This is a genomic window from Mesorhizobium sp. CNPSo 4670, from assembly GCF_057784235.1.
Window position 1 is genome coordinate 166064 of record NZ_JBWJFQ010000010.1, and the last position, 57671, is coordinate 223734.

53 protein-coding genes (2 of these 53 running past the window's edge) are annotated in these 57671 nt (G+C 63.0%); 32 read left to right on the forward strand and 21 right to left on the reverse strand.

The window, feature by feature from the left end; all coding sequences use genetic code 11:
• Window positions 1-151, forward strand: partial view of a LysE family translocator gene (locus AC0ZT5_RS18455; RefSeq protein ID WP_488497644.1) — the 3' end only. It extends 470 nt beyond the left edge of the window; only the last 151 of its 621 coding nucleotides appear in the window; its start codon lies beyond the left edge, outside the window; its stop codon occupies window positions 149-151.
• Here the strand turns inward: AC0ZT5_RS18455 and AC0ZT5_RS18460 are convergent.
• The gene (locus AC0ZT5_RS18460) at window positions 148-552 is read right to left on the reverse strand and encodes a Fur family transcriptional regulator (RefSeq protein ID WP_095084745.1); all 405 of its coding nucleotides are present in this window, start codon (window positions 550-552) and stop codon (window positions 148-150) included. The genes AC0ZT5_RS18455 and AC0ZT5_RS18460 overlap by 4 nt on opposite strands.
• A 258-nt stretch (window positions 553-810) precedes the next feature.
• Here AC0ZT5_RS18460 and AC0ZT5_RS18465 point away from each other — a divergent pair, with 258 nt between their 5' ends.
• From AC0ZT5_RS18465 to amrB, 5 genes are all read left to right on the forward strand, one after another.
• On the forward strand, window positions 811-3015 hold the full coding sequence (locus AC0ZT5_RS18465) for a caspase family protein (RefSeq protein ID WP_488497579.1): 2205 nt from the start codon (window positions 811-813) through the stop codon (window positions 3013-3015).
• Between the two features lie 169 nt (window positions 3016-3184).
• Window positions 3185-3508, forward strand: a complete 324-nt coding sequence (locus tag AC0ZT5_RS18470) for a hypothetical protein (protein WP_488497580.1) — start codon at window positions 3185-3187, stop codon at window positions 3506-3508.
• Complete coding sequence (locus tag AC0ZT5_RS18475; RefSeq protein WP_488497581.1) at window positions 3505-4215, forward strand: DUF4760 domain-containing protein; 711 nt, start codon at window positions 3505-3507, stop codon at window positions 4213-4215. The genes AC0ZT5_RS18470 and AC0ZT5_RS18475 overlap by 4 nt, the downstream gene beginning before the upstream one ends.
• A gap of 2 nt (window positions 4216-4217) precedes the next feature.
• A complete protein-coding gene (locus tag AC0ZT5_RS18480; RefSeq protein WP_488497582.1) occupies window positions 4218-7244 on the forward strand; it encodes a caspase family protein in 3027 nt (1008 codons plus the stop codon).
• A gap of 47 nt (window positions 7245-7291) precedes the next feature.
• Entirely contained in the window at window positions 7292-8968 is a 1677-nt protein-coding gene (gene amrB / locus AC0ZT5_RS18485; protein ID WP_488497583.1) for an AmmeMemoRadiSam system protein B, read from the forward strand.
• A gap of 176 nt (window positions 8969-9144) precedes the next feature.
• On the opposite strand, the gene AC0ZT5_RS18490 is transcribed toward amrB, so the two are convergent.
• On the reverse strand, window positions 9145-11058 hold the full coding sequence (locus tag AC0ZT5_RS18490; RefSeq protein ID WP_488497584.1) for an MORN repeat-containing protein: 1914 nt from the start codon (window positions 11056-11058) through the stop codon (window positions 9145-9147).
• Between the two features lie 72 nt (window positions 11059-11130).
• A complete protein-coding gene (locus AC0ZT5_RS18495) occupies window positions 11131-12225 on the reverse strand; it encodes a trypsin-like serine peptidase (protein ID WP_477285591.1) in 1095 nt (364 codons plus the stop codon).
• 349 nt (window positions 12226-12574) lie between these two features.
• Between AC0ZT5_RS18495 and AC0ZT5_RS18500 the strand changes: the two genes are divergently transcribed.
• Complete coding sequence (locus tag AC0ZT5_RS18500) at window positions 12575-13663, forward strand: S1 family serine peptidase (RefSeq protein WP_488497585.1); 1089 nt, start codon at window positions 12575-12577, stop codon at window positions 13661-13663.
• Between the two features lie 73 nt (window positions 13664-13736).
• Here the strand turns inward: AC0ZT5_RS18500 and mgrA are convergent, their stop codons facing one another.
• From mgrA to AC0ZT5_RS18535, 7 genes are all read right to left on the reverse strand, one after another.
• The gene (mgrA, locus tag AC0ZT5_RS18505; RefSeq protein WP_184876992.1) at window positions 13737-14783 is read right to left on the reverse strand and encodes an L-glyceraldehyde 3-phosphate reductase; all 1047 of its coding nucleotides are present in this window, start codon (window positions 14781-14783) and stop codon (window positions 13737-13739) included.
• 120 nt (window positions 14784-14903) lie between these two features.
• Complete coding sequence (locus AC0ZT5_RS18510; protein ID WP_488497586.1) at window positions 14904-16046, reverse strand: Gfo/Idh/MocA family protein; 1143 nt, start codon at window positions 16044-16046, stop codon at window positions 14904-14906.
• An 11-nt stretch (window positions 16047-16057) separates the two neighbouring features.
• Window positions 16058-16804, reverse strand: a complete 747-nt coding sequence (locus tag AC0ZT5_RS18515; RefSeq protein ID WP_488497587.1) for a sugar phosphate isomerase/epimerase family protein — start codon at window positions 16802-16804, stop codon at window positions 16058-16060.
• Between the two features lie 53 nt (window positions 16805-16857).
• Window positions 16858-17955 carry an ABC transporter ATP-binding protein gene (locus AC0ZT5_RS18520; protein ID WP_488497645.1) on the reverse strand — a complete coding sequence of 366 codons (1098 nt, stop codon included), beginning with the start codon at window positions 17953-17955 and terminating at the stop codon, window positions 16858-16860.
• Between the two features lie 5 nt (window positions 17956-17960).
• On the reverse strand, window positions 17961-18893 hold the full coding sequence (locus AC0ZT5_RS18525) for a carbohydrate ABC transporter permease (protein ID WP_488497588.1): 933 nt from the start codon (window positions 18891-18893) through the stop codon (window positions 17961-17963).
• Entirely contained in the window at window positions 18890-19777 is an 888-nt protein-coding gene (locus tag AC0ZT5_RS18530) for a carbohydrate ABC transporter permease (protein ID WP_488497589.1), read from the reverse strand. Before AC0ZT5_RS18530 ends, AC0ZT5_RS18525 begins: the two co-directional genes overlap by 4 nt.
• An 81-nt stretch (window positions 19778-19858) precedes the next feature.
• On the reverse strand, window positions 19859-21097 hold the full coding sequence (locus AC0ZT5_RS18535) for an ABC transporter substrate-binding protein (RefSeq protein WP_488497590.1): 1239 nt from the start codon (window positions 21095-21097) through the stop codon (window positions 19859-19861).
• 404 nt (window positions 21098-21501) lie between these two features.
• On the opposite strand from AC0ZT5_RS18535, the gene AC0ZT5_RS18540 reads away from it, so the two are divergent.
• Window positions 21502-22554, forward strand: coding sequence for a LacI family transcriptional regulator (locus tag AC0ZT5_RS18540; protein WP_488497591.1), 1053 nt, complete (start codon window positions 21502-21504; stop codon window positions 22552-22554).
• Window positions 22555-22560: 6 nt separating this feature from the next.
• Here AC0ZT5_RS18540 and gndA read toward each other — a convergent pair whose 3' ends face one another.
• The 6 genes from gndA to AC0ZT5_RS18570 form a co-directional block, all read right to left on the reverse strand.
• Window positions 22561-23988, reverse strand: coding sequence for an NADP-dependent phosphogluconate dehydrogenase (gene gndA / locus AC0ZT5_RS18545; RefSeq protein WP_488497592.1), 1428 nt, complete (start codon window positions 23986-23988; stop codon window positions 22561-22563).
• Between the two features lie 158 nt (window positions 23989-24146).
• Window positions 24147-25751: a copper resistance CopC/CopD family protein gene (locus AC0ZT5_RS18550; protein WP_488497593.1), complete on the reverse strand. Its 1605-nt coding sequence runs from the start codon at window positions 25749-25751 to the stop codon at window positions 24147-24149.
• An 89-nt stretch (window positions 25752-25840) separates the two neighbouring features.
• On the reverse strand, window positions 25841-26359 hold the full coding sequence (locus AC0ZT5_RS18555; protein WP_488497594.1) for a YcnI family copper-binding membrane protein: 519 nt from the start codon (window positions 26357-26359) through the stop codon (window positions 25841-25843).
• A 39-nt stretch (window positions 26360-26398) separates the two neighbouring features.
• Complete coding sequence (locus AC0ZT5_RS18560; RefSeq protein WP_488497595.1) at window positions 26399-26938, reverse strand: copper chaperone PCu(A)C; 540 nt, start codon at window positions 26936-26938, stop codon at window positions 26399-26401.
• Between the two features lie 96 nt (window positions 26939-27034).
• A complete protein-coding gene (locus AC0ZT5_RS18565; protein ID WP_488497646.1) occupies window positions 27035-27391 on the reverse strand; it encodes a DUF2946 family protein in 357 nt (118 codons plus the stop codon).
• Between the two features lie 122 nt (window positions 27392-27513).
• Entirely contained in the window at window positions 27514-28416 is a 903-nt protein-coding gene (locus tag AC0ZT5_RS18570; protein WP_477285567.1) for a GntR family transcriptional regulator, read from the reverse strand.
• A gap of 228 nt (window positions 28417-28644) precedes the next feature.
• On the opposite strand from AC0ZT5_RS18570, the gene AC0ZT5_RS18575 reads away from it, so the two are divergent.
• The 6 genes from AC0ZT5_RS18575 to AC0ZT5_RS18600 all read left to right on the forward strand — a co-directional run bounded on the left by AC0ZT5_RS18575 (window position 28645) and on the right by AC0ZT5_RS18600 (window position 36368).
• Window positions 28645-30150, forward strand: coding sequence for a UxaA family hydrolase (locus AC0ZT5_RS18575; RefSeq protein ID WP_184877016.1), 1506 nt, complete (start codon window positions 28645-28647; stop codon window positions 30148-30150).
• 121 nt (window positions 30151-30271) lie between these two features.
• Window positions 30272-31270 (forward strand): aldo/keto reductase, encoded by a 999-nt coding sequence (locus tag AC0ZT5_RS18580; RefSeq protein WP_488497596.1) that lies wholly within the window; start codon window positions 30272-30274, stop codon window positions 31268-31270.
• A 336-nt stretch (window positions 31271-31606) separates the two neighbouring features.
• Complete coding sequence (locus AC0ZT5_RS18585; protein ID WP_488497597.1) at window positions 31607-32599, forward strand: substrate-binding domain-containing protein; 993 nt, start codon at window positions 31607-31609, stop codon at window positions 32597-32599.
• A gap of 159 nt (window positions 32600-32758) precedes the next feature.
• The gene (locus tag AC0ZT5_RS18590) at window positions 32759-34312 is read left to right on the forward strand and encodes a sugar ABC transporter ATP-binding protein (RefSeq protein ID WP_477285559.1); all 1554 of its coding nucleotides are present in this window, start codon (window positions 32759-32761) and stop codon (window positions 34310-34312) included.
• Window positions 34309-35277, forward strand: a complete 969-nt coding sequence (locus AC0ZT5_RS18595; protein ID WP_488497598.1) for an ABC transporter permease — start codon at window positions 34309-34311, stop codon at window positions 35275-35277. The genes AC0ZT5_RS18590 and AC0ZT5_RS18595 overlap by 4 nt, the downstream gene beginning before the upstream one ends.
• Window positions 35278-35351: 74 nt before the next feature.
• Window positions 35352-36368: a zinc-binding alcohol dehydrogenase family protein gene (locus tag AC0ZT5_RS18600; protein WP_488497599.1), complete on the forward strand. Its 1017-nt coding sequence runs from the start codon at window positions 35352-35354 to the stop codon at window positions 36366-36368.
• Window positions 36369-36471: 103 nt separating this feature from the next.
• On the opposite strand, the gene phnF is transcribed toward AC0ZT5_RS18600, so the two are convergent.
• Window positions 36472-37221: a phosphonate metabolism transcriptional regulator PhnF gene (phnF, locus tag AC0ZT5_RS18605; protein WP_488497600.1), complete on the reverse strand. Its 750-nt coding sequence runs from the start codon at window positions 37219-37221 to the stop codon at window positions 36472-36474.
• Between the two features lie 122 nt (window positions 37222-37343).
• On the opposite strand from phnF, the gene phnG reads away from it, so the two are divergent.
• The 12 genes from phnG (at window position 37344) to phnE (AC0ZT5_RS18665) (ending at window position 48119) form a co-directional block, all read left to right on the forward strand.
• Window positions 37344-37805, forward strand: a complete 462-nt coding sequence (phnG, locus tag AC0ZT5_RS18610) for a phosphonate C-P lyase system protein PhnG (protein WP_488497601.1) — start codon at window positions 37344-37346, stop codon at window positions 37803-37805.
• Window positions 37805-38416: a phosphonate C-P lyase system protein PhnH gene (gene phnH, locus AC0ZT5_RS18615; RefSeq protein WP_488497602.1), complete on the forward strand. Its 612-nt coding sequence runs from the start codon at window positions 37805-37807 to the stop codon at window positions 38414-38416. Before phnG ends, phnH begins: the two co-directional genes overlap by 1 nt.
• 1 nt (window position 38417) lies before the next feature.
• The gene (locus AC0ZT5_RS18620; RefSeq protein ID WP_488497603.1) at window positions 38418-39530 is read left to right on the forward strand and encodes a carbon-phosphorus lyase complex subunit; all 1113 of its coding nucleotides are present in this window, start codon (window positions 38418-38420) and stop codon (window positions 39528-39530) included.
• A gap of 256 nt (window positions 39531-39786) precedes the next feature.
• Window positions 39787-40704: an alpha-D-ribose 1-methylphosphonate 5-phosphate C-P-lyase PhnJ gene (locus AC0ZT5_RS18625; RefSeq protein WP_488497604.1), complete on the forward strand. Its 918-nt coding sequence runs from the start codon at window positions 39787-39789 to the stop codon at window positions 40702-40704.
• Entirely contained in the window at window positions 40701-41477 is a 777-nt protein-coding gene (phnK, locus tag AC0ZT5_RS18630; RefSeq protein WP_488497605.1) for a phosphonate C-P lyase system protein PhnK, read from the forward strand. Before AC0ZT5_RS18625 ends, phnK begins: the two co-directional genes overlap by 4 nt.
• A gap of 3 nt (window positions 41478-41480) precedes the next feature.
• Entirely contained in the window at window positions 41481-42188 is a 708-nt protein-coding gene (gene phnL / locus AC0ZT5_RS18635) for a phosphonate C-P lyase system protein PhnL (protein WP_488497606.1), read from the forward strand.
• Window positions 42185-42802, forward strand: coding sequence for a DapH/DapD/GlmU-related protein (locus tag AC0ZT5_RS18640; protein WP_488497607.1), 618 nt, complete (start codon window positions 42185-42187; stop codon window positions 42800-42802). Before phnL ends, AC0ZT5_RS18640 begins: the two co-directional genes overlap by 4 nt.
• An 85-nt stretch (window positions 42803-42887) precedes the next feature.
• Window positions 42888-43598, forward strand: a complete 711-nt coding sequence (locus tag AC0ZT5_RS18645; protein WP_488497608.1) for a DUF1868 domain-containing protein — start codon at window positions 42888-42890, stop codon at window positions 43596-43598.
• 133 nt (window positions 43599-43731) lie between these two features.
• Entirely contained in the window at window positions 43732-44580 is an 849-nt protein-coding gene (gene phnC / locus AC0ZT5_RS18650) for a phosphonate ABC transporter ATP-binding protein (RefSeq protein ID WP_488497609.1), read from the forward strand.
• Window positions 44581-44728: 148 nt separating this feature from the next.
• Entirely contained in the window at window positions 44729-45637 is a 909-nt protein-coding gene (phnD, locus tag AC0ZT5_RS18655; RefSeq protein ID WP_488497610.1) for a phosphonate ABC transporter substrate-binding protein, read from the forward strand.
• Between the two features lie 54 nt (window positions 45638-45691).
• Window positions 45692-46648, forward strand: a complete 957-nt coding sequence (phnE, locus tag AC0ZT5_RS18660; protein ID WP_488497611.1) for a phosphonate ABC transporter, permease protein PhnE — start codon at window positions 45692-45694, stop codon at window positions 46646-46648.
• A 103-nt stretch (window positions 46649-46751) separates the two neighbouring features.
• Window positions 46752-48119, forward strand: coding sequence for a phosphonate ABC transporter, permease protein PhnE (phnE, locus tag AC0ZT5_RS18665; protein WP_488497612.1), 1368 nt, complete (start codon window positions 46752-46754; stop codon window positions 48117-48119).
• A gap of 23 nt (window positions 48120-48142) precedes the next feature.
• Here phnE (AC0ZT5_RS18665) and AC0ZT5_RS18670 read toward each other — a convergent pair whose 3' ends face one another.
• The 3 genes from AC0ZT5_RS18670 to AC0ZT5_RS18680 form a co-directional block, all read right to left on the reverse strand.
• Complete coding sequence (locus AC0ZT5_RS18670) at window positions 48143-48994, reverse strand: sugar phosphate isomerase/epimerase family protein (protein ID WP_488497613.1); 852 nt, start codon at window positions 48992-48994, stop codon at window positions 48143-48145.
• 39 nt (window positions 48995-49033) lie between these two features.
• Entirely contained in the window at window positions 49034-50221 is a 1188-nt protein-coding gene (locus AC0ZT5_RS18675) for a Gfo/Idh/MocA family protein (RefSeq protein WP_488497614.1), read from the reverse strand.
• Between the two features lie 148 nt (window positions 50222-50369).
• Window positions 50370-51425, reverse strand: a complete 1056-nt coding sequence (locus tag AC0ZT5_RS18680; RefSeq protein ID WP_488497615.1) for a sugar phosphate isomerase/epimerase family protein — start codon at window positions 51423-51425, stop codon at window positions 50370-50372.
• 400 nt (window positions 51426-51825) lie between these two features.
• On the opposite strand from AC0ZT5_RS18680, the gene AC0ZT5_RS18685 reads away from it, so the two are divergent.
• Genes AC0ZT5_RS18685 through AC0ZT5_RS18705 form a run of 5 tightly spaced genes read left to right on the forward strand, consistent with a single transcriptional unit; the run spans window position 51826 to window position 56078 of the window.
• On the forward strand, window positions 51826-52713 hold the full coding sequence (locus AC0ZT5_RS18685; protein ID WP_488497616.1) for a sugar phosphate isomerase/epimerase family protein: 888 nt from the start codon (window positions 51826-51828) through the stop codon (window positions 52711-52713).
• A gap of 59 nt (window positions 52714-52772) precedes the next feature.
• Window positions 52773-53942 (forward strand): mandelate racemase/muconate lactonizing enzyme family protein, encoded by a 1170-nt coding sequence (locus AC0ZT5_RS18690; RefSeq protein ID WP_488497617.1) that lies wholly within the window; start codon window positions 52773-52775, stop codon window positions 53940-53942.
• Window position 53943: 1 nt separating this feature from the next.
• Window positions 53944-54660 (forward strand): FadR/GntR family transcriptional regulator, encoded by a 717-nt coding sequence (locus tag AC0ZT5_RS18695; RefSeq protein ID WP_488497618.1) that lies wholly within the window; start codon window positions 53944-53946, stop codon window positions 54658-54660.
• A gap of 5 nt (window positions 54661-54665) precedes the next feature.
• On the forward strand, window positions 54666-55646 hold the full coding sequence (locus tag AC0ZT5_RS18700) for a hydroxyacid dehydrogenase (protein ID WP_488497619.1): 981 nt from the start codon (window positions 54666-54668) through the stop codon (window positions 55644-55646).
• A 42-nt stretch (window positions 55647-55688) separates the two neighbouring features.
• Entirely contained in the window at window positions 55689-56078 is a 390-nt protein-coding gene (locus AC0ZT5_RS18705; protein ID WP_488497620.1) for a hypothetical protein, read from the forward strand.
• A 13-nt stretch (window positions 56079-56091) separates the two neighbouring features.
• Here the strand turns inward: AC0ZT5_RS18705 and AC0ZT5_RS18710 are convergent, their stop codons facing one another.
• Complete coding sequence (locus AC0ZT5_RS18710) at window positions 56092-57387, reverse strand: amidase (RefSeq protein WP_488497621.1); 1296 nt, start codon at window positions 57385-57387, stop codon at window positions 56092-56094.
• Between the two features lie 120 nt (window positions 57388-57507).
• Here AC0ZT5_RS18710 and AC0ZT5_RS18715 point away from each other — a divergent pair, with 120 nt between their 5' ends.
• Window positions 57508-57671, forward strand: partial view of a GFA family protein gene (locus tag AC0ZT5_RS18715; protein ID WP_488497622.1) — the 5' portion only. Its footprint extends 184 nt past the window's final position; only the first 164 of its 348 coding nucleotides appear in the window; the start codon lies at window positions 57508-57510; its stop codon lies off the right edge, out of view.

Sequence of the window (57671 nt, forward strand, 5' to 3'; positions counted from 1 at the left end):
CGCGACAGCCATCCATGGACTGATCGTCGTGTTGGCGGGAGCGCTGCAGCCATTCCTCGACGATCCACGACTGGAGCGAACCAGCCGACGGCTGCTTTCGGCCTTGCTGGCGCTCGTTGCGTTCTGGTTTGCCTGGTCGACCGCGCGTTAGGCCGCTTCAGCCAAACACTTCGCACACGTCCCGCGAAATTCGATCACCGCCTTCTTGGCGGCGAAGCCGGTCGAGCGCACCCATTCGTCCAGCCGGTGGTCGACATCGTGATCCGACATTTCGGTGACCTGCCCGCAGGTGTCGCAGATGGCGAAGGCGGTCATCGAATGGCTGTGGTCATGCGGCTCGGCGCAAGCGACGAAGGAGTTGATGCTTTCGAGCCGATGCACGAAGCCGGACTTCACCAGCGTGTCGAGTGCCCGGTAGACCTGCAGCGGCGCGCGAAAACCGCGCTCGCGCAGTTGGTCGAGCAAGGTGTAGGCGCTGAGCGGCCCACTGGCGGCCTCGAGTTTTTCGAGCACGCACAGCTGGTTCTTCGTCAGCACATCCCTTGCCGCCATGATCCTGTTTCCAACCTGTCTTGCGTCGATTGCGCATCATTTCCGCACGCAAACGATCCCTGTCCATCAGATAGCGACGAACAGGTATTTTTGCTACTGTTTCCAACATCTCTGCCCCGGAAGGCTGTCGAGAAGCCTATCGTCGACCGGGGCAGGGTAACAGGCAGGTTGCTCTGCGATGCGACATTCAAAATACTGACAAGATCTTCGGCAAGGGTTGCCGCGCTTGGGAAATTCGATCGGGCTTGGGAAGCAATCATGATCAAATTGACGCGGCGGACGCTGCTGGTCGGCACGTCCGCGCTGACGATGGCTGGCATGGTGTCGTTCAGGGCCATGGCTGCATCGCGCACTTACCATGCGCTGCTGGTCGCCTGCACCGAATATCCGAACTTGCCACAGAGGAACTGGCTGATCGGACCGAAGAACGATGCCGGCCTCGTCCACGAGTACCTGTTGAAGAACGTGCCCGATCCGGTGCGGTTCGCGCCGGAGAATGTCACGTTGTTGGCCAAGGACGTCCCGGGCGCCAATGGTTTGCCGACCCATGCCGCTATCAAGGCCGCCCTGGCCGACCTCGCCGCCAAGGTGCAGCGCGACGATTTCGTCTATCTGCACCTGTCCGGCCACGGCGCACAGCAACCGGAGAGGGTCAAGGGCGACGAGACCGACGGTCTCGACGAGATTTTCCTGCCCGTCGACATCGACAAATGGATCAATCGTGATGCCGGTGTGCCGAATGCGCTGCTCGACGACGAAATCGGTGCCGCGCTCGACGCCATCCGCAACAAGGGCGCCTTCGTCTGGGTCGTGTTCGACTGCTGCCATTCCGGCACCGCGACCCGTGCCGTCGAGGTCGACGACGAAATGGAGCGCAAGGTCGAGTTCGCCGACCTGGTCGGCGGCAGCGAAGCCGAGCGGGCCGCGGCGATCAAGGCCTACAACGAGGTGACATCCGCGGCCGGCTCGCGCGGCGTCGACGACAGCGGCACGCGCAAGCCCGCCTTCAACCTGACCCCGACCGGCGGCGAACCGATCGCCAAGGGCAAGCTGGTCGCATTCTATGCCGCGCAGACGGTGGAGACGACGCCGGAGATGCCGCTGCCCAAGGGCACGACGGATGCACCCCGGTTCGGCCTGTTTACCTTCACCATCCTGTCGAAACTGGCCGAGAACCCGAACGTCACCTATCGCCAGCTCGGCCAGGCCGTGCTGCAGCAATATTCGGCCGACAGCCGCACGCGCCCGACACCGCTGTTCGAGGGCGAACTCGACGCCCGCGTGTTCGGCACCGACAAGACGGACGCGGTCATGCAATGGCCCGTGGTCATCAAGGACGGCGAAGCGACGATCGGCGCCGGCCTGCTGCATCGCCTCACCCCCGGCAGCAAGCTCGCCATCCTGCCGTCAGCGCTGTCGCAGCTTTCCGACACTGTCGGCTATCTCGAGGTGCAGTCAGCCAGGAACCTGGAGAGCCGGGTCAAGCCAGTCGAATTCGACAAAAAGCCGGCGCTGAAGCTCGCCGATATTCCCGCCAACGCCTATGCGCGGGTGGCCGAGATCGCCGTCGACTACAAGCTCGCCGTAGCGCGGCCGGCGGCGACCAAGGGACTGGAGAAGGAAACCGCTCTGGTCAATTCGGTTCTCGATGAGTTGGCTACGGCCAAGGAAACCGGCTTCAATATCGAACTGGTCGACCCCGGCAAGAGCGCCGAGCTTCGCTTTGCAGTAATGCGCGAGAATGCCATTGCCGGCGCTGCCAAGGACGCGACCGACAAGCCGGCGCTGTGGTTCCTGCCGGCCTCGGGCGACGTGACCTTGAAGGACGGCGGCAAGCCGCCGCTGATCATCATTCACATGGATGACCGGAAAAAGCTGGTCGAGGCGACGACCAGAAATCTGCGCACTATCTTCCGTGCCACCGGGCTGTCGCGGCTGGCGGCGGCTTCCGACTACAAGCCGGAGGACGTCGACGTCCAGTTCCAGGTCAAACGCCGTGGCAAGGACGGCCTCGAGCCGTTGCAGGCTTCCGTCGTTCCCCGCGTCTCGCCGGGCGACGAAGTGCATGTGCTGGCAAGGAACGGCTCTGATCTGCTGGTCGACATCAACGTGCTCTATGTCGGCAGCGACTGTTCGATCACCCACATCGTCGCCGAGCGCCTGGCGCCGCAAGCCACGCTCGAAGAGGGGCTGCTGGCCTTCACCGACACCAGCTTCGGCATGGAAAGGATGATCGCGGTTTTGACCGAGGCGCCGCCGGAAAGCGAGAAGGAGGATCTGAGCTTCCTGGCGCAGGACGGCGTTGCGTCCATGACGCGCGGGCTGGGCCCTGCCAGCTTCTCCGACATGCTGACCGATATCGGCATGGCGCCGGCAACCCGCTCGGTGATGCGGCTTGCCGACAAGAGCGGCCCGAAGGGCGCGGTCATGATCTTCCCGATGGAGACGGTGCCACGCGCCTGACCGAATGCCGGCACAGGGGCCGGGCCGGCTCTTGCGCGATCGGCGCGATATGAGAACATTCCCGGCCGGCGCAATGGCGCATGACGGCCGGATCAAGCGGATAGGATCGATTGTGAAGAATTCTATGTTTTCCTGGCGTGGAGCGGTGGCCGGCCTTGCCGGAAGCCTGTTGCTGATCGCCAATGCTTCGGCGGATGAGGCCTGCGGCCTTTGTGCCAAGCAGATCGTCACCAATTCGGAACTGGCGACCTGTTTTCTCGATCAGTACGATCAGATCGCCAAAAGCGGCAACGGCGCGGTCGTGGTCGACCTTAGTGGCTGCGCCTCGCGCGGCGTGGTCGAAGCGCTGCCGTCACCGAACAAGGGAGCGGCGGAGCCCGATGTGCAGTTCATGATTTCGCGCCTGCAGCTGCAATGCCTGAAAAAGAAGCTGGAGGCGCCCGGCATCGTACTGGATCCCTCCGCCGTCATCGAACTGGACAGCTGCCAATGAAAAAACCGGCGGCCAACACCAGGCAAACGGCAGCTGCCGCCGCCCCCGCAAAGGCGTCGGCCACGAAGCCGGCTTTGCCGGAAACCACCGAGGGTTTTCCCTGGCCGAGTAGCCACGAGATCAAGAAGGAAGCGAACCCGTTCACCGACCGCGACTGGCGCATGCTGATCTATGCCTGGTCGGGCCTGCTGGTGCGTCTGGCCATCATCTTCACCTTGATGTTCTCGATCTACCAGTTCCTCGCCAACCAGGAGCAGAAGCGCGTCGAGCAGACCATGTCGCTGGTTGAGCTCTGGGAAACCAAGGACTACCAGCAGGCTCAGCGCGCGCTGAAAGATCGTCTTGCGGCCCTCAACGCCAAATACGACAATCTGCTCAGCGCCAATCCCTCGCCGACCGAGGAGCAGGTGTTCCGGCAGCGGATCGGCATCGAGGCGATGACCGCCAGCGGTGGCGACATGCCACTCGCCGATTTCAGCGAGAATTTCGACCGCATCGTCTATTTCCTCAACCGCCTGTCCTTCTGCATCGACGGCGACCTGTGTTCGCGCAGAGTGACCGACGCTTATTTTCGTGACTATGCCGTCTCGTTCTGGAGTTATTTTGCCGGCTATGTCGACAAGCAGCGCAAGACTGGTTCACCCACTTTCGCCACGGCGATCGAGGCTTATGTGCGCAATGGGCAACCCGCGGCCGAAGTCAAATAGCGATGGGAGAAGCAGCCCGCCGCCTTATGCGTGCCTGCTGCTGGCTGGCCATGGCCGGTGCGCTTGCTATCGCATCGGCTGCTCGCGCCGAAGAGGCGGCTGACTTCCACCTCGATCTTGACACTGGCGGTCACAGTGCGCAGGTCACCGACCTCGCCTTCACGCCCGATGGCGATGACATCGTCTCGGCATCGAACGACAAGACCATCCGCATCTGGGACTGGCAGAGCGGGGTGACGCTGCGCACCATTCGCGGCTATCTCGGCAATGGCAGCGACGGCAAGATCTTCGCGGTCGCGGTCTCGCCGGATGGCAAGACGATCGCGGCCGGCGGCTATTTCGGCGCCAGCCTCGGCGACAAGCCACCCTATGGCGACATCCGGCTGTTCGACTTCGCCACCGGCAAGATGAAGGCGGTGCTCAAGGCCGCCGATTACGCAACCTACGACCTCGCCTTCTCTCCCGACGGCAAAACCCTAGCTGCCGGGGGCGCCGACGGTGTCGTCTATCTCTGGCGGCTGGACGACAAATCCGCGACCGGCTGGGCGCTGGACAAGAAGCTCGATGCCGATTCCTGGCACATCGACAAGCTCGCCTTCGCCGCCACGGGGACTAGGCTGGCGGCGACCACCACCGACAACGGCATCCGGCTCTGGGACGTCGCGAAGGGTGAGGAGATCACCTTGCCGACCGAAGCCGAGCCGCTGAGGGATATCAGTGTCATGACGCTGGCGGTGTCGCAGGATGGCAGCCTGTTTGCCACGGGCAGCAAGGACGGGCAGGTGCAACTTTGGCACGCAGCCGACGGCACGCTGCTGCACGCCATGCCGAAGCAGGATTTCCTCATCGGCTCCCTGACCTTTGCCAAGGGGTCGCGGCTGGTCGCCTCCTGCGGCTATCGCTGCGCCGACAAGCACCGCTCCATCATCTGGAACACCGACACCGGCGAGAAGGTGCTCGACTATACCGGCCATGACGGCACGGTCTATGCCAGCACCGCCAATGCCGATGGCTCGCTGGTGGCAACCGCCGGCGGCACGCGCAACGCCATCCAGGTCTGGGATCCCGCAACCGGCGAGCGCAAGGCCCTGCTGCAGGGAGTGGGTGAGCCGGTGACCGCCGTCGGGATCGACCTGGCGAATGACGTCATCGCCTGGGGCAATGCCAACCCTTGCCCCGAGCGCGTGTCCTGTCCGGAGGAACAAGGCGCACTGGACAACAGCCTGGTGCTGCCGACCACCGAGCGTTTCTTCGACGACCCGCAGCCGCTGGTAGAGTCGGGCTCGTTTGCCCGCGCCGCGTTGACAGACGGCCAGTGGTCGCTGCGCGCCAGGGAAGGAGGCAAGGACGCGCTGGAGAACGCGGTGCTGGAGATCGCCAATGGGAGCAATGTGGTACGCAGCATCGAGAACGATGCTACTGATGGCTTTGTACATTCGGCCTTCACCCTGATCGACAATGGCCTTGGCCTGATCACCGGCGGCAATGACGGCACGCTGCTCGAATATCGGACCGCGACAGCGAGAATGTCGGGCGAATTCACCGGCCACACCGGCGAAATCAACGCCTTGGTTGCCTCGGAAAAAGCCGGCCTGCTGGTCACCGGCAGTGCCGACCAGACGCTCAGGCTGTGGAACCTGAAGACGCACGAGCTGATCGTGTCGATGTTCTTCGCCGGCTCGCAATGGATCGCGTGGATGCCGCAGGGCTACTATTATTCCTCCGACGAGGGCGACAAGCTGATCGGCTGGCAGGTCAACCAGGGCCGCGACCATGAAGGCCGCTTCATCCGCGCCGGCCAATTGAAGAAATATCTCTGGAGCCCGGAGATGGTTCGTCGCGCGATCATCCTGCACAGCGCCAAACAGGCGGTCAAAGAGATGCGGCCAGGCGTCGACAACGAGCTGCAAAAGCTGCTGCAGCGCAAGCCGCCGGAATTCGAGATCCGCCTCGCCGCCGACCAGAGCAAGGTGCGTGACGGTTATGTCGTGGTCGAGATCACCGGTGCGGGGCAAGCCGGGACCGATGTCGCCGGCTTCTCGATCATGTCGAACAGCCGCAATGTCGGCGACGTCACCGCCCGGTCGTTGGACGGCAACAACACCATCGTCGAGATACCGGTCGAGAATGGCGAAAACACCATCCGCATCACCGGCACCAACGAATTCGGTTATCTGACCGAACGCAGCGTAACGGCGCTGGCAAGGAAGACCGAGAAGGCCGAGGCCAAGGGCAAGCTCTATGTCGCGGTCATCGGTGTCGACAGATATCCGTTCCTGACCGACGCCTGTTCGGGCCACGCCTGCGACCTGCGCTACCCCGTCGATGATGCCACCGAATTTCTCAAGGTGATTTCGCAGAAATCGGCGCCGCTGTTCTCATCGATGGAGACGCTGGTTCTCGTCAACCGTGAAGCGCTCGACGAGACCCCCGACAAGGCCAGGCAGACCTATTCGATCGCCAGCGCCGACGGCATCATGGAGCCCGACTCCGATACGATCGACGACCAGCTCGCCGATTTCCTCGACAGACCGGGCGAGCACGACACCACCATCATCTTCGTCGCCGGCCATGGCATCAACATCGACGAGGACTATTATTTCATCCCGACCGACGGCCGCAAACAGGATGCCGAGCGCTGGAAGCGCTCCTCGCTTGTTGACTGGTCGGACATCCAGAAATCGGTCGAGCGGGCCAAGGGCATGCGCTTCATGCTGCTCGACACCTGCCATGCCGCCAACGCCTTCAACCCGCGCCTGGAAAAGGACGCGCAGGATGCGCGCATTGTCGTGTTTTCGGCCACCGCCGCCAACAACACCGCCGCCGAACTGCCCGAACTTGGCCATGGCGTCTTCACCTATTCGATCCTCGAAGGCCTGCGCGGCAAGGCCAGGACGTCGGACGGCGGCGTTACGCTGTTCGGCCTTGCCGACTACATTTCACGCGAGGTGGTGCGGCTGACGTCATCGAAGCAGAAGCCGTTCTACTATGTCGGCGGCGTGGAGAACATCGTGCTCGCCGAGCCATGAGGGGATTAGGTCTGCGCCAAGACATGTGCCGACTTATGGCCAAGTGGTTGGCTGTATTCGTCGCAATGCTGTCGTCCCTCCTGCCCCTTCACGCCGCTGCCGCGCCCATAATTTGCCCGCCCGGCGCCAATAACTTCCCGCCCTTCTACGACGACGCCAAAGTGTTCAAGGATGCCATCGCAAACATGGCCGATATCGAGCCATCAAACCAGCGGCTGACCGGCATCACCGTCCCGCATCATCTTCTGGCCGCAGATCTGGTTGCGCTGGGTTTCCGGGCGGCGTCCGGCTTCCGCTACAAGCGCATCGTCATCCTGTCGCCGGACCATTTCCACAAGACTCACAAACTGTACGCCACCACGCTGCACGGCTTCGATACCGTGCTTGGCCCGGTCGCCGCCGACGTACAAGCGGTGCGCCAGCTCGAAACGCACGGCGACATGGTCGAGGAGTCCTGCCTGTTCGACAAGGAACATGGCGTGCGCGCCATGCTGCCGTTCCTGCGCCATTACTTTCCCGAGGCGAAAATCGTGCCGGTGGCGATGTCGGTCAAGGCGCGGCGCGGTGATTGGGACACGCTGGCCGAGGCTCTGAAGCCGATCGTCGACCAGGACACGCTGATCGTCGAATCCACCGACTTCTCGCACTATCTGCCGCAGCACGACGCACGGCGCTTCGACCAGCAGACGCTGAACATGCTGGCCGCCGGGTCGCTCAATGGCATAGCGGCGCTTCGCCAGCCCGCTCACGCCGATTCCGTTGGTGCGCTTTACATCCAGACCAGGCTGCAGCGCGAACTGTTCGGCGCCCAGCCGCTGGTCGTCGCCAACGAGAACTCGCAGGAACACACGCCGGACTATGTCGAGCGGACCACCAGCTATGTCGTGGCGCTATTCGGTGCCTTCGCTCCCGGTTTCAACAACCCGGCACGGCCAAAGGACAGGATCTACTATCTGGCCGGCGACGTGAATTTCGGCCGCGCCATGAAGAAGATATTGGTCCGCGACGGCGTTGCCGACCGGATCGTTGACAGCGTTTTGGCCCTCACCGGTTCACGGCCGCTGTTCGTCAACCTCGAAGGCGTCATCTTGCCCAACGTGCCGGAAGCGATCGACGACATGACGCTGGCGATGCCGCAAGACCTGGCTGTCGACATGCTGAAGAGGCTGCATATCGCCGGTGTCGGGCTCGCCAACAATCACGCCTATGATCTCGGCCTGTCAGGCTATGCCGAGACGCTGCGCGCGCTAGACGATGCCGGCATCCGGCATTTCGGCCAGGGTGAAACGCTGGCGCTTGCAGATCTCGACCTTGTCGGCCTGACCGACATCGACACCAACGGCTCGAAGAACACCGATCTGCTGACGCCTGCCCTGCTTGACCGGCTGCTGCACCAGAACGCCGAGCGGCCGGTGGTCGCCTTCGTTCACTGGGGCCGCGAGTACAAGACCGAACCGTCGGCGCGCGAGAACATGCTTGCCGATCAGATGCGGCTGCGTGGGATCTCGGCCATCGTCGGCGGCCATCCACATGTGTCGAGCGAGGCGATCGTTCCGCTTGCCGGCGGCGATGTGGCGGAGGTCTATTCGCTCGGCAATTTCCTCTTCGACCAGAGCGCCGAGCGATCGTCGGGATCGATGCTGGAACTGCGCGTCTTTGCCCATGGCACGATCTTCACGAGGCTTTTGCCGCTGCCCAACTATTTCGAGATGGGCCGCGAATAGGTGCGCCAGGGTGTGTTGAGATTCCGGTCAGGCCGAGCCGGAGTCGAAGACGGGCGCGAAGCGACCAAACAAGGTAGGTTCCGAGAACCGGAGCGGAGCGTACTTAAAGTACGTGAGCACCGGAAGCGCAGGAAGCTGCCGTTTGCACGCCGGCATCACCTGAATATCAATGCACCCTAACCGCAGCCGACCATGTCGCGTGGCAGATAACAGGCCGCCGGCTCGGTCTTGGTCTCGAACAGCGACTGCTTCGGCCGAAAATAAAAGAAGGTCACCGGCTTGCTCTCGCGCACGCTGCCATCGGCAAAATGCGCGGCGATGCTGAAGCTATGGATCGACGACATCGACGACCACATCTTCAGCCGCGCCGTGTAGGCGCTGATCTTCTTGTTGCCGCGCACCGGCATGGCGATGGTGTAGTCATGCTTGCCGATCGGGAATTCGATGTTCTGGTAGCGCATCGCTTCCGGCGTGCCACCGCCGCCATCGCCGCATTCGGCCATCGCTTCCGGGGTCTCGAAAACCGCCATGGTGATAGAGGTGCGGAACGGCTCGCTCTGCTGGTAGACATGACCTTCGTCGTCCGACCAGGAATAGTCGAACTTGCCGATCGCATTCAGCGTCATCGCCTGTTGCATGGTGCCGAGATAGTCGGCGACCTCGCCGAACTTGATCTTGTTGGTGAGCTGGCTGCGGCAGACATTGAGACTGTCCACAGAAGGACAGGGAAACCGCCCCGTCTCCAGGCTGGCCGTGTCGACGCCGGCCTCTGCGAGCACGCTCTTGATCGACACGTCGACGCCCTCGCCGAAACTGCCGACGTCCTTGCTGAACATGCGGCTGGGATCACCTGTTGGATTGCCTTCGTCGTCGACCGTGGTGAACTGGATCGACATTTTCATGTCCTTGGGCTCACCCCAGCCATTGTTGATGATCGAGAAATCCGGGCGGAAGCCGACGCAGCCGAAATGCTCCGAGATCGACAGCATCGGCTTGCGATAGGCATCGCTGGCGGCGACCTTCATTTCCAGACTGTCGAGCTTGACCCTGGACTGGTCCGATGTCTTCAGGTCGACCTCGGCAAAGGCCGGCGCGTCCTCCCAGTTCATACCTTCATAGACATTGCTGGTGGTGACCTGGCCGGTGCCGTTCCAGCCGTCATTGTACTGGTCCGACAGCGGATAGATCGCGATATCCGCGTCGCGCACCAGATGCTGGTACTGCATATCGGATTGCTGAGTCATGCGCTGGTCGACGGCGACGCCGATCTCGACCTTGTCAGCATCGCGGCCACCGGTCTGCGCCTTGAGCAGCCCGCCGACCCTGGCATCGGCCAGCACGTCGGGGCGCGTTCCGCCGACCTCCTTGCCCATCGCCCATTGCGACTGGTAGATGGTGCCTCCGGCAAGTCGCGTGCGGCCCTTGCCGTTCTTCAACCCGTCGATAAATGAGCCGGCAAAAATCTCCCCGGTCCTCGATAGCAGCCGCCCCTCGCCATTCGGGATGCCGGCGACGAACTGACCTTCATAGCGGTTGCCGTCGGCGTCGACATGAATGCCCTTGCCGTTGAGTTGCCCGGCAAGCCAATGCCCGTCGAAAACCTCGCCCGAGCGCAGCTCGAGCCGGCCTTGCCCGTCGGGTCGACCATTGCGGATATCACCGAAATAGCTGGAATAGATGGTTTTGGGATCATAGCTCGCCGAGCCGCGCACCCGCCACACCAGCCTGCCCTTGCCGGTGATGGTGCCGTCGTCGGCGATCGTCCGGTCGGGCGACTGGCCCGCCGCCGGCTCCCAGACGAAGTCGAGATTCTTCTCAGGATGGAAATCCCAAGCCCGGACCATCCTGCGCAGCACTGAGCGCGTGTCTGCCTGGTAGAGGATCTGTACCCGTTCCGCCCAGGCGCCGCCGTCAGGACCGGTCGCCGGATCAGCGAAGCACGGTGATAGCATCACCGCGGCCAGCATCGATGCGGCCGCGATCCCGAACACTGCTCTTGCCCGCGCCATCCCTTGAGCCCCTTTGGATGCCAACCCCTTGGCCCCCTTGAGCGTAGTCGGCGAGCCGGCCTCGTGCAAGAGAAGCCGCATGGAAGCACCGGGATGAAAAAAGGCGGCAGGATTGCCCCGCCGCCCTTTGTCTTCACAGTGACTGCGCAGCAATTATTTATACAGGCTGTTGATCCACTGGATGTTGGCCGCGTTCAAGCGCACGGCAGTGTTCGCGTCGGGGCTTTCCGCCACGTTGACACCGGTGATGATGCGCTGCTTGGAGCTGTTGTCGTAGGCATAGACCGAGCTGCCGCTCGACCCCGGGAACGTATCGCAGTCATATTGGAAGTATTCCGGAGCGATGTTTTCGGCATGCACTTCGCAGTTCGCCTTCCACATCGTGCCCATCGGCTTGTCGCCGGGATAGCCGACCAAGTTGGCGGTGAAGTCGCCGAGATCGTCATAGTTGGCGTACCCCAGCCAGCCGAGGTTGGTGCCGACATCCTGCTTCAGCGTGATGATGCCGAGATCCCACGGGATGACCGAACCATAATAGCCCTGGTAGTTGTCGATGAAGCCCTGCAGCACGTAGGCGCTTTCATAAGTGAAGGCGCCGAACGGTGCGTCGTCGGCAGTGCTGCCGTTGAGGCCTGGCACGAACAGATACTCGGAGAGCCAGTCCTTGTCCTCATGGCTGTAGAGGCAGTGCGCCGCGGTGAGCACGGTGCGCGGGCCGATCAGTGTCGCCGAGCAACTGCCATAGTTGCCCGTCTTCGGCGATTTGGCTTCGAGATATCCGATTGCCGAGAACGGATAGGTCTTGGTGTTCTTGACCTGCTCGCGATCGTCAGTGCCGAAAACCTGACGGCCGGCTTCGCCTTCGCCAAGGTCAGGATCTTCGGTCTTGCGCTGCGCCCCGTCCTTTCCATTGGCCGGCGCGTTCAGTTCCTTGATGATAAGATCCCGCAACGCTTCGCTCGGCTCGATCTTGATCTCCTTGCCATCGGCGGAACGCCCGACGATGCCATAGGATTTGACAGCCGTTGCCTCGTCAGCAAGCGGCGCGGCGCGGCTGTCTTCGTCAGTCAGCTTCGGCGATGCGATTGGTTTTGCCCGCCCGGGCTTGTAGTCGCCTGAAGTTACGTCCCGCATGCTTTCGCCATTTCCGGCACTGGCGGAGCCAGGATCGGCGGCGAAAACAGGGACCGTCCACATTGCAGTGGAAAGCAATGCGGACGCAATGATAGCGTTTGTCAGTTTTGTCATGGTGAGACTCTCCCAAAAGTCAGCAAGGACTTGATCAAAATACAGAAATATTGTCGAGATCGTGGTGAAGCCGAAAAATGAGTTTGGTTACCGGCGCCTGAACCTGATCATCACCCCACGCGGTCTGTCGAAGGCCCCCGCCAAAGACACCCGCACCGGTATACTGCCTAAATTAATACAACATTGGAATGACAAATCGCTTCCACGTAGCCCGTGGGGGGCTATAGGGTTTTGAACGGGTTCCGCACGGGAACGCGATCCGCGAAGCGACGCCTGGCTTGCTGGCGACTGTTTCGTTGATCATGCGCCGGAGTGGCTCGTTCGGGAACGTGTCTCAGGAGGATTTCAGGTGCACATCATCCATCGGTTCAGGCCGATCGTCGCCGCGTCGGCGCTCGCTATCGCCTCGGCTCTTGCCACCGTCAGCGCCAGCCAGGCGGATGACACCGCCAGGCCCGAAGCGGCGGTCTCGCCGATGAAACGCGTTGCGGATGCCAAGGCCAAGGCTGCGGCGGAAAATCCCGAGGGCGCCGATCGCGTGTATGGCGGCAACCAGGCCGAAAAGGGCGCTTATCCGTTTCAGGTCGCGCTGCTCACTACCGACAGGCTGGACGAGAACCCGGCCTCGCAGGCCAATGCGCAATTCTGCGGCGGCAGCCTGATCGCGCCGCAATGGGTGCTGACGGCGGCCCACTGCCTCAACGACAAGGGCCAGCCGATTTCGCCCGACGCCGTCACCGTGCTGACCGGCGCCACCGATCTCAGCGAGGGCAAGCGCCACAAGGTGGTGGAGGTCGTCGTCAACGAGGGCTACAGCGAGCAAACGCTTGACAACGACCTCGGCCTGCTGCGGCTTGCAGAGCCGGCCGATGCGCCGACCATCAGGGTCACCCATGACGCCACACCCGACACCGGCAAGACCACTGTCACCGGCTGGGGCAAGATGCAGGATGGCACCTTTCCGACCACGCTGATGGTTGCCGACCTCGACCTGCAGCCGAACAACGCCTGCAACAGCGGCATCAAGGCCATCTATGCGCATGATCTGAAGGCCGCACTTGGCGATCTGTCCCACCGCATGCGTTATTCGGAAAGAGGCATTGAAGCAGCCGCCAATGCGATTGCCGCCGACATGACCGACCCGCTGACCGGCAACATGATCTGCGCCGGCACCACCAGCGGCGTGCGCGATGCCTGCAACGGCGATAGCGGCGGTCCGCTGTTCATGACCGGCGCCGACGGTCCGGTCCAGGTCGGCGTCGTCAGCTGGGGCGAAGGCCCGGCGGACGGGAGTGCGGCTTGCGGCCACAAGGACGCCTACGGCATCTACACACGGCTGGCCAACTACACCGGCTGGATCGAGACGAAAATGAAAACGCCGGCGCCGGCAAAGCCCAACGCAGGGCTAGGCACCGCCCAGAAACCGGCCACGCCCTGAAGCGAAGGCAATTCGCCTCACATGAAAAACGGCGGGAGAGGTCCCGCCGTTTTTATTTGCCGGCTTACCGAGCTTACTTTCTCGGCGGACCTTTGCGCTCGGCCGAAGCCGCCCACAAATTGATGTCGGACTCGCGTGCATAGCTATCGATCTCGGCGAGTTCGGCATCACTGAAGTCAAGCACCTTGAGCGCACCAACGCAGTCCTCGACCTGTTCCGGCCGGCTGGCACCGATCAGCGCCGAGGTCACCTTGCCCTTGCGCAGCACCCAGGCCAGCGCCATCTGCGCCAGTGTCTGGCCACGCTTGCCGGCGATGGCATCGAGCGCCTTGATGTTGGCGATGGTCCTGTCGTTGATGAAGGCTGTCTTCAGCGATTTGCCCTGGGAGGCGCGGCTGCCTTCGGGAATGCCACCGAGATATTTGTCGGTCAGCATGCCTTGCGCCAGTGGCGAGAACACGATGGAGCCGACGCCGAGCCCTTCGAGTGTATCGAGCAAGCCGTCTTCCTCCACCCAGCGGTTGAGCATCGAATAGCTCGGCTGATGGATGACGCAAGGCGTGCCAAGCTGCTTCAAAATATCGGCGGCCTCACGCGTGCGCTGCGAATTGTACGACGAGATGCCGGCATAGAGCGCCTTGCCCGAGCGCACGGCATGGTCCAGAGCACCCATCGTTTCTTCCAGCGGAGTGTCGGGATCGAAGCGGTGCGAATAGAAGATGTCGACATAGTCGAGCCCCATCCGCTTCAGGCTCTGGTCGAGGCTGGCCAGCACGTATTTGCGCCCGCCCCATTCGCCGTAGGGACCGGCCCACATCTCGTAGCCGGCCTTGGTCGAGATGATCAGCTCGTCGCGATAACCGGCGAAGTCGGTGCGCAGGATTTCGCCGAAAGCGGTCTCGGCCGAGCCGGGTGGCGGACCGTAATTATTGGCGAGGTCGAAATGGGTGATGCCAAGGTCGAAAGCCCGACGCACGATCGCCTGCTTGGTCTTGTGCGGTGTGTCATTGCCGAAATTGTGCCACAGCCCCAGCGATATCGCCGGCAGCTTCAGGCCGGAGCGACCACAGCGGTTGTAGATCATGTTCTCGTAGCGGTTTTCGGCGGGGATGTAGGGCATGGGAAAATCCTCAAATGGAAGCGAGCCAGTCGGCTGCCATCGCGACAATGCGGCGAGTCGGCTCTGCCCCCCACCCTTACCCCCTCCCGGCCGGAACGGGGAGAGGGTTGGGTGCCTGGTCTACTTCTTCTTCGCCAACAGCGCCTTGGCCTCCTTGACGCCAAGTGCGGCCGGCCGTTCGCAGCTGGTCTGCATGGCGACGAACTTGCCGGTTTCGCCTGAGCGCAACAGCCCAGTCATCACGTCGACGGCATGCAGCGCCAGTTCCATCGAGCAGCGGTGCGGCCTGCCTTCCGCAATCGCCACCGCCATGTCGGCGAGGCCGGCAGTGCGGTAGTTGGCCATCATGCCTTGCGAATGCATCTCGTTGGGAACGCCGAATGGGTGCTTCCATTTCGGCAGCTTCTTGACCGGCTTGCTGTCTTCGGTGAAGCGCACGTCGCCGCCGAAGAAGTTCGGATCTGGCACGAACACCGTGCCCGCCTCGCCATAGAGTTCCATCGGCGCGTGACCATGCGCCCAGACGTCCCAGCTGGTGTTCAGCGTGATCACGGCGCCATTCTCGAACTCCAGCAGGCCGTGGATGGTCGTCGGCGTGTTGACCGGGATCTTTTCGCCCGCGCGCGGCTTTGAGCTGATGGTGCGTTCCTTGGCTGGCGTCGACGCGAAGGCCGCCACCTGCTTCACCGGTCCGATCAGCTGGATCAGATTGGTGATGTAGTACGGCCCGATGTCGAGCACCGGTCCCGCGCCGGGCTGGAAGAAGAAGTCCGGATTGGGGTGCCAGTGCTCCATGCCGTGGCCCATGACGTGGCAGGTGCCGCTGGTGATCTTGCCGAGCTTGCCGGTGTCGATCAGGTCGCGGACCAGCTGATGCGCTCCGCCGAGGAACGTGTCGGGCGCCGAACCGATGCGCAGGCCTTTGGCCTCGGCGCGTTTCTTCAGGTCGAGCCCTTCCTTGACCGACAGCACGAAGGGCTTTTCCGAATAGACGTGCTTGCCCGCGTCGAGCACCTGCTTCGACACCTCGAAATGCACCGCTGGGATGGTCAGGTTGACGATGATGTCGATGTCGTCGGCCTTGAGCAGGTCGTCGACGGTTTCGGCGCGCAGCTTGAACTCCTTTGCCCGCGCCTTCGCCGCCTCCATGTTGATGTCGGCGCAGGCTCGCATCTCGATGCCGCGAAACAGCGGCGCCAGCGAAAAATACGCCTTCGAAATGTTGCCGCAGCCGATGACGCCGATGCCAAGTTTCTTTGCCATGCTGATTGCTCCTAGTAGGTCTTGACGGCTGCGATCGAGCGGCGGGCGAAGCGCTCGATGTCGTTCGGGTTGTCCTGTTCCATGACGTAGTATTGGGCCGCACTCTTGGCGCGGAGCACCTTGATCAGGCCGGCCCAGTCGATCGTGCCATGGCCGACATCCGACCAGCCGTCCTCGTCCAGTCCCTCGCCGGGCTTGGCCATGTCCTTGACGTGGACGGCGCTGATGCGCTTGCCATGCTTCTCGATCCACGCCAGCGGATCGTCGCCGCCGCGCACCACCCAGGCGACGTCGATTTCCCAGCCGATGTCTGGCGCTGCCGCGAGGATGAGTTCCTGCGGCACCGAGCCGTCGGCAAGTTTCTTGAACTCGAAATCATGGTTGTGCCAGGCAAAACCGTAGCCGGCCCTTTTCGCGGCGTCGCCAACCTTGGCCAGACGCTCGCCGAAACCGCGCCAGCCGGCGGCATCGGATGGGCGCTGGTCGGGCATCAAAAAAGGACAGATGAGCAGTGTGATGCCGAGCGCGTCGGCAATTTTGCGCACGCCGTCGAAATCGTTCTCGAGCGCGTCGATCGAGAAATGCCCGGTCGGCATGGCGAGCCCGTTCTTGTCGAGTTCGGCGCGGAAGGCCTTGGGATCATCATAGACGCCACCGAAGCCTTCGACCTGGGTGTAGCCGAGCTTGCCGAGCGTCTCGAGGACGCCTTCCCAGGGCTGGAAATTGCGGGCGCTGTAAAGTTGGAATGACCAGTTCATCGTCTCTGTCCGTTCTGCTTGTGGATTGTCGTTGGGAGAGTGGTTCTCGAAAGCTAGATGCGATTGCCGGTTGCGCTATCGAAGAGCGAAGCGCGCATCGGATCGAAGCCGACCGTCACCGCCTCATCGTTGTTGGGCGTGCGTTCCGAGGTGACCCGAACGCTGAAATTCTGCTGGGCAAGCTTCAGCCAGACCAGCGTGTCGGAGCCCATGGGTTCGACCACCTCGACATTGGCGACTGTCGAGAACGGCCAGTCCGTGCCACTGTTCAGGCTCACATGCTCGGGCCTGATACCGAGTACGGCCGGGCCGGGTGCTGGATGCCCGGCAAAGTCATAAGTGCCGAGCGGAATCTTGAGAGCGTCGGCCACGAACCGCCAACCGCCGTCCGCGTTTTCGAGTTGCCCATCGATGAAATTCATCGCGGGTGAGCCGAGGAATCCGGCGACGAAGCGGTTGACCGGGCGGTTGTAGATAGTCTGCGGCGCATCGAGCTGCTGAATGATGCCACCCTTCATCACAGCAATGCGGTCGGCCAGCGTCATCGCCTCGATCTGGTCGTGGGTGACATAGATCATGGTGTTCTGCAGCTTGCGATGCAGAAGCTTGATCTCGACGCGCAGCTCGGCACGCAGCTTGGCGTCGAGATTGGAGAGCGGCTCGTCGAACAGGAACACGTCGACATCTCGAACCAGCGCCCGTCCGATCGCCACGCGCTGTCGCTGGCCGCCGGAGAGCGCCGCCGGTTTACGCTGCAGCAGCGGCTCGATCTGCAGGATTTCGGCTGCCCGCGCGATCCGCTTGCCGATCTCGTCCTTTGGCGTGCCGGCGACCCGCAACCCGAAGGACAGGTTCTTCTCCACCGTCATTTGCGGGTAGAGCGCATAGGACTGGAACACCATGCCGATGCCGCGGTCCTTGGGCTCTTCCCAGGTGACGTTCTTGCCCTTGATGAAGATGCGGCCTTCGGAGACGTCGAGCAGGCCGGCAATGCAGTTGAGCAAGGTCGACTTGCCACAGCCGGAGGGGCCGAGCAGCACGATGAACTCGCCCTCCGCGACATCGAGATTGAGCGTCTGCAACACCGAGACCGCACCGAAATTGAGCGACAGGTTCTGGATCGAAACGCTGGTGCCGTTGGCTGCCGTCATCGCCATCACCCTTTCACCGCGCCGGCGGCGATACCGCGGACGAAAAGCTTGCCGGAAATGAAATAGACGATAAGCGGCACAAGCCCGGTCAGGATGGTGGCGGCCATGTTGACGTTGTACTCCTTCACGCCTTGCACCGAGTTGACGATGTTGTTGAGCTGCACCGTCATCGGATAGGTGTCGGGGCGGGTGTAGACGACGCCGAACAGGAAGTCGTTCCAGATGCCGGTCACCTGCAGGATGACGGCGACGACGAAGATCGGCAGCGACATCGGCAGCATGATGCGCAGGAAGATGCCCCAGAAGCCGGCCCCGTCGACGCGCGCCGCCCGAAACAGTTCTTCCGGCATCGAGGAAAAATAGTTGCGGAACAGAAGCGTCAGGATAGGCATGCCGAAAATGGAATGGACGATCACCAGCCCGCTGAGGCTGCCGTAGAGGCCGATCTCGCGCAGGATGATGACGATGGGGTAGATCATCACCTGGTAGGGAATGAAGGCGCCGACGATCAGGATGACGAAAAACGTGTCGGCGCCCTTGAAGCGCCAATTGGCCAGCGCGTAACCGTTGACCGAGGCGATGGCGATCGACAGCAGCACCGACGGCACGGTGATGCGCACCGAATTCCAGAAGCCGCGCGAAAGCCCGTCGCAGTTGAGGCCGGTGCAGGCTGACGACCACGCCTTGACCCACGGCTCGAAAGTGATCTCGAGCGGCGGCGAGAAGATGTTGCCGAGCCGGATCTCCGGCATGCCCTTGAGCGAAGTGACGACCATCACGTAAAGCGGCAGGAGGTAGTAGGCCGCCACGACAAAGAGTGTGCCGTAGAGAAAGATGTTGCGGCGCGAAAGCATACGGCGCGGTTTCGGGCCGTGGGGCCCGGCGATGTCCTGGCTGGAGGCGGCGATTGTTGGAGCGGGGGTGTTTGCCATGGTCATTTGCGCCGCCCGAATTCGAGATAGGCCCATGGCACGATGACGATCACCACCGAGAGCAGCATCATGGTCGAAGCGGCAAAACCCTGGCCGAGGTTCTGGGCGAAGAACATGTAGTCGTACACGTACTTGGCCGGCACCTCGGAGGCGATGCCCGGGCCGCCGCTGGTCTGGGCCACGACGAGGTCATAGACCTTGACGATGCCGGAGGCGATGATGACGAGCGTGGTGATGAAGACCGGCCGCATCATCGGGATGACGATGAACAGGTAGGTCTTCCACATCGGTATCCCATCCACCCGCGCCGCCTTCCAGATGTCCTCGTCGATGCCACGCAGGCCGGCCAGCATCAGGCACATGATGAGCCCGGTGCCTTGCCACAGTGCCGCGATCGATATGCCGTAGATGACGATGCTGGAATTGTAGAGCGGGTCGAAGCTGAAGCTCTCCCAACCCAGCGCTCGCACCACATGCTGGATGCCGAAATCCGGATTGAGCAGCCACTGCCAGACAAGGCCGGTGACGATGAAAGAGAGCGCAAAGGGATAGAGGAAGATGGTCCGGAACGTGTCCTCGAAGCGTATCTTCTGGTCGAGCAGCGCGGCAAGGAGGAAGCCGATGACCAACGAGAACACCAGCGAGATCGCGCCGTAGATCAAAAGGTTCTCAATCGAGATCAGCCAGCGCGGCGTCACCCACAACCGGTAATACTGGTCGAGCCCGACGAAATTCATCCGCGGTAAGAGCTTCGAATTGGTGAAGGAATAGAGCACCGTCCAAAGGGTGCCGCCGACGAAAACCACCCCAGCGGTGAGGATCATCGGGATCGAGGCGACCTTCGCATTGAGGTTGCGGAACAGCGGGTTGGGGCGTTCGCTCTTGCTCATCTCGTCAGCCGGCTGGGTAAGGGCGGTGCGGTCCCGGCCCTGCGTTCGCAAGGCCGGGAGCGAGGTGGGTTGCCTCCAACGTCAGTCTGCCGAAGCGATGAGGTCGGCGAAGCGCTTCTGCGCCTCTTCCACGGTCAATTCCGGCTTGGCGAAGAATTCGGCGAAAAGATCTTCCTTCTGCTTCTGGGTGTCCTGCGAGAGCAGCTGGTCCGTCCACGGTATGACGGCGCCCTTGGCGAGGATGGCGAGGCCCTTCTTCATGCAGTCGTTCGCCGCATTGAGATCGACGTCGCCGCGCACCGGCAGCGAGCCTTTCTTGAGGTTGAAGGCGACTTGCGTCTTGGGATCGAGCAGCGTCTCGGCCAACACCTCCTGCGCCTTGGACTTGTCGGCATCCTTGAGCAGCGGGAAGTAGAAGGCGTCGCCGCCGGTAGCGATGACTTCGTTCAGCCCAAGGCCCGGCAGGCAGGTATAGTCCTTGCCGGCAGTCTTTCCAGCAACCTGGAACTCGCCTTGCGCCCAGTCACCCATGATCTGGCCGCCGGCCTTGCCGGTAATGACCATGTTGGTGGCCTGGTTCCAGTCCTGCACATTGGTGTTCTTTGCCATCTTGCGGGCATCGTCCGCGGCCTTGAAGACCTTGGCGACTTCGGGACCGGCGGCGAATTTGGCATCCTTGTCCTTGTAGACCTTGAGGAATGCATCCGAGCCGCCCACCGCGGCAAGCAGCACGTCGAAGGCGCCGGAGGACTGCCAGGCCTGCCCGCCTACGGCGAGCGGGACGATGCCTGCCTTCTCCAGCGCCGGCGCGGCGGCCACGAATTCATTCCAGTCCTTGGGCACCGGCACGCCGGCCTTCTCGAAGGCTTCGTTCGACAGCCACAGCCACTGCCAGGAATGGATGTTGACGGGTACGCAATAGATCTTGCCGTCGATGGTGCAGCTGTCGAGCAGGCTCTTCGGCCGCACGAGTTCCGTCCACTTGCCCTTGGTGGCAACATCGGTGAGGTCGCGCATCAGGCCGGCCTGCACCAGCTCTTCCGCCTGTCGGCCGTGGTTGAACTGGGTGGCGCCCATGGGATCGCCGCCGGTGATGCGGCTGATCATGATCGGCCGCGCCGTGCCGCCGGAACCGGCGATGGCGCCATCCACCCAGTGATTGCCGGTGGCGTCGAATGCCTTGGCGAGTTCCGCCACGGCCGCGGCCTCGCCACCTGAAGTCCACCAATGGGTGACTTCCAGGTCCGTCGCGGCGGCCGGACCGGCAAATTGCAGAGTAGCCGTCGCTGCCAGCGCAGCGGTCAAAAGTCTGTATCGCATTTCGGTTCCTCCCAGAATCTGAAACGTTACAGATTTTGGATACGGGAATTGCGCGGACTGCGCAACCCCCATGAACGAACCGAGCAGGACATTTTTTCGAGCCACGAACAAATTCATATGAGCGCTCGCTTTTATATGCACCGCAACATGGATCGCTGCGCCGCAAAACATCAAAATTGGCGCGAAAGTCGGAAAAAGACGATGGCGAAGGCGATTTCTTCTGCAATCCCAATGGGTTTCGCAAGAGAGCCGTCCGCCTCGCCGTTAGCGGCCGCATCTCGACATTGGCAATCTGTAACGTTTCAGTATACTGACGCTTGCCGGGGCTGGAACGCACACTGTATCGCAATAGCGGCGATTGCCGACCCGGCCTGCGACTGCTATGCGCCTGACGGGCGGGACGAATGGACAGACGGCGTACAGAAAAGAACGCAGAGGCGTTGGCGCAGGGGCGGCCGACGTTGAAGACGCTTGCCTTCATGACCGGGCTCGGCGTCACCACCGTGTCGCGGGCCTTGAAGGACGCCCCGGAAATCGGCGCCGAAACAAGGCGCCGTGTCCAGCTCGTCGCCAAGCAGATCGGCTACCGGCCGAACCGCGCCGGCGTGCGCCTGCGCACCGGCAGGACCAATGTCATCAGCCTCGTGCTGAACACCGAACGCGAGATCATGAGCTTCGTCTCGGACATCATCTACGGCGTTTCGGAGGTCATTGCCGACACACCTTACCATCTGATCGTCACGCCCTATTCGCGCTCGCAGGATCCGCTCGACCCCATACGCTACCTGGTCGAGACGGGCTCCGCCGACGGCGTCATCATCTCACGCACGCAGCCGAATGATCCACGGGCCCGTTACATGCTGGAGCACGGCATTCCCTTTGCCACGCATGGCCGCACCGATATGGGGCTGGTCCACCCCTATCATGATTTCGACAACTACGCTTTTGCGGTGGAAGCCGTGCGTCGTCTGGCCGGCATCGGCCGCCGCCGGCTCGCTTTGTTGTCGCCGCCCGTCGGGCTGACCTACCACAGTCACACCGTCAACGGCTTTGCCGATGCGCTGAGCGAGGTTGGCGCCAGCGAAATCCCCTTCAACACCGTTTCTATCGACCATACGATCGAGCAGATCAGAATGCGGACCGCGCAAGTGATGCGCCGCGAAGATCGGCCGGACGGCTTTGTCAGCAGCGCCGCCGCGGCGACACTGGCCATTGTGGCCGGCATCGAGGATGCCGGCCTCAAGCTTGGCCGTGACGTCGATGTCGTGTCCAAGCAATCGTCGGACCTGCTGCATCTGTTTCGCACGGAATTGCTGGTCGTCAACGAGAATTTCCGGCTGGCGGGCTCCGAACTCGCCCGCTCCGTTCTCGGCTGGATCGGCGGCGCCGCGCCCGGCACGCTGCAGAGCCTGAGCGTGCCGAGCGAGGTGCTGGCCTATCGGCGTTCGGTGGATTAGCTATTTTCAGCCAGCTGCACCGCTGCCCCACGGCCCGTGGAATGCACCTGGTCCGTCGATACGCTCGAAGCCATGCGCGCCAAAGAAGTCGCGCTGCGCCTGGATCAGGTTCGAGGTGCCGCGGCCCTGGCGGTAGCTGTCGAAATAGGCAAGCGCGGAAGATAGCGCCGGCACCGGCGAGCCTGCCTCCGATGCTCTTGCCACGATACGCCGCAGCGACGGATGCGCTTCCTGCATCAAGGCAATGAAGGCTGGCGCCATCAGAAGATTGGTCGATGCGCCGCCGGAACCGAACGCCTCGGCCATGGTGTCGAGCATCTGCGAGCGGATGATGCAGCCAGCGCGCCAGATCCTGGCGATGGTCGGCATCGGCAGGTTCCAGTTGAACTCCTTGGAGGCGCCGCTCATCACCGCAAAGCCTTGCGCGTAGGCGGCGATCTTGCCGGCGAACAGCGCCAGTTCGAGATCTCCAAGCAATGCGTCCCTGTCGCCGGAAATCTTCGTCACCCCGATATTGCCATAGGCTTTTTCCGCCGCCAGCCGCTCGTCCTTGATCGACGACAGCACGCGCGCCGCCACGGCCGCCTCGATCGCGGTCGCCGGAATGCCGAGCTGCTGTGCCTCGATGACCGACCATTTGCCGGTGCCCTTCTGGCCGGCGCGGTCGAGGATGATATCGACCACCGGCTTGCCGGTCTTCGGATCGTCTGCGGCCAGCACCTTGGCGGTGATCTCGATCAGGTAGGAATTGAGCCTGCCCTTGTTCCAGTTGGAAAACACCGTGCCGATATCCTTCGGCCCCATGCCGAGGCCGTCGCCCAGGATGCCGTAGATTTCGGCGATCATCTGCATGTCGGCATATTCGATGCCGTTATGGATGGTCTTGACGAAATGGCCGGCGCCGTCGGTGCCGAGCCACGCCGCGCAGGGCTCGTCGTTGAATTTGGCGGAGATCGCGGTCAGCACGTTCTCGACGCGTTTCCAGGAATCCTCGGTGCCGCCGACCATGATCGACGGCCCGTGGCGCGCGCCCTCCTCGCCGCCGGACACGCCCATGCCGATGAAAGTCAGCCCCGAGCCCGAAAGCTCGGAGAAGCGCCGCATCGTGTCGCGGAAATTGGCGTTGCCGGCATCGATGACGATGTCGTTGGCCGACAGCACGCCACGCAAGGCTTCGATCTGTTCGTCGACCGGCTTGCCGGCCAGCACCATGATGATGATCGGGCGTGGCGGCCGGATCGCGGCGGCGAGTTCCTCCAGGCTGTAGCAAGGCACCACCATGTCCCTCAGCGCGCCGGCATTCTCGACGAAAGCGTCGGTGCGTGCCCTGGTTCGGTTGAAGACAGCGATGCGGTGCCCGTGCTCGGCGATGTTGAGCGCCAGGTTGGAGCCCATCGTGCCAAGGCCGATCAGGCCGATTTCGGCTTTTTCCATCGTTTCTTCCCTGCTTTCGGATCTTGTTGTTTCGAGCTCGCGGTTTACCGGGATGCCCATTCTTCGGCGAGATGATTGACGGGCCTTTCGGGCCGCGTCAACCGCCTCGCCGAATTGTGTTGCATCGGCCGAGTTCGGGGCACTTGGCGGTCCAGCTATTACGGTCTGATATCGACGGGCGCTTCGATCTTCACCATCTCGAAGTCCGAGACCAGAATGTCGATGCGCACCATCCAGCGGCCAGGAACCGGGATCACGAGATCGTCGACACGCCAGCTGCCATCGCCGGGCTTGGTCGCGGCACGTTTGAGCGCCTCGATGCCTGAATCGGGCTTCGACAACACCAGCGTCACCTCCTTGGCGTCGAGCGGTCCGAAATCGCCGGTCATGATGATCATCGAGGCGACGACCGGTCCGGCATGGCCGGGCGTGATGCTGAGATCGGCCATCGCTTGCAGCGTATGGATATGGACCGAGACCGGTTGCGCCGCGGCGATCGCCAGCGCCCGTGGTGGGGGCGTGAAGCGCCAGCCCGCGGCGACACCGAAGATCGCCAGCACGATCAGCATTTCGGCGCAGATCGAGTGGGCGAGCCTGTGCTGCACTTCCGTCGCTCCGGCCTCGGCCGATGCGGTGAGTTTCCAGCGGTTGACGGCGGCAAGCGTGAACAGAAAGACCAGCAGCCCGAGCTTGATCAGCAACAGCTTGCCATAGGCGGTGTTTACCAACGCCGCCGGCGTCTGCACCTGGATGACGGCAAGCACGATGCCGGCAGCGACAAGCACGACCACCACCGGCACGATCATGCGTGAGAACCGCCGCAGGAGTGGCGCGACCTCCGCGGACTGACCTTTCAGCGCCAGACCGAGCGGCATCAATGCGCCGGCCCAGAAAGCGATGCCGACGCCGTGCAGGAACACCATCGGTCGGGTCAGCCATTGCGGTTCGGCGGCGCTGGCATGGCCGCTGGCGGCCAGCGCAATACCTACACCGGCAAGTCCAGCCAGCGCGACTGGCTTGGCGGCCACGCGCGGCCCCGCCAGCGACAGCAGACCGAGCCCCAGCGCGATCAAGGCGGCCAGCACCGTCCAGCCGAAGCTGGTATCGAGCCCGGTCCGCCAGATGATCGGCTGCGCCAGATGGGAGAGCGGTGCCCCGAGCGCATCAAGCCCCTGCAAGCCGAGCGACGCCGGGGCCGCGACCAGCCCACACAGGATTGCCCCGATAACGAAGCGCCGGCCGGACGGCCTGTCCTGGGCCAGCCATGCAAGGGCGAAAGCGCCGCCGACGCCAAGGAAAAGGCCGATGTAGAGAAGAACCTTGCCGAACCAGATTGCCGATCGCTGCGGCCAGTCGACCGCCTCGGAGACGACCGGCGGCTCTGTTGGCGCGCCGATGGAAAACAGCAGCGAACCGCCTACCGGATGACCATCTGCGGAGATGACGCGCCAACTCAGCACATGCGTGCCGGACTTGAGGTCCTGCGGATTGTCGATTTCGACCGTCTGGTCGCTGAGGCGGAAGGCGGTCAATGGAACCGGCGTGCCGTCGGGCCTCACCAGCGTCAGCACCAGCGGCGAGACCGGCTCGCTGAAGGTCAGCGAGAACTGTGTCGGCCCCTGTGCCAGCACCGCGCCGTCGGCCGGGTCGGTCTTAATCAGCGCGGCATGAGCTAAGGCCGGACTTGTCGAGGCCATGACGATGAGCAGCAGCAGCATCGCCAGAAAGCCCACGGCAACCCGGCTGACGAGCTTGCTGGCCATGTGAATCATCCGAAGTGAGGATATCGCGATCATGCCATTGTCATGAAATGGCGGCGCGTTCGGCGAACGAAGCGCGCCGCCGAAAGACATCATTTCTTCGGCAACAGCTTGATGCCGGGCGCCGGATTTTCCAGGGCGTCTTCATCCTGCCCTGCTGCCGGGATCTCGATCCAGCGATCAGCGGCGCCGTCGCATTCCTGCACCACAGGGAAGTAGAGCTTCTGGCCCACGGGGAGATCGGCCGTCAGCGTCGCGCGGAAAACGAACTCGTCATAGAATTCATCCGGCAGGCTGCCGCCGCTCCAGTCGACTTCCTTGACCCCATCGGTCACCGCCTGACCGTAGAGCTGGTAGGATTTGTCGTACTTGCCCTTCTTGACCTGCAGCGTCCAGCCCGGCTTCGGCATCGGTTTCACCGCGATCACCCCTTCCGGGATTTGCACGCGAAGGGCGATCGTCGCCTTGCCGTCGCAACCATGCGGCACGCGCAGGACAGCCTTGTAGGTCGAGCCGACAGCCGCTTCCTGGGTTTCGAGCGTGATGTGCGCAAAGGCAGCACTTGTCCCGAGCAGAAAAAGCGCACCGGCCGACAAAAGGTACTTGTTCATGATGGTCCCTCTAGAATCTTGATCAATACGATGGCCGGTTCAGTCGTTGTCTTCTTGAGGCGCAGGGCTGCCCATGGCTTGCACTGCGAATTCGACCGTCACCTTCCCGGCCTTTTCGAAGGTCAGGGTGGCGGCGAACATCTCGCCTTGCTTGGGTGGCTGCTTCAAATCCATGAACATCACATGATAGCTGCCGGGTCCCAAAACGACCTTGCCGCCAGCCGGAATCTCCAGGCCGCCAGCAACCGGCCGCATGGTCATGACGCCGTCTTTGACGCCCATCTCATGCAGCTCGGCCTTTCCCGAGATGTCGGTGGAAATCGACAGCAGCCGATCCGGCGTGCTGCCTTTGTTGGTAATGGTGAAGTAGCCGCCGGCCACCTTGGCGCCGGCCGGCGTGGCACGTGACCAGGGGTGCCCAATCTCGAGATCGCCGATCTTGAATCCATGTGCGAAGCCGGTCTGGGCGCCAGCGAACAACAGCGCAAAAGCCAGTACGGCGATGCCGAGACCCGCCTCGAAGCTGCGTCGAATGCTGCCGGGCCTGGGACGCGCGGCAGTGCGGAAAAAATGGGACATGGTTGCTCCATGAAGTGAAGGTCGCGCCGTTGCCGGTCGCGGACAGTTTGATGTTGGATGGGTACGCTCGCGAAAGGTTCCGCCGGGCAGACAGGCTCAGGCCGTCCGCGGCGGCGCGCGAGGGTTCGACGGCGAGCGCTCACGCGCAAAGTCGAGATGGATGGCCGCCGGAAAGACGAAGGCGACGGCCTCAAAGGAACGCGCGCCCAGGGCAAGGCCCGCAACGGGCGGCGGTGCAAAGGTCGGCGAAAACATGCTGCAGCCAAGCACGCAACATGCCGGCAGATGCGACGGCGGCGGGTTGCCGCCGGGAAGCTGGGTCGCACCCTCACGGGTGCAGATGACGTTGCCGAAGGCATCGAGTTGTGACGCATTCGGCGCGGTGCCGAACGCGAACGCACCGAGCGTCGACTGGAGCAGCAGCAGATAGGCCGCGACAAGCGCGACCACAATGCTCCACCGTTTCTCCCGGCCGTTCAAACGATCTGCCTCATCGAGCAATCACCGGAGCGATACCTATCACGGGAGGGGCAGGTCGAAAATCGGCAAATTCGATGCTGCGGCAACGCGGCATATCAGGATTTCAGTGGCGGCCGGCTCTCCGGGATAGAGGTCAGCAATGTCTGGCGCGCCGACTTCAGGTGCTTGCGACAGGCGGCGTCGACCTTGCCGAGGTCGCGCGATTTGAGCGCCGCGATATAGGCGAGATGCTCACCGATCGCGACCTCGTTGCGCTCGCGCTCCTGCGCCTTGTTCCATTGGTAGTGATAGTGGAAGATCATGGCGATGACGTCGTAGAAATCGACGATGAAGCGGTTGTGCGACGCCCGGTGGATGAGCCGATGGAGGCGCTCGTCCAGCTCCGAGAATTCGTTGAAGCGGGTGGCGATTTCGCTTGCCAGCAAGCGATGCTCGTCCTCCAGGCGGTCGAGATCGGTCCAGACCGCGCTGTCCTGCGGCAGAGCGGCGAAGGCTGCCGCCGAGCGCAGTTCAAACATTTCGCGGATTTCGGTCAGTTCCAGCGCGAAGGCACGGGTGAAGCCCTTCAGCACCCAATGGCTGTTGCGGCGCTTCTCTATCAGGCCGAAGCGGGAGAAGCGGATCAGGAACTCGCGCACGCTGGTGGTGCCGACGCCGATCTCGCGCGCCAGTTCGAGCTCGTTGATCTGCATGCCGGCCTCGGCGCCGCCGGCGAGCAACCGTCGCATGAACGACCGCTCGATGATTTCGGCGAGCGTATCGGTCTCCTCCTCGGGGAAGAAATCATCGGGACGCGGTTCGCGCAGCACCGTCTTGGCGCGCTTGTTCCAGGCGATCAGCCCGGTCTCTTCCATGCGCGCCAGGATGGTGCGGACGGTCGTCCGGCTGACGCCAAGCAACGTACCCAGTTCCGGCTCCGAAGGCAGGCTGCGTGTTTCATCGAGCAGCCTGAGGCACCTGTTGTAGGCATCCTTGTAGACGTTGTTGCTCTTCGACATCCCTGACCCGTTGCACGCCGTCGCTTGCGGCTGCTGGCTTGAAGCGCAATATGACGTTCCCATGACCCCTGAAAAGCGAAATCGCTTTTCGGAACACCCAAGACATGCGGAACTCCCCAGCGAAAAAACAATTGACGCAAAACTGTTTTTTCACGATAAAAGACATTATCTTTTAACAGGCGCGTGTCAATCCGCCCGCGCATCCCAGGATCACCCAGGAAACCGCCCGTGAACGCCTCCAACAGCATTCTTCTGTCTCCCGCCGACAATGTCGCCGTCGCTAACGGCCGCATCGAGATCGGCACCACGCTGCCGGGCGGTGCAGTCGCCGCTGCTCTGATCGAGCCCGGCCACAAGGTGGCGATCAAGCCGATCGCCGCCGGCGAGGCCGTGGTGAAATACGCCCAGGCAATCGGCCGCGCGACACAGGACATCGCGCCGGGCGAGCACGTTCATTCGCACAATCTGGTTTTCGAATCCGGCCGTTTGCCGGTGGTGCCGCCGAGCGAGGCCGAGCACGCGACGGAGGCCGACCGCACCCGGACCTTCATGGGCTATCGCCGCGCCGATGGTCGTGCGGGTACGCGCAACTTCATCGGCATCATCGCCAGTGTCAATTGCTCGGCTACTGTTTGCCATGCCATCGCCGACCAAGCCAACCGGACCCTGCTACCGAAATATCCCGGCATCGACGGTTTCGTCCCGATCGTCCACGGCCAGGGCTGCGGCATGAGCGGCACCGGCGACGGCATGATGGTGCTGCATCGCACGCTCGCCGGCTATGCCCGCCATCCCAATTTCGGCGGCGTGCTGATGGTCGGGCTCGGCTGCGAGGTCAATCAGCTCACGCTCTATGGCCAGAAGGGCGCCGCCGCCGGCAAGCGCCACTTCAACATCCAGGACGCCGGTGGCTCGCGCAAATCGGTCGAAAAGGCGATGCTGGTGCTGGCCGAGATCGCAGAGGAAGTCGGCCAGTTGAAGCGTGAGCCGATCCCGGTCAGTGAGATCGTGGTCGGCCTGCAATGCGGCGGCTCCGACGGCATGTCCGGCATTACGGCCAATCCGGCGCTGGGCGCAGCCGTCGACATCCTGGCCGGCGTCGGCGGCATCGGCATCCTTTCCGAGACAACCGAGATCTATGGTGCCGAGCACCTGCTTGCCTATCGCGCGGCAACACCGGAGATCGCGCAGAAGCTCGACGGTTTCGTCAAGTGGTGGGAGGATCACGTCGCCAAGCATGGCGCCTCGATCGACAACAACCCCTCGCCCGGCAACAAGCGCGGCGGCCTCACCACCATCCTGGAGAAGTCGCTGGGCGCGGTCGCCAAGGGCGGCCAGACGCCGCTCAACGGCGTCTTCGGCTATGCCGAAAAGGTCACCGGCAACGGACTGGTGTTCATGGACACGCCAGGCTACGACCCGGTCTCGGCCACCGGACAGGTGGCGGGCGGGGCCAATGTCATCGTCTTCACCACCGGCCGCGGCTCGTGCTTCGGCTGCCGGCCGACGCCATCGATCAAGGTCGCCAGCAACTCGACTATGTATCACACCATGGAAGAGGATATGGACGTCAACTGCGGCGTCATCGCCTCGGGCGAGAAAACCATCGCCGGCATGGGCCGCGAGATCTTCGAACTGATCGTCGAGACGGCTTCCGGCCGCAAGACCAAGAGCGAGGATTTCGGCTATGGCGACAACGAGTTCGTGCCTTGGCATCTTGGTGCAACGCTCTAACCCGTTGTTTTTGCGTAATTCCGGACGGAAGCCGTTACACATTTTTCCTGGAATTGCTCTGGATTGAACTGATATCTGAAGGCTGCCAACCGGATACGGTCGGCAGCAGGGAGGTTTTCGCATGAACAAGCGCCGCATCGGACAGACCGCGCTCGAGGTCACCGAGATCAGCTTTGGCGGCGCCGCGATCGGCGGCCTCTACCGCGCCTGTTCGCGCGAGTCGGCGATGGAGACGCTGCAAGGTGCCTGGGAGGCCGGCCTGCGTTATTTCGACACCGCACCCTTCTACGGTTTCGGCCTGTCGGAACGCCGCTTCGGCGACTTCCTGCGCTACAAGCCGCGCGATTCCTATGTGTTGTCGACCAAGGTTGGCCGCCTGTTCCGTCCCGTTCCGGACGACCGTGTTCCCGATCACTCCTATGTCGATCCGCTGCCGTTCGCGCTGGACTACGACTATTCCTATGACGGCATCATGCGTTCGGTCGATTTCAGCTATGCGCGGCTTGGCCTCAACAAGATCGACATCTTGTTCGTCCACGACATCGGTGCCTATACGCATGGCGTCGAGAAAACCAAACTGCATTTTCGCGAGTTCATGGACGGCGGCCTCAAGGCACTCGAAGAGCTGAAGCGTTCCGGCGTCATTTCCGCCTATGGGCTCGGCGTCAACGAAGTCCAGATCTGCCTCGATGTGATACGTCGCGCGCCACTTGATTGCATCCTGCTCGCCAGCCGCTATTCCTTGCTCGACCGCAGCGCCGAAGCGGAACTGCTGCCATTGTGCAGGGCACAACAGACGTCACTGGTCATCGGCGGCGTGTTCAACTCCGGCATCCTGGCGACCGGGCCTGTGCAAGGCGCACATTTCGACTACCTGCCCGCCAACCACGATGTGCTGGACCGCGTCGGTGCGATGGAAAGGATCGCCACCGAGGGTGGCTATCCGCTGGCCGCTGCCGCATTCCAGTTCCCCTTGCATGAACCTGCGGTCGCCACGGTGCTGACCGGCACCGCCAAGCTGGCAAACCTGACCCGCAACCTCGAATTGCTCGACGTCGACGTGCCCGAGACGGAATACGCCAGATACCGGCCCTATACGCTGGTGCAGGAGCTGGCGTGAAGCCCCCATCCACCCACCGTGAGAGGTGACCTGGGCTTCACATTCCTGCGATCCCATGAAAGAATGAACATTCCATATTGACTAACGAGTGGAATTAATATTCCATGACTTCACGGAACGGAACGGGAGCGTTTGACGGCGGCAAGGGAGGAGTGGCGCGGTTATTTCCCCCTGCCAGACCTCGGCAGGGTTGATGCGAAACACCGCTTGCATCGGACAGGTCGATGCACTATCAAAACACTGTAAATGTTTTTTATTGATAAAGTTCTGTTTGGGCCACGCCTATCCGGACGGAGCTTCCGTAACGTTCACCGGGCGACTTAGGGAGGATTCCTAATGAAATTCGTAACCAGCATTCTCAACCGCCGCGCCGTGATGACGCTGGCAGCAGCCTCGATGCTCGCCGGCGTCATGCATTCGGTGCCGGCTTCGGCGGCGGACGTGACCATTCCGATCATCGTCAAGGACACCACGTCCTTCTACTGGCAGATCGTTCTGGCCGGCGCCCGCAAGGCCGGCAAGGACCTGGGCGTCAACGTACCGGAACTCGGCGCCCAGGCTGAAACCGACGTCAACGGCCAGATCTCGATCCTCGAGAATGCCGTCGCCGGCAACCCGGCCGCCGTCGTCATCGCGCCGACCGAAGCCAAGGCGCTTGGCAAGCCGATCGACGAAGCCGCTGCCAAGGTCAAGGTTATCGGCATCGACTCCGGCGCGGACTCCAAGGCCTTCACCTCGTTCCTGACCACCGACAACGTGCAGGGCGGCCGCGTCGCTGCGGACGGTCTTGCAGCAGCCATCGGCGAAGCCAATGGCGGTAAGGTCGAGGGCAAGGTCGCGTTGATCACAGCACTTCCCGGTGCCGGCTCGCTGGAACAGCGCGCCCAGGGCTTCAAGGAACAGCTCAAGGCAAAATATCCGGGCCTCGAGCTCGTCGCCGACAAATATGCCGACGGCCAGGCCACCACCGGCCTCAACATCGCCACCGACCTGATCACCGCCAATCCGGACCTGAAGGGCATCTTCGCCTCCAACCTGATCATGGCGCAGGGCGTCGGCCAGGCGATCGCCGAGAACAAACTTGCCGGCAAGGTCGGGCTGATCGGATTCGACAGCGACGAGAAGCTGATCAAGTTCCTCAATGACGGCGTCATTTCCGGCCTCGTCGTCCAGGACCCGTACCGGATGGGCTATGACGGCATCAAGACGGCGCTCGCCGCCTCGAAGGGCGAGAAGGTCGAGGCCAATGTCGACACCGGCGCCAACCTCGTCACCAAGGCCAACATGAAAGAGCCGAAGATCGACGCGCTGCTCAACCCGAAGCTCTGAGCCGCCGTATCCAAATCGTTTCCGGGGCCTCGCGCCCCGGAAACATCCACTGCCGGCACAAACGGCTTGGCAATCCACAAGCTTGAGCTAGGCTGCCTTTCGAGGCGTATCCTTGCCTCGCAGCGTGCCAAATCGTGAGGCCAATCTGGGAGGATTGTCATGACGTCGACGGCGCAGGAACTGCATCCGGCACCCGTGCTGGAACCAGGGCGGACCATCCTCGAATTGCGCGGGTTGGAGAAGCGCTATCCCGGCACCCACGCCCTGAAGCCGGTCAACCTCGCTTTCAAGTCCGGCGAGATCCACGCCATCGTCGGCGAGAACGGCGCCGGTAAATCGACGCTCATCAAGCTTCTCACCGGCGTCATGCCGCGCACCTCCGGAGAGGTGATCTGGGAGGGCCAGCCGGCAGCCTTGGCGACACCGCATGAGGCGATGGCACTCGGCATCAATGCCGTGCACCAGGAGGTCGTGCTCTGCCGTCACCTGACGGTGGCAGCCAACATGTTCCTCGGCGAGGAGAATTCGCGCTTCGGCATCCTGCAGCAACGCGCCATGGTCAAGGAAGCGCAGAAGATCATCGACGATCTCGGCTTCGATCTGCCGGCGCATGTCACGCTCGGCGACCTCACCATCGGCCAGCAGCAGCTGATCGCCGCCGCCCGCGCCACCGTGCGCGGCACCAAATTCCTGATCTTCGACGAGCCGACCGCCTACCTGACCCGCAAGGAGGCCGACCAGCTCTTCACCCTGATCCGCCGACTGAAGGGCGAGGGCGTGACGATCATCTACATCAGCCACCGCATGGAGGAAGTGTTCGAGCTGGCTGACCGTGTTTCCGTACTGCGCGACGGCACGCTGGTCGGCACCCGCAACATCGCCGAGACCAACGACGCGGAGCTGGTCAAGATGATGATCAACCGCTCGATCGAACAGATCTACCACAAGGAACATTTCACACCGGGCGCGGCGATCCTCGAATCCAGGAACCTTTCCGGCAAAGGCTTCGAGAATGTATCGATGACGGTCCGAGCCGGCGAAATCGTCGGGCTCTACGGCCTGATCGGCGCCGGACGCAGCGAGTTCGTCACCACGCTTTACGGCCGCCACCGCAAATCGGCCGGCCAGATCCTGTGGGAAGGCAAGCCGGTCCAGATCAACTCGGAGCATGACGCGATCAAGCTTGGCATGGCGCTGGCGCCGGAAAGCCGTCGCGATCAGGGTCTCTGCCTCAACCTTTCGGTCGGCCTCAATCTCAATCTGCCGATCTACAAGCGCATCTCGAACAATCTGCTGATCTCCAATGCGCAGGAAAGGACCCAGGCCGACCGCCAGATCGCCGATCTCAGGATCAAGACGCCGACGCGCAGTGCACTGGCGTCCAGCCTGTCAGGTGGCAACCAGCAGAAGATCGTCATCGGCAAATGGCTGGCCCACGGCGCCAGGCTGTTCATTTTCGACGAGCCGACGGTCGGCGTCGACGTCGGCACCAAGGCCGAGATCTACCGCCTGTTCAGCGTATTGTTGTCGAAGGGAGCCGGCATCATCCTGATCTCGTCCTACCTGCCCGAGGTCTACGAATTGGCCGACACGCTGCACGTATTCCGCCGCGGCAAACTGGTGGCCACGCACGGGTTCCGCACCGCCGACCACGAGGAAATTCTCACACAGGCGCTCGCCGAGAAACAAGAAAAGCTGGGAGAACAGATATGAGCACCGAGGCGATTCCTGCCGAAAAACCGAAGCGCAACTACAATGCCCTGTTCGGGCTGACGCTGCTGGCGCTGCTGGTGCTGCTGTGGGTCATCCTGTCACTGTCGACATCAAGCTTTGCTTCGGCCAACAACATCTCGAACCTGCTGCGCCAGGGCTCGATGATCGCCATCCTGGCCGTCGGCCAGACCTTCGTCATCATCACCGGCGGCATCGATCTTTCGGTCGGCGCCGTGGTTGGCTTCGCCACCGTCATAGCCGCGATGCTGATCAATGCCGGCGTCCCGGTCTTCCTCGCCATCCTCATCACCTTGCTGGTCGGCGTCGCCATTGGCCTGTTCCATGGCTTCGGCATCGTCAAGATGGGGCTGCCGCCCTTCATCATCACGCTGGCAACGCTGACGTCGTTGCGCGGCATCGGTCTTTTGATGACCAACGGCAATTCGATCTCGATCAACAACGATGCCTTTCAGGAGTTCTCGCGCAACTCCTTCCTCGGCGTCCCCAACCTGTTCTGGATGGTGATCCTGGTCGGCATTCCGGCCTACATCTTCCTCCATCACAGCCGTTGGGGCCGGTATTTGTTCTCGGTCGGCTCCAATGCCGAGGCCTCGCGCCTGTCCGGCGTCAATGTCCAGCGAACCATCTACATGGCTTACACGCTGTCGGGTCTCTGCGCGGCATTCGTCGGCGTGTTGCTGGCCTCACGCATCGGCATCGGCAACCCGACCCAAGCCGAGGGTTGGGAACTGCAAGCGATCGCGTCGTCGGTGATCGGCGGCACCTCGCTGTTCGGCGCGGTCGGCTCGGTGCACGGGCCGCTGCTCGGCGCCTTCATTCTGGCCACCATCAACAACGGCGCCAATCTCTTGAACGTCAACGCCTTCTGGCAGCGCATCATCACCGGCGCGCTGATCATCATCATCGTCTATTTCGACGGGCTGCGACGCCGCGGTAGCAAGTGACAATAATTTGAGATCGATCGCCGGCCCTGTCGCGAAAATGGGCCGGCGATTTTCATGACAAACTGGATTGAAGCATGAAAGCCGTCGTCTGCCGCTCGCCTGCTGAGCTTGTCCTGGAAGACCGTCCGGCGCCGAGCGCGCCACCCCCTGGCTGGGCGCTGGTGGCTGTCAGCCATGTCGGCATCTGCGGCACCGACTATCATATCTACGAAGGCAAGCACCCATTCCTCGCCTATCCCCGCATCATGGGCCATGAGGTGTCGGGAACGATCGTCGAGACCGGCGAAGGCGTTGAACTTTCCGCTGGCGAGCCGGTGGTCATCAATCCCTATCTTTCCTGCGGCAAGTGCATCGCCTGCCGGCACGGCAAGCCGAATTGCTGCGTCAGGATCGAGGTGCTCGGCGTCCATCGCGACGGCGCCATGTGCGAACGGATTCTGGTGCCGGCACGAAATCTCTATCCGGCAAACGGCCTGTCGCTGGCCGACGCCGCCGCTGTCGAGTTCCTGGCCATCGGCGCGCATGCTGTGCGGCGCGCAAGCGCCGATCCCGGCGCCCGCACGCTGGTCATCGGCGCCGGTCCGATCGGGCTCGGCACGGCCATCTTCGCCGGCATCGCCGGGCTTGACGTGACGCTGCTCGACATGAGCAGCGAAAGGCTTGCCTTTGCCGCCAACGAGCTCGGCTTCCAGACCCTCGACGGTTCGCGCGGCGCGGTGTCCGATCTGGTCGGGCAAGCGACCGCTGGCGAAGGCTTCGATGTGGTCTTCGACGCCACCGGAAACACCCAGTCGGTGCAGTCGGCCTTCGCCCATGTCGCGCATGGCGGAACGCTGGTGCTGGTCAGCGTCGTCAAGGACGACATCACCTTCTCCGATCCGGAATTCCACAAGCGCGAGATGACCCTGATCGGCAGTCGCAATGCGTTGCGCGCCGACTTCGACCACGTCGCCGCCTCGATCCGCAACGGCGCCGTGCCATTGGCCAAGCTCGTCACCCACCGCACCACGCTGGCCGGCACGCCACATGATCTCGCGCGCTGGGCACACGAGAAATCCGGTCTGATCAAGGCTGTGATAGAAGTCCGATGAGTGCAATTCCAGTAAAAGTGTGAAGCGGTTTTTCCCAGGAAAAGCGCTTAGCGCCTTCCCTAGGGAACTGCGTTCGACAATCTAGGCAACCGGCGGTGTCGGCTCACAACGCCGACAATTTGAGTTCGACCCGCTCGGCCGGGAACCGAGACTCGGAAAACTGGATCGGCTGGCCGTCGGGCGTGACGTTGACGGCGACCGTGACCAGCACGATTGCGCCGGGCTGCAGGTCGAGGTCGGCAAGGTCGGCGGCATCGGCATGGCGCGCCGACAGCATGGTCGATTGCCTGAGATAATCATCTATGCCGAAACGCGCCAGCGATGCGGTGATCGAGCCGGTCTCCGCCATGGCGGCATCAATGCCGGCAAAGCGCCTCGCCTCGAACCAGCCGGCAGCACGCGACACCGGGCGGCCATCGGCTTCGCCGCGTGTTTCCAGCCGGATCACGTTTGTCCCCCTGGCTAGGCCCAGCCCCTCGGCGACGCGCCGGCTGGCCGGCTCCACCGACGAGGCAAGCAGGACAATATGCCGTTCCGACGCCTGCCCTTGCAGGCCTGCCGAAAACCGTGTTCGCGCGCCGATCGGATAGGACAGCCGCTTGCGCGACAGCACGAAGGTGCCGCGTCCCTGTTCGGCCCGCAGCACCCCTTCCTGCACAAGGGCTGCTATGGCACTGCGCACCGTGTGACGGTTGACGCCATAGCGCTCGGCCAGCGCAACCTCCGGCGGCAGCGCTGCATTCTCGGCGAAATCGCCGATGGCGATCGCATGCAGGATCTTGTCGGCGATCTGCCGCCACAGCGAGACACCACTCCGCCGCTCAATGCTGTCCGCTGCCAGCTGCCCGACCATTTTAATTGTCCCAGCCTCCCATTGCTTGTCATCCACCCGTCATGGACTCGCGCTAGATAATAGGTATAATTTGTATAATTGTCTATATCAGTAGACAAATTTAGACAAGAGGATTATTGCTCATGCGAGGACAGGAAGCCCGCAACCAAGCCGAGCGCAAGGCCGCCATGGCAACACTGGCACAATCCAGCGGCGATGACGTCGTCCGGCTCTGGAACGCGTCCGGACTGCCCTCGGAAGCTGAGCTGCTGCGCGGACCGGAAACCGGCCTGGTCACCGTGCGCGGCCGCATCGGCGGTGGCGGCTCCCCCTTCAATGTCGGTGAGACAACCGTTACCCGCGCCACAGTCAGGCTCCCGACCGGACAGGTCGGCCATTGCTATGCGCTTGGCCGTGACAAGCAGAAGGCGAGGCTGGCGGCCATCGCCGACGCGCTGTGGCAGGACCCGGCGCGTCGCGCCGAGGTCGAGACCGTGCTTATTGCGCCTCTGCGATCGGCTCTGGCCACCGCGCATGAACGGCGCCGCGCCGAGACGGCGGCAACGAAGGTGGATTTCTTCACCATGGTTCGCGGAGAAGACTGATGGACATCGCAGCGCAATCGATCGAGGGCGGTTTTGCCGATCCGGTCTTTAACGCCCAGACCGTGTTTCGCGCCGTCATGGACGCGATGGCGCGGCCGGGCAGCGTGCAACCCCTGCCCGCCTTCGCCCGCCCGCCGGTTCCGCTTTCAGCGACCGCCGGCGCCGTAGCCCTGGCGCTTTGCGACAACGACACCCCGCTCTGGCTCGACCCGGCTTTGCAGGCCTCTACCGCGATCAAATCCTGGCTTGGTTTCCACACCGGTGCGCCTTTGGCCAACACGCCGGCCGATGCGCATTTCGCTTTGATCGCCACGCCGGCCGAGATGATGGCGCTCGACGGTTTTTCGCAAGGTACCCAGGATTATCCCGACCGCTCCACCACGCTGATCCTGCAAGTCAGTGATCTCGTTTCCGGCGCCCCGCTGCTGCTCGAAGGCCCCGGCATCGAAACCAGTGCCACGATCGCGCCGGCGCAGATGCCGCGTCATTTCGTCGAGCAGTGGAAGCAGAATATCAAGCGCTTTCCGCGTGGCGTCGACATCATCCTCGCCACATTGGATGGCGTCGCCTGTCTGCCGCGCACAACGCGCATCAAGACGATGGGGGCCTGAGATGTATGTCGCGGTAAAAGGTGGCGAGGCGGCCATTGCCAACGCCCACAGCCTGCTCGCCGACCGCCGGCGCGGCGACCGTTCGGTGCCCGCCCTTCGGCTCGACCAGATCGTCGAACAGTTGGCGCTTGGCGTCGACCGGGTGATGAGCGAAGGCTCGCTCTACGACCGCGAGCTGGCGGCGCTCGCCATCGTCCAGGCGCGCGGCGACCTGATCGAGGCGATCTTCCTGGTGCGCGCCTACCGCACCACGTTGCCGCGCTTCGGCTATTCCAAGGCGATCGACACCGCCACCATGCTGGTCGAGCGGCGCGTTTCGGCGACCTACAAGGACCTGCCCGGCGGCCAGTTGCTCGGCCCGACCTTCGACTACACGCACCGGCTACTCGACCCCGAGCTTGCCGGCGGCGGCGATGTCGCCAAGCCGCTGCAGCGCGAGACCGAAGCGCAAGCCATGCCCCGCGTTTCTGCGATCCTTGCTCGCGAGGGCCTGATCGAGCCGGATGGCGAGATGCTGCAGGACCATGTCCCCGGCGACATCACCCGCGAGCCGCTGGAATTCCCGATGGCGCGCGATATCCGCCTGCAGGCGCTGTCACGCGGCGATGAGGGCTTCTTGCTGGCGCTCGGCTATTCCACGCAGCGCGGCTATGCCCGTAACCATCCCTTCGTCGGCGAGATCCGCATCGGCGAGGTCGAGCTGGAACTGGATGTTCCCGAACTCCCGTTCGCCGTGCCGCTCGGCACGGTGCGGGTCACCGAATGCCAGATGGTCAACCAGTTCAAGGGCTCGGCCAAGGCGCCGCCGCAATTCACCCGCGGCTACGGCCTGGTCTTCGGCCAGAGCGAACGCAAGGCGATGGCGATGGCGCTCTGCGATCGGGCATTGCGCGCTTCGGAACTCGGCGAAGATGTCGTCGCCGCCGCGCAGGACGAGGAGTTCGTCATCTCGCATTCCGACAATGTCCAGGCGACCGGCTTCGTCGAGCACCTGAAGCTCCCGCACTATGTCGACTTCCAGGCCGAACTCGACCTCGTGCGCCGCATGCGCGCCGAATATGACGCCCGCGAAAACCCGGTGAAGGCGGACGACAAGAGGGAGGCCGCGGAATGACCTTAGCTGCTCCCGCCATCGTGGGAATGGCCGCCACCATAGTCTCCGCCGTAGCCACTGCTACCGGCAACGGTCTCGCCTGTCGCACCTTCCTTCGGTGCGGGCAGAACCATGCGTCGAAGGAAAAAGAAGACGGCGCCAACAAATACCAGCAGCAGAATTCCCAAATGCGTCCATCCGGCAGAGGTCATCAGGGTTCGTCCCGTTTCCCGTGTCCTGGAAGTCAATTCAATAGAACAATTCAGGTCTGATCGCCATGACCGACATCGCCACCTACAACTTTGCCTACCTCGACGAACAGACCAAGCGGATGATCCGCCGAGCGATCCTCAAGGGCATCGCCATCCCCGGCTATCAGGTGCCGTTCGCTTCGCGCGAGATGCCGATGCCCTATGGCTGGGGCACCGGTGGGGTCCAGGTCACCGCCTCGATCATCGGTCCCGACGATGTCCTGAAAGTCATCGACCAGGGCGCCGACGACACCACCAACGCGGTCTCGATCCGCGCCTTCTTCAAGAAGGTCGCCAACGTCGCGGTGACGACAGATACCGCGAGCGCCACCATCATCCAGACCCGCCACCGCATCCCCGAGCATCCGCTGACGGCAGGCCAGGTGCTGGTCTACCAGGTGCCGATTCCCGAACCCTTGCGCTTCCTCGAGCCGCGCGAGACCGAAACGCGGAAAATGCATGCGCTGGAGGAATACGGCCTGATGCATGTGAAGCTCTACGAGGACATCGCCAGGCACGGCCGCATCGCCACCACCTACGCCTATCCGGTCAAAGTCGAGGGTCGCTATGTGATGGACCCGTCGCCGACGCCAAAATTCGACAATCCCAAGATGCACCGCTCGCCGGCCTTGCAGCTGTTTGGCGCTGGCCGCGAAAAGCGCATCTATGCCGTGCCGCCCTTCACCGAAGTGGTCAGCCTCGACTTCGAGGACCATCCGTTCGAGGTGCAGACCTTCGACCAGCCTTGTGCGCTGTGCGCGGCCGAGAATGTCTATCTCGACGAAGTCATCCTCGACGACCATGGCGGCCACATGTTCGTCTGCTCCGACACCGATCACTGCGAGAAGCGGCGTGAAGAGGGCCATCGCGGCCATCTCGCCCCGGAAACCCATCTTGCTCCAGAAACCCATCCTGCCCCAGGAAACATGGAGCCGGCGCAATGACCGACGAACCGCTGCTGCGCGTCTCGGCGCTGTCCAAATTCTACGGCTCGCGCGTCGGCTGCGACAACGTCTCCTTCGACCTGTGGCCCGGCGAAGTTCTGGCGGTGGTCGGCGAGTCCGGCTCCGGCAAGACGACGCTGCTCAACTGCCTGTCGACACGGCTGCTTCCGAGCTCCGGCACCGCCAGCTACCGCATGCGCGACGGCCAGTTCCGTGAACTCTACCGGATGAGCGAGGCCGAGCGCCGCTTCCTGATGCGCACCGACTGGGGTTTTGTCCATCAGAACCCCGCCGACGGCCTGCGCATGACCGTGTCGGCCGGCGCCAATGTCGGCGAGCGGCTGATGGCGGTCGGCGACCGCCACTATGGCAAGATCCGCACTACAGCCGTCGACTGGTTGTCGCGCGTCGAGATCGACGAGGACCGCATCGACGACGAGCCGCGCGCCTTTTCCGGCGGCATGCGCCAGCGCCTGCAGATCGCCCGCAACCTCGTCACCGGGCCGCGGCTGGTGTTCATGGATGAGCCGACGGGCGGCCTCGACGTCTCGGTGCAGGCACGCCTGCTCGACCTGCTGCGCGGCCTGGTCACCGACCTTGGTCTCGCCGCAATCGTCGTCACCCACGACCTCGCCGTGGCGCGTCTTCTGTCGCAGCGCATGATGGTGATGAAGGATGGCCGCGTCGTCGAAAGCGGTCTCACCGACCGCGTACTCGATGACCCGCGCGCACCCTACACCCAGCTTCTCGTTTCCTCGATACTTCAGGTGTAACCCATGCCGACGCCCCTCGTTGTCTCCGACGTCGCCAAGAGCTTCACCATGCATCTGCGCGACGGCATCAAATTGCCTGTCGTTGCCGGTGTCTCGTTCTCGATCAGGGCTGGTGAATGCACGGTGCTCGGCGGCCCGTCCGGTGCCGGCAAGAGCTCGATCCTGAAGATGCTCTACGGCAACTACGCCGTCGACGAGGGCCAGATCATCGTCAAGCACGATGACGGGCTGATCGATCTCGCCACCGCCAGTCCGCGCACCGTGCTTGCCATACGCCGGCAAACGATCGGCTATGTCAGCCAGTTCCTGCGCACCGTGCCGCGCGTCTCCGCGCTGGACGTCGTCGCCGAACCGCTGGTCGAGCGCGGCGAGGACCGCGAGAACGCGCGCGGCAAGGCACGCGCCTTGCTGGCGCAGCTCAACCTGCCGGAAAAACTCTGGGCGTTGCCGCCGGCAACCTTCTCCGGCGGCGAGCAACAGCGCGTCAACATCGCGCGCGGCTTCATCACCGAGCACCCTATCCTGCTCCTCGACGAACCGACCGCCTCGCTCGATGCCAGGAACCGCGACGTGGTGATCGAACTCATCGCCACCAAGAAAGCCGCGGGCGTCGCCCTGCTCGGCATCTTCCACGACCACGACGTGCGTGAGGCGGTCGCCGACCGCATTATCGACGTCACCGCATTCGCGCCCGGAAAAATCGCCGCATGACGAAAAAACTGTCGGAGACGCCGCTGGTCCACCCGACGGCGGACGTACAGAACTCGACGCTTGGCCGCTGGACCGAGATCGCCGACCGAAGCCGCGTTTCCGAGAGCATCCTCGGCGACTATTCCTACATGATGCAGGACTGCGCCGTCTGGTGCGCGACGATCGGCAAGTTTTCCAACATTGCAGCCAGCGTGCGCATCAACGCCACCAACCACCCGACATGGCGGCCGACGCTGCACCATTTCACCTACCGCGCCTCGGATTATTGGGACGACGCCGAGCACGAGAGCGAGTTCTTCGCCCAGCGCCGCGCCAAGCGGGTTACCATCGGCCACGACACCTGGCTCGGCCACGGCTCGACCATCCTGCCCGGCGTCACCGTCGGCGATGGCGCCGCGGTCGGTGCCGGGGCCGTCGTGTCGAAGGATGTTGCGCCCTACACCATCGTCGGTGGCGTGCCGGCCAGACCGATCCGCGAGCGTTTCGACCGCCGCACCGCCGAACGCTACCAGGCGCTCGCCTGGTGGGACTGGGACCATGCCAAGCTGCGGACAGCACTGGATGATTTCCGGGAACTGTCAGCCGAAGCCTTTCTGGAAAAATATGGCGGATAGGCCATCACATCATTGTCATGGGTGAGCCTGTTTCATATCCCTGACACATCGCCGGGGCAGGACGCCATCTGCCCTGGAGATCGCAATGCTTGTTTCTGTCAGACCCTCGCTCGCCGGATTCTTTGCCGGCTCCAATCCGAAGCCACCCGTTCATCTCGGCACGCGCTACGACATGTCGGGCAATTTCCTGATCGAGCCCGGCAACACGGTCGTCAGCCATCTCGTCAGCGGTTCGCCCTCCGAGGCCGTGGTGCTTGCGGTGCGCGACCGGATGCTGGCGATGCCCGATGCCGACCGGCTGGCCTTCACCCCCGTCTCCAGCCTGCACATGACGCTGTTCCAGGGCATCATCGAATATCGCCGCCGGTTGCCCTACTGGCCGCATGACGTGCCGCTCGACACCAGCATCGACGCGATGACCCGCCTCTACCTGGAGCGGCTGAAGGGTTTCAAGGGCTTCGGCCCGTTCAACATCAAGGTGGTCGAAATTGTACCGACCGGCCTCACCGTTGCCGGTGCGACCGACGAGGACGTGCGCATCATGGCCGCCTGGCGCGATGCCTTGGCGGTGCCGTTCGGCTACCGGCATCCCGACCATGACAGCTACGTCTTCCACATCACCTTCGCCTATCAGATCCAGCGTCTTGCGGATGACAGGGCGGCCGCATGGCAGCAACTGTTCGATGACTCTCTCGCGCTTTTTACGCGGCAGGCTCCGGTGATCGAGATCAAGGCGCCGGCCTTCTGCAGCTTCAGGGACATGGAGCATTTCGAGGAGTTGCAGGTGCTCGGCTGATCGACACCCGCAGGCGCCGACGTCGCGCCTGTGGGCAGTAACAAAACTGACATCAATCCGACACCGCAGGTTCATGGCGCTGCGCTAGCGAAGTCCTTAACAGACCTTCAACGCGACTGGACTGGAAACGACCATGTCAGCCACGCTCGAAATCCGCGGCGTCACCCGACGATTTGGCAAGAACACCGCCGTCAGCGATATCAACATCTCGATCCCGCAGGGTCAGATGATTGGCATTATCGGCCGTTCGGGTGCTGGCAAATCAACCCTTCTTCGCATGATCAACCGTCTCATCGATCCCAGCCAGGGATCGATTTTTTTTGACGGCGCCGAGGTCTCCCAGCTGCGCGGTTCGCCACTCCGGCGCTGGCAGCGCGACTGCGCCATGATCTTCCAGCAGTTCAACCTGGTGCCGCGCCTCGACGTGCTGACCAATGTGCTGCTCGGCAAGCTGAACCACCGTTCGACCATGTCGAACCTGCTCGGTATGTTTTCCCGCGCCGAGTGCGCCGAGGCGGTCGCCGCACTCGAGCGGCTCGACATCGCCCGCACCGCGATGCAGCCTGCCGGCACGTTGTCGGGCGGCCAGCAACAGCGCGTCGCCATTGCCCGCGCCATGATGCAGCAGCCCAAGGTGATCCTCGCCGACGAGCCGATCGCTTCGCTCGACCCGCTCAACGCCAAGGTGGTGATGGATTCGCTGCAGGACATCAATCTGCGCGAAGGCATCACCGTCGTCACCAATCTGCACACGCTGGACACTGCCCGCGCCTACTGCAACCGCATCATCGGCATGGCCGCCGGCAAGGTCGTCTTCGACGGTCCGCCGGAAGAGCTCAACCGCGAGGCCGTCCGTCTCGTTTATGGCGCCGACAGCAATGGCGGCGAAATCTCCGAGGCCATCACCTCGACCAGCATCGCCTACAAGCAAAAGATCACCGCATCCGCCGGACCGCTCGAGCCCGCATTCCCGGGATATTGAGTCCATGATCCCGAAAAGTGGAAACCGGTTTTCGGGAAAGATCATGGGTCAAGAAAGAGCGACCTGGATCGCCAGCCCGCGTCAAGGGCACCTGTCAGAATTACCAACGCTACCGGCGCGGGGCCGGAACCCACAGGAGAGATATCCAATGTTCAGGAAGATGGTATTTAGCGCCGTTTCGGTGCTCGCCATGGCGACCAGCATGGCCCACGCCGCCGATATGAAGGAATTCCGCGTCGGCATCCTTGGCGGCGAGAACGAAACCGACCGGCTGCGCAACTACCAGTGCCTGGCCGACCATCTGAAGGCCGAATTCGGCTTCGAGAAGGTCTCGCTGTTCCCCGCCGCCGACTATGACGGCGTCATCCAGGGCCTGCTCGGCGGCACCCTCGACTTCGCCGAACTCGGCGCTTCCGGCTATGCCAGCGTCGCTCTCAAGGACCCGAAGGCGGTCACCCCGATCCTCACCACCCAGCAGACCGACGGCGCCACCGGCTATTATTCGATCGGCCTGGCGCTGAAGTCTTCCGGCATCACCGACATCAAGTCGGCCAAGGGCAAGAAGCTCGGCTACGCCGACCCGGATTCGACCTCCGGCTATCTGATCCCACTGACCCAGATTCCGAAGGACACCGGCGCTTCGAACGAGACCTTCTTCGCTTCGACGCAGTTCAATGGCGGCCACGAGAACAACGTCCTGGCCGTGCGTGACGGCAAGGTCGACGTCGCGGTGGACGATTCCTCGGGCATCGGCGATTTCAAGAACGGCTACACCTCCGGCACCTTCCACAAGGAAGTCGCCAAGGGCGCCGTCGACCCCAACGACTTCGTCGAAGTCTGGCGCTCGGGCCTGATCCCGAACGGCCCGCTGGTCGTGCGCACGGCGCTCGGCGACGAGATGACCGCCAAGCTGACCGCGTTCTTCACAGCCCTTCCGGCTAAGGACAAGGCTTGCTTCGAGGGCGTCGAAGGCGGCGATTTCACCGGCTACGTTCCGGTGAAGGCGGACTTCTACAACGTCATCGTCGAAGCCCGTAAGGCAGCCATCGGCGGCTAACGGCGAAATCAGAAGGGCGGTGTTGAAAGCACCGCCCTTTCTGTTTGTCCGATCATGACCCTTTCCGTGACAGCCCCTTCCCGCGCCACCCATCAGATGGCCGATGCCTGGCGACGCCAGATATCGCTGCGCCGGCTCTATACGGTGCTCGGCGTCGGTTTGCTGCTTGCCGCGATGTTTGCGAGCATGTGGTTCGCCGACGAAGCCAATGCCGGGCACTTCTTCGACCGGCTGCCGCACATTCTGGATTTCCTGAGCTGGCTGATCCCCAAGGATTGGAACGACGTCTGGCGGGCGCTGTTCGACATTGACTCGCCGCATGACACCGGCACCCAGGAATTCAACTTTCCGCTCGGCCGCGTCTATGTCTGGGGCGGTTTTTATATCCCTGAATATTTCGAGCTCATGCTGACCACGGTGAACGTGGCCCTGGTCTCGACCTTTATCGGCTTCATCTTCGCCGTGCCGTTTTCCTTCATCGCCGCGCGCAATCTGACGCCGCATCCGGTGCTGAGGCTCGTCGTCAAGCGCTTCATGGAGCTGCTGCGCGCCTTTCCGGAGATCGTCATTGCCGGCCTCTTCGCCGCCATCGTCTCGACCGGTCCGATCGCCGCCATCATCGCCATCGGCCTGCATTCGATCGGCGCGCTCGGCAAGCTGTTCTATGAGATCAACGAGAACATCGACATGCGCGCCGAGGAAGGCCTGAGGGCGGTCGGCGCCAACTGGTTCGAGCGGGTGCGCTTTGCCGACCTGCCGCAGGTGCTGCCCAACTTCATGTCCTACACGCTGCTCCGCGTCGAGATCAATGTGCGCGCCTCGACCATCATCGGCGCCGTCGGCGGTGGGGGCATCGGCGAGGAATTGAAACTCTCGATCTCACGCGGCTTCGGCGCCAAGACACTGGCGCTGGTGCTGCTCTTGTTCACGACCATCTTCATCATCGACCAGTTCTCGGCCTGGCTGCGCCGCAAGCTGGTCGGCGAACAAGCCTTCCTGATGGGTGCTTAGCCATGATCCCGAAAAGTGGAATCCGATTTTCGGAAAAGATCATGGCAAAACCAAAAGATAGAGCCCCATCCCGGTTCTATCGGGATGGATCAGGCTCTTGATCATGGCGACGATGACCGCCGACGAAATTCGGTCGATCGAGGAGCGCTACCCGCAAGTGTTCCGGCGGCCGCTGTACAAGCGCTTTGCCCCGCTGTTCCTGTTCGTCGGCATCGTGCTCTACCTCATCTATGCCTTGTGGTTCTTCAGCCTGCCGCAAGTGCTGCGGGAATCGCACTGGGAACGCCTGCCGCTCTTCCTGTCGCAGTGGGTCAGCTACGACCTGCAGCCCGAGTTCCGCCTCGACCAGCCCGAGATCACGCCGAAATACCCGCGCTTTTCCGCGCTTGGCGAGAACCCGAATCCAGACTGGGTCATCAAGAACGCGGACGGCACGTTTAGCGTCCTGATCGACGGCCCGGGCAAATCCGTCACCTTCGACAAGAGCAAGGCGACGATCGTGGCCAATGGCGAGACGGTGCCGGTGTCGCTGACCGGCGGCAAGCCGGTGATCTCGGGCCCGGTGCCAGACTGGATCACCGCGCATGACGACGAAGTGGTGGCCAAGATGGGCTTCGCCGGCGAAGTGCGTGTCACCGTCGACCGCGTCAAGGTCCGCAAGCGCTTCCTCGGCTGGGCGAATTTCGTCTTCGACACGCGCTCGCCCTTCTTCGGCAAGTCGGCCAGTGAAGTGGTCTCGCTGATCGTGTCCGGCCCCGAACTCAAGCCGGGCACCTCGAACCTTGCGCTGGCGGGAGACAACATCTGGAACAACGCCCAGTGGCAGCACGGCGACGTCTGGACGAAGTTGTTGCAGACCATCGTCATGGCCTTTCTCGGCACCCTGCTCGGTGGCATCGTCGCCTTCCCGCTTGCCTTCTTCGCCGCCCGCAACATCACGCCGAACGGACTGCTCAGCCAGGTGCTCAAGCGTTTCTTCGACTTCATGCGTTCGGTCGACATGCTGATCTGGGCGCTGTTCTTCACCCGCGCCTTCGGCCCCGGCCCGCTGGCCGGCAGTGCCGCGATCTTCTTCACCGAGATCGGCACGCTGGGCAAAACCTATTCGGAAAGCCTCGAGAACATCGACGACAAACCGCGCGAGGGCATCAAGTCGACAGGCGCCAACGGCTTGCTGGTGCAGCGCTATGGCGTGATGCCTGAAGTGATTCCGGTCTTCATCAGCCAGACGCTCTACCAGTGGGAATCCAATACCCGCGGCGCCACCATCATCGGCGCCGTCGGCGCTGGCGGCATCGGCCTGAAATTGTGGGAAGCAATGCGCACCAACTCCAACTGGGCCAACGTCTTCTACATGGTGCTGCTGACGCTGGCCGTCGTGTTCATCTTCGACAACATATCCAACTTCCTGCGCCGCCGGCTGAGCCGGACCATCCACGACTACAACAGGATCCAAGCCGAGCAAAATTAGCGATCGCGGCGCCTCAGGGCGCCCTATGCCGCTTTCTTCCACCCGTTCCTGATATGCTTGTAGCCGTCGCGATAGACGGCTTCCGGGCTCTCGGAAAAATCGCGCCACACCTTGGTCGCCGCAGCCAGGTCCTTTAGCGAACGGCCGAACGCCTCGATCGTCAGCCAGTCGTCATAACCACTCTTGCGGATGGCGGAGAACGTTTCCTTCCACGGGATATTGCCGCGCCCCGGCACGCCGCGATCGTTCTCCGAAATATGGATATGGACGACATTCCTGCGGTGTCTTGTATAGGCGCCGATCGGGTCGGCTTCCTCGATGTTGGCATGGAAAGTGTCATACATCGCCTTGATGTGCGGCCGGTCGATGGCATCGATATGCTCGGACAGATCCGCCATCGTGTTGAGAAGATAGCATTCGAAGCGGTTCAGCGCCTCGAGCCCGATTGTGACGTTCCTCTTGCCGGCATGATCGCCGATCGCGCGTTGCGAAGCGACCGAGCGCTTCTTCTCGGCGGCTGTCGGCCCCGAGCCGGAGAAGGCACCGAGCGTCGAATGCAGCGGGCCGCTCAGCGTCCTGGCGCCGAGCGCATCGGCGCAGTCGATAGCCCATTTCATATAGTCGACGCCGGCCTTGCGGGTCGCGGCGTCGGCCGCGATCAGGTTCATCGCCGGATCGCCCATGGCTGACACGGCGGTCCGCTCCAGCCCGATACGGTCGAGCAACTCACCCAGTTTCTTGTAGTCGTCGGGCGTGCCGGCGAAGATCGGTATCTCGACGCCATCAAAACCGGTTGCCTTGATGTCGCGGAGCAACGGCTCGTGTTTCTTCGACACCGCCGTCGTCCACAGGAACATGCACATGCCGATTTTCATCGACGCCCCTCCCCAGTGAATTCCCCTCGCCGGTCGAAGTTACAGTTTCGTCCAGGCCCCATTCTTCTTCGACGACCTCACGCAGGCCTCGATGAAGGCCATGCCCTCGACGCCGTCCTGAATGGTCGGAAAGACGACATCCTTCGCCGGCTTGCCGCCCTTCCTGCGCGCCGCGCGGATGGCGCGCGCGGCCTCCTGGTAGATGTTGGCGAAACCTTCGAGGTAACCCTCGGGATGGCCCGGCGGAACCCGGCTGACACGCCCAGCCACCGGCAGCGCCCCGGCACCGTTGCGGGTGATCAGTTGCTTCGGCTGGCCGAACGGCGTGTACCAGAGATAGTTCGGGTCGGCCTGCACCCATTCCAGCCCGCCCTTGGAGCCATAGATGCGCAGCTTCAGCCCGTTCTCGTGGCCCGGTGCCACCTGGCTTGCCCAGATCATACCCTTGGCCGGATGCGTCTTGCCGTCGGGCTTGAAGCGCAGCATGACATTGACATTGTCGTCGAGCAGCCTCCCCGGCACGAAGGCGTCGAGATCGGCAGAAAGGGAATCAAGCTCCAGTCCCGAGACGAAGCGCGCCAGATTGTAGGCGTGGGTGCCAATGTCGCCGAGCGCGCCGCCTGCGCCTGCCTGCTTGGGATCGCCACGCCACGACGCCTGCTTCTGGCCGGTGGCGGCGAGGTCCTCGGTCAGCCAGTCCTGTGGATACTCGGATTGCACGATGCGGATGTCGCCGAGCACGCCCTTGGCCACCATCTCGCGGGCCTGCCGCACCATCGGATAGGCGGTGTAGTTGTGGGTGAGCACGAACACCTTGCCGGTCTTCTCGACCACGGCGGCCAGCTTCTTGGCTTCGGCAAGCGTCGTCGCCAGCGGCTTGTCGCAGATGACGTGGATGCCGGCCTCGAGGAAGGCCTTGGCCGCCGGCACGTGGACATTGTTGGGGGTGACGATGGCCACCGCCTCGATGCCGTCGGGCCGCTTGGCCTCAGCCTTGGCCATCTCGGCATAGGAGCCGTAGCTGCGGCCCGGATCGAGCCCGAGTTCGGCGGCCGAGGCCTTGGCGCGCGCCGGATCGGATGACAGCGCGCCGGCGACCAGCACGAAATCATTGTCCATGCGCGCCGCGATGCGGTGCACCGCGCCGATGAAGGCGCCTTGCCCGCCGCCGACCATGCCATAGCGGATCGGACCGCCTCCCGTTTCCGACTTCGATGCGCCGACCATATCTTTTCTCCTCGTGTCTGAAATATCCCCGCCCCTTTGAGGGGAGGTCGATCCGCGCAGCGGATCGGGTGGCCGCAGAGGTAGAGCTTGGATGAACTGACCCTGCCCGGCCCCGTCGGCCACCCTCCCTCGAGGGAGGGGAGCCGCCTTAGATTCCCATCATGCCGCGCAGCACTTTCTTGTCGGTGGTGCCGCCGGCAAAGTCGTCGAATGCCTTTTCCGTCACCCGGATGATGTGGTGCTGGATAAATGGCGCGCCCTCTGCCGCGCCATCTTCCGGGTGCTTCAGGCAGCATTCCCATTCCAGCACCGCCCAGGAATCGTAGTTGTACTGCGTCAGCTTGGAAAAGATGCCGCCAAAATCCACCTGCCCGTCACCGAGCGAGCGGAAGCGGCCGGCGCGGTTGGTCCAGCTCTGATAGCCGGAATAGACGCCTTGCCTCCCGGTCGGGTTGAACTCGGCGTCCTTGACGTGGAACGCCTTGATGCGCTCGTGATAGATGTCGATGAATTCGAGATAGTCGAGTTGCTGCAATAGGAAGTGCGAAGGATCGTAATTGATGTTGCAGCGCTTGTGGCCGCCGAGCGCATCGAGGAACATCTCGAAGGTGGCGCCGTCGAACACGTCCTCGCCGGGATGGATTTCGTAGCCGACATCGACGCCATTGTCTTCATAGACATCGAGGATCGGCTTCCAGCGCTTGCCGAGTTCGGAAAACGCCTCCTCGATCAGTCCGGCCGGCCGCTGTGGCCACGGATAAAGGTACGGGAAAGCCAGTGCTCCGGAGAAACTTACAGAGGCGTTCAGCCCGAGATTGCGCGAGGCCTTGGCGCCGAACTTCATCTGTTCGACCGCCCACTTCTGCCGCGCCTTGGGATTGTTGTGCACCGACGCCGGCGCGAAGCCATCGAACTGCGCATCATAAGCCGGATGCACCGCCACCAATTGCCCCTGTAGATGCGTCGACAGTTCGGTTATCTCGACGCCGGCGTCGGCGCAGATGCCTTTCACCTCGTCGCAATAGGCCTTGGAAGATGCCGCCTTTTTGAGATCGAACAAGCGCGCGTCCCAGGTCGGGATCTGCACGCCCTTGTAACCAAGACCAGCCGCCCATTTGGTGATCGAAGCCAGTGAATTGAACGGCGCGGCGTCACCTGCAAACTGTGCCAGAAACAGTCCAGGGCCCTTCATTGTCGTCGGCATCGGCATCCTCCCTCGTTTTCCTCGCGACCGAGCATAGCGCCGATTGGAAGCAGGGCCAGCCACTTTGGTCTTTTCACACCGGGCGCTTGTGCGCGCCGCTATTCTGGTATTACCAAATGCGACGATTTGGTCAAGTCTTGCAGTGCATCGCCGGGATCCTTGGGGTGGGCAAAAAAAGGATACATATCTCAATATAATCAATGAAATAATTCGGAGGGAGCGCAGCAGGACGCCGCTTCTTGCCGTCCATGGGAAATTGCTGTAGACCTCGCTTCAGGCCCAATTGGTCGAACCAGTTTGCGAAAAACGGCTGGGGATGCCTTGGGGAGGAACCCTTGCGTCGCCTTTCAGCGATGCATGTGCAGGCGAACCATAGAGACGAATTTGGGAAGGACAGACCATGCACCTTTCGACGCACAACTGGATGCGCGCGGAACCGCTGGAGACGACGCTCAAGCGCATCAAGAAATTCGGCTATGAGTCGATCGAGATTTCCGGCGAGCCCGAGCAGTACAAGACCAAGGAGACGCGGGCGCTGCTGAAGGAGCATGGTATCCGCTGCTGGGGCGCGGTGACGTTGATGCTGGGCGAGCGCAACCTTGCCGCCAGGGACCAGGGCCAACGCGAGCGTTCCGTGCAGTATGTCAAGGACGTGCTGACGATGATCAGCGAACTCGATGGCGAGATTATCACGCTGGTTCCGGCGACGGTCGGCAAGGTGGTGCCGGACGGCACCGAGAAAGAGGAATGGAAATGGGTTGTCGACGCCACCCGTGAATGCTTCACCCACGCCAAGAAGGTCGGCGTCAAGATCGCCGTCGAACCGCTCAATCGCTTCGAAACCTATCTGTTCAATCGCGGCGCCCAGGCCCTGGCGCTGGCCGACGCGGTCAGCCCCGAATGCGGCGTCTGCCTCGACGCCTACCACATCCATATGGAGGAATTTAACGTCTATGACGCGATCCGGCAGGTCGGCAAGCGCCTGTTCGACTTCCATGTCGCCGACAACAACCGCTTTGCCGCCGGCCTCGGCCAGATCGACTGGCCGAAGATCGTCGCCACGCTGAAGGAGGTCGGCTACGACGGCGCGCTGACCAACGAGTTCGTCGCCCCGGTCGACCGCACGCCGGCCGCGCCTTACCCCGACATGGTCGAGCGCCATCCGGTCGACATCTCGCCCGAACAGCTGAAGTTCATTCAGGATCACGGCTCCAGCGTGCTGACGGAGAAATTCTACACCGACCAGATGCGCATCACCGCCGAAACGTTGCTGCCGCTGATCAAGTAGTCGACTGCTGTTGGGAAATTGCCCTTTCGCCCTGACCGGCGGCAGGGCTGGGGAAGACCATGCGCATCAAGACCGTCCAAGCCTGGTGGATCCGCATCCCGATCGAAGCCGCTCGTCAACACCGCAGCGACTTTGGTCAGGTGACGACCTTTGACGCCGCCATCCTGCGCATCGAGACGGATGACGGGCTGGTCGGCTGGGGCGAAGGCAAGAACGCCGCCGGGAGTGCCGGCAGCTACGGGGCGCTTGTCCACATGCTGAACCATGAGGTCGGGCCGCAATTGATCGGCCGCGATCCGGCCGACATCGGCGTCATCTGGGAGATGCTCTACAACGGCGTTCGCCACGACAGTGCCGCCCGCGCCGGCCACGCCATGCCGCAACTGGCGCGGCGCGGCATGAGCATAGCTGCCATCAGCGCCGTCGACATCGCGCTCTGGGATATCCTGGGCAAATCGCTTGGCGTTCCGGTCTGGCGGCTCCTCGGGGGCCGCAAGCTCGACCGCATGCCGGCCTATGCGTCCGGCGGATGGGCGTCCGCCGACGCCATCGGCGAGCAATTGAAATCGTATATCGCCAAAGGCGGCTTCAAGGCGCTGAAGATGCGGATCGGGGCCATGGACGGTGCCGCGCATGTCTCCGCCGCCCGCGTCCGTGCCGCACGGCAGGCGCTCGGCCCCGATGTCGAACTGATGGTCGACGCCCACGGCACCTACACGGTGGCCGAAGCCAAGCGCTTCATCCACCTCGTCGACGATCTGGACCTCGCCTGGTTCGAGGAGCCGATCATCGCCGACGACAAGCCAGGCATGGCCGAAGTGCGGGCAAGCGGTGCCGTTCCGATCGCCACCGGCGAAAGTGAGGCGACGCGCTATGCCTTCCGCGACCTTGCCGTGCTGAAAGCCGCCGACATCTTCCAGCCCGATCCGGCCTTCTGCGGCGGCATCAGCGAAGCGATGAAGATCGGCACCATCGCCAGCGCCTTCAACCTGCGCTTTGCGCCGCATCTGTGGGCCGGCGCGCCCTGCTTCTTCGCCGGACTGCACATCTGTGCTGCTTCGCCGGCTAGTTTCACCGTCGAATATTCGCTCGGCGCCAACCCGATGATCCATGATCTGATCGAAGAGACTGTCGAAGCCAAGGACGGTATGATAGCGATCCCGGAAAAGCCGGGTCTGGGGTTCACCATTTCGGAGCGGTTCCTGGAGGCGCACGCGCAACGCGATTGACATGAAAGAAAAGAACCTTCTCGCGGAACTCGCTGCCTACCTGTTCTCCCATTCGGACAAGGAGACCGGCCGAACGCCGTCGGAACGTGAGCTGGCGGAGCAGTTCGGCGTCAGCCGCGGCCAGATCCGCGAGGCGCTCGCCATCCTCGAAGCCATGCGCATCGTCGAGCGCAGAGCCAAGTCCGGCATCTACATCGACACCAAGCAGGCCAGCGTCGAGGCGATGGCGCTGTTCGCGCGCGCCGGCCTGCCGCTCGATCCGATCCAGATCTACGAGACGGTCGAGTTGCGCAAGATCCATGAGATCAAGGCGGCCGAGCTTGCTTGTTCGCGCGCCACCGAAGAGAATTTCGAGCGGCTGCGCGAGATCCTGAAAGCTTCGGAGCAGCGCATCGCCGCGGGCGAAGGCCTTGCCAAGGAAGACCGCGAATTCCACCTTGAGATCGTCCGCGCGACCAAGAACAGTGTCTTCCACAATGTCTGCAGCGTCTACTACATGATGGGCGAGCAGCGCCTGCCGATCTATTTCAACGATCCAGAGCGCAGCGTGCGCTCGCATGCCGAGCACATCCAGATCTACGAGGCGCTGCTGCGCCGCGATGGCAATCTCGCCCAGGCGCTGATGAGTGCTCATTTGCAGGGCGCCGAGAGCTACTGGAAGGGCCTGATCGAGGGCCACGGCGAGGAACCTCAAAGCCCGACGCTCGAAAGAGCCTGATCAACATGGCTCGCATCCTCACCACACACCCCCTGCATCCGCGCGCCACGGCCATGCTGGCCGGCGCCGGCGAGCTTGTCGTCGCTTCTGCTCTCGATCAAGGGACGCTGGCTGTCGAGGCGAAAAACGCTGACATCGTCATCGTGCGCGCGCCTCTGCCGCCACAGCTTTTCGAGGGTGCCGCGAAGCTGAGGGCGGCAATCCGCCATGGCGCCGGGCTCGACATGATCCCGATGGAAGCAGCATTCGCGGCCGGCGTGCTGGTGGCGAATGTGCCGGCGGTCAATGCCCGCTCGGTTGCCGAATACGTCATGTTTGCAGCACTTGCCCTGCTTCGCGGCTTCCGCGTCGTCGACCGCGACTTGCGGGCGAAAGGCTGGCTCGCCGGCCGCGAGCACGCCAATTCCAACAGCGAACTTGCCGGCAGGACGATCGGCATCGTCGGCCTTGGCGCCGTTGGCCAAGCCGTCGGCCATATCGCGGCGCATGGTTTCGACCTGAAGGTGATGGCAACGACGCGCAGCATGCAGCCGGCGCGGGAGAAAGTCGGCTTCCTGTCCATCGACGCCCTGGTCGAGCAGAGCGACATCATCGTTCTGTGCTGTCCGTTGACGCCGGAAACGCGCGGCTTGATCAATCGCGAGCGGATCGCCCGCATGAAGCCCGATGCGCTGCTGATCAACGTATCGCGCGGACCGGTGGTCGATGACGACGCCCTGATCGACGCCTTGCAGAAACGCCGCATCGGCGGTGCTGCACTCGATGTGTTTTCGACTCAGCCGCTGCCGCCAGATCATCCCTATTTCAGCTTCGACAACGTCATCATCACCCCGCATATGGCCGGCATCACCGAGGAATCGATGATGCGCATGGGCGTCGGCGCGGTCGGTGAAGCCTTGCTGGTGCTGGCCAACAAACTGCCAGTCAACCTGCGCAACCCCGAAGTGGTCGATCACTACCGGCGGCGGTTTCCGGCGAGCGTGTAGCGCATCGCTGTTTCGCCTCATTTTCTGGCGAGGCTCGCTCCCATGTCCGATCATCCCTTCGCGCTATTGTTGCTTGCCGCCGTTTCCACGGGCGTCGCGCCGTCGCTTGCCGCGGCCGAGAGCAGCTATGTCTTTTGCGACAACGGGCTGCGCTGCTTCAAGGCACCCTGCCCGTCGAACAGCGCGCTCGACCTTGCCACCGGCACGATCATCAAAGGCGTGTCGATCGACAGCAGCGGATTGCCGCAGGCCGACAAGGCGATAACGGATCTTTCAGACGCGCTTTACGCCGGAAAGATCGTCGTCAGGGGATCGATCGAGCGTCGCACGCAGACCATCATCGGCAAGGACTACAGCCTGCCCTGGCTGGTTGCGACCGGCATCGTACGCACCGCGAAGGAAAGCGAACGCAAACACTGTTCGTCGCACTGACACTCAGCGCCGATCACGCGCCGAGCAGCGACTCTATTTCGACAGCAATCCGCAACAGGCGCCGGTCTTGGCCGTTGCGCGCCACCAGCATCAATCCTGCCGGGCGCACCATGCCCGGCATCGGCAGCGAGATCGCACAAAGGTCGAACTGGTTGGCAGCCTGCGTGTTGCGCAGCAGCAGGCCTTCGGTGCGGGCACGCAACTCGGCATCGTCGACCATCGAAACGATGGTCGGCGCCGTCACCGGTGTGGTCGGCAGGGCCAGCACATCGACCGATGCCAGCCGCTCGTCCATGGCGGCCACGAGCGCGGCGCGACGACGCATTGTCCTGATGTAGACTGGCGTCGGCAGCATAGCTGCCCGCGACAAAGGCCCGCTGACATGTGGGTCGACCGGCAGCGATGCCCCTGTCGCCAACCAGTCGGCATGGATCTCCGCCCCTTCCATGGCAGCGATCGAACCGCGCTTGGTCGCCGCGCGCATCTCTCCAAGCAGATCGTCTATCGACAGATCCGCCACCCCTGCACCCGCTAGTTCGACCTTGCGAAGGCATCGATCGAACGCGGTCGCCACCTCGCCTTGCGTCTGCTCGAAAAGGACGCCACGCGGGATGCCTACGCGAAGCCCCGCAAGGGAGATCGACGTCAGCGCTGCCGCTTCCTCGCCGGCCATCACGGCATCGGCGGCGGCGCACTGGGCGACGGTTCGGGCAAGCGGCCCGACCGAGTCCAGTGTGCCGGACAGCGGGAAAGCGCCAGTGAGAGGCACCCGCCTAGCGGTCGGCTTGAAGCCGACGACACCGTTGAGCGATGCCGGAATGCGTATCGAACCACCGGTGTCGGAACCGATGGAGATTTCGCTCGTCCCCTCGCCGACGGAAACGCCGGCACCCGAGGATGAACCACCAGGAATGCGGCTGGCGTCGGCGGCATTGCCGGGCGTGCCGTAATGCTGGTTGTCGCCGATCGCCGTGAAGGCGAATTCGGTCATGTTGGTCTTGCCGACGATCACCGCGCCGGCCTGCCGCAGCCGGCCAACGATGGCGGCGTCGCGCAGGGCAGGTGCAGCGGTCCTGAGCATGAGCGAGCCGGCCGTGGTAGGTTCGCCTGCGACATCGAACAGATCCTTGATCGAGACAATGGTGCCGTCGAGCGGCCCCAGCGTCACGCCTGCCCGCTTGCGGGCATCGCTGGCGTCAGCCGCGGCCCGCGCGGCTTCGGCATAGAGCTTCGTGAACACGTGTTCTTCGCCGGCACGGGCGGCGAGGCGCGCGAGGATGGTTTTGAGATGATCGCGGGCTGATTGCATTTTCGGTGTCGGACTCCGGACGCCTTGAACGTCTTGAATGTAGCGGCCGGCACATGGCCTGCCGAGACTTAACCCGGCACAGCCGGTTTTGCACCCTGTCCAAAGCAAGGAAAGTATCCGATGCTCTACAAAGGCAGTTGTCACTGCGGCAAGGTCGCCTTCGAGTTCGAAGCCGAGCTGACCGGCGCCGTGCGGTGCAATTGCTCGATCTGCTCGCGCAAGGGTGCCCTGTTGTTTGCCGTCCCGCACGAGACCTTGCAGGTTCTGGCCTGGGGCGATGACTT

Coding starts and splice junctions, on each gene's coding strand:
- AC0ZT5_RS18475 (WP_488497581.1), top strand. CDS start 3,505: ATGAAAAAACCGGCGGCCAACACCAGGCAAACGGCAGCTGCCGCCGCC.
- phnG (WP_488497601.1), top strand. CDS start 37,344: ATGCGAGGACAGGAAGCCCGCAACCAAGCCGAGCGCAAGGCCGCCATG.
- AC0ZT5_RS18555 (WP_488497594.1), bottom strand. CDS start 26,359: ATGAACAAGTACCTTTTGTCGGCCGGTGCGCTTTTTCTGCTCGGGACA.
- AC0ZT5_RS18540 (WP_488497591.1), top strand. CDS start 21,502: ATGGACAGACGGCGTACAGAAAAGAACGCAGAGGCGTTGGCGCAGGGG.
- AC0ZT5_RS18620 (WP_488497603.1), top strand. CDS start 38,418: ATGTATGTCGCGGTAAAAGGTGGCGAGGCGGCCATTGCCAACGCCCAC.
- AC0ZT5_RS18525 (WP_488497588.1), bottom strand. CDS start 18,893: ATGACCATGGCAAACACCCCCGCTCCAACAATCGCCGCCTCCAGCCAG.
- AC0ZT5_RS18570 (WP_477285567.1), bottom strand. CDS start 28,416: ATGTCGAAGAGCAACAACGTCTACAAGGATGCCTACAACAGGTGCCTC.
- AC0ZT5_RS18700 (WP_488497619.1), top strand. CDS start 54,666: ATGGCTCGCATCCTCACCACACACCCCCTGCATCCGCGCGCCACGGCC.
- AC0ZT5_RS18640 (WP_488497607.1), top strand. CDS start 42,185: ATGACGAAAAAACTGTCGGAGACGCCGCTGGTCCACCCGACGGCGGAC.
- AC0ZT5_RS18515 (WP_488497587.1), bottom strand. CDS start 16,804: ATGAACTGGTCATTCCAACTTTACAGCGCCCGCAATTTCCAGCCCTGG.
- AC0ZT5_RS18520 (WP_488497645.1), bottom strand. CDS start 17,955: ATGACGGCAGCCAACGGCACCAGCGTTTCGATCCAGAACCTGTCGCTC.
- AC0ZT5_RS18465 (WP_488497579.1), top strand. CDS start 811: ATGATCAAATTGACGCGGCGGACGCTGCTGGTCGGCACGTCCGCGCTG.
- phnK (WP_488497605.1), top strand. CDS start 40,701: ATGACCGACGAACCGCTGCTGCGCGTCTCGGCGCTGTCCAAATTCTAC.
- phnF (WP_488497600.1), bottom strand. CDS start 37,221: ATGGTCGGGCAGCTGGCAGCGGACAGCATTGAGCGGCGGAGTGGTGTC.
- AC0ZT5_RS18600 (WP_488497599.1), top strand. CDS start 35,352: ATGAAAGCCGTCGTCTGCCGCTCGCCTGCTGAGCTTGTCCTGGAAGAC.
- phnE (WP_488497611.1), top strand. CDS start 45,692: ATGACCCTTTCCGTGACAGCCCCTTCCCGCGCCACCCATCAGATGGCC.
- AC0ZT5_RS18530 (WP_488497589.1), bottom strand. CDS start 19,777: ATGAGCAAGAGCGAACGCCCCAACCCGCTGTTCCGCAACCTCAATGCG.
- AC0ZT5_RS18460 (WP_095084745.1), bottom strand. CDS start 552: ATGGCGGCAAGGGATGTGCTGACGAAGAACCAGCTGTGCGTGCTCGAA.
- AC0ZT5_RS18560 (WP_488497595.1), bottom strand. CDS start 26,938: ATGTCCCATTTTTTCCGCACTGCCGCGCGTCCCAGGCCCGGCAGCATT.
- AC0ZT5_RS18645 (WP_488497608.1), top strand. CDS start 42,888: ATGCTTGTTTCTGTCAGACCCTCGCTCGCCGGATTCTTTGCCGGCTCC.
- phnD (WP_488497610.1), top strand. CDS start 44,729: ATGTTCAGGAAGATGGTATTTAGCGCCGTTTCGGTGCTCGCCATGGCG.
- AC0ZT5_RS18480 (WP_488497582.1), top strand. CDS start 4,218: ATGGGAGAAGCAGCCCGCCGCCTTATGCGTGCCTGCTGCTGGCTGGCC.
- phnL (WP_488497606.1), top strand. CDS start 41,481: ATGCCGACGCCCCTCGTTGTCTCCGACGTCGCCAAGAGCTTCACCATG.
- AC0ZT5_RS18550 (WP_488497593.1), bottom strand. CDS start 25,751: ATGGCCAGCAAGCTCGTCAGCCGGGTTGCCGTGGGCTTTCTGGCGATG.
- AC0ZT5_RS18625 (WP_488497604.1), top strand. CDS start 39,787: ATGACCGACATCGCCACCTACAACTTTGCCTACCTCGACGAACAGACC.
- phnH (WP_488497602.1), top strand. CDS start 37,805: ATGGACATCGCAGCGCAATCGATCGAGGGCGGTTTTGCCGATCCGGTC.
- gndA (WP_488497592.1), bottom strand. CDS start 23,988: ATGGAAAAAGCCGAAATCGGCCTGATCGGCCTTGGCACGATGGGCTCC.
- phnE (WP_488497612.1), top strand. CDS start 46,752: ATGGCGACGATGACCGCCGACGAAATTCGGTCGATCGAGGAGCGCTAC.
- AC0ZT5_RS18535 (WP_488497590.1), bottom strand. CDS start 21,097: ATGCGATACAGACTTTTGACCGCTGCGCTGGCAGCGACGGCTACTCTG.
- AC0ZT5_RS18705 (WP_488497620.1), top strand. CDS start 55,689: ATGTCCGATCATCCCTTCGCGCTATTGTTGCTTGCCGCCGTTTCCACG.
- AC0ZT5_RS18695 (WP_488497618.1), top strand. CDS start 53,944: ATGAAAGAAAAGAACCTTCTCGCGGAACTCGCTGCCTACCTGTTCTCC.
- AC0ZT5_RS18670 (WP_488497613.1), bottom strand. CDS start 48,994: ATGAAAATCGGCATGTGCATGTTCCTGTGGACGACGGCGGTGTCGAAG.
- AC0ZT5_RS18680 (WP_488497615.1), bottom strand. CDS start 51,425: ATGCCGACGACAATGAAGGGCCCTGGACTGTTTCTGGCACAGTTTGCA.
- AC0ZT5_RS18510 (WP_488497586.1), bottom strand. CDS start 16,046: ATGGCAAAGAAACTTGGCATCGGCGTCATCGGCTGCGGCAACATTTCG.
- AC0ZT5_RS18690 (WP_488497617.1), top strand. CDS start 52,773: ATGCGCATCAAGACCGTCCAAGCCTGGTGGATCCGCATCCCGATCGAA.
- AC0ZT5_RS18580 (WP_488497596.1), top strand. CDS start 30,272: ATGAACAAGCGCCGCATCGGACAGACCGCGCTCGAGGTCACCGAGATC.
- AC0ZT5_RS18490 (WP_488497584.1), bottom strand. CDS start 11,058: ATGCGGCTTCTCTTGCACGAGGCCGGCTCGCCGACTACGCTCAAGGGG.
- mgrA (WP_184876992.1), bottom strand. CDS start 14,783: ATGCCCTACATCCCCGCCGAAAACCGCTACGAGAACATGATCTACAAC.
- AC0ZT5_RS18495 (WP_477285591.1), bottom strand. CDS start 12,225: ATGACAAAACTGACAAACGCTATCATTGCGTCCGCATTGCTTTCCACT.
- AC0ZT5_RS18685 (WP_488497616.1), top strand. CDS start 51,826: ATGCACCTTTCGACGCACAACTGGATGCGCGCGGAACCGCTGGAGACG.
- AC0ZT5_RS18590 (WP_477285559.1), top strand. CDS start 32,759: ATGACGTCGACGGCGCAGGAACTGCATCCGGCACCCGTGCTGGAACCA.
- AC0ZT5_RS18710 (WP_488497621.1), bottom strand. CDS start 57,387: ATGCAATCAGCCCGCGATCATCTCAAAACCATCCTCGCGCGCCTCGCC.
- AC0ZT5_RS18675 (WP_488497614.1), bottom strand. CDS start 50,221: ATGGTCGGCGCATCGAAGTCGGAAACGGGAGGCGGTCCGATCCGCTAT.
- AC0ZT5_RS18595 (WP_488497598.1), top strand. CDS start 34,309: ATGAGCACCGAGGCGATTCCTGCCGAAAAACCGAAGCGCAACTACAAT.
- phnC (WP_488497609.1), top strand. CDS start 43,732: ATGTCAGCCACGCTCGAAATCCGCGGCGTCACCCGACGATTTGGCAAG.
- AC0ZT5_RS18585 (WP_488497597.1), top strand. CDS start 31,607: ATGAAATTCGTAACCAGCATTCTCAACCGCCGCGCCGTGATGACGCTG.